Below are 56,222 nucleotides of genomic sequence, written 5' to 3'. Positions count from 1 at the left end.
TGAATTCACGCCGGCGCCCCTCGCGCACCGCTTTGTTCAGCTCCTCGTCCGGCGCGAAATCGACGAAGAACAGGAACGGCGCCGTGGCCGACCATTCCTCGCCCATCCACAGCATCGGGATCTGCGGAGCAAGGAGCAGGCCGGCGCGGGCCAGGCTGAGCTTGTCCGGGTCGCTGAGCGCGCTCAGGCGCTCACCGAGGGCACGGTTTCCCACCTGATCGTGGTTCTGGAGGAAGGTAACGAAGGCGGAGGGCGGCAGATGGGCGGAGGGCTCGCCGCGCGGGTGGTTGTCGAGGCTCGGGAACGGCTCGCCCTGATAGGCGAACCCTTCCGCGAGGCAGCGGGCGAGATGATCCACCGGCTTGTCGGCGAAGCTGACGTAATAGCCGGCATCCTCGCCGGTCAGCAGCACGTGCCAGCAATGGTGGAGATCGTCGGCCCATTGCGCCGTGTGCTGGAGCGGCTGGGCCTGATTGTCGCGTTCGAGCCAGCGGGCCTGATTGGCCTCGTTCTCGAGAACGAGATGGATGTGCCGTCCGGGCAGGCGCGTGCGGATCGTCTCCGCGAGCTCGCCGATGAAGTGCTTGGGCGAATCGTCCAGGATGGCGTGGACCGCGTCGAAGCGGATGCCGTCGAAATGATATTCTTCCAGCCAGTAGAGCGCGTTCTCGATGAAATAGTCGCGCACGACCTTGCCGCTGGTCTCGCCGTCGAAGTTGATGCCGGCGCCCCAGGGCGTCTGGTGACGCTCGGTGAAGAAGGTCTTGGCATAGGCGTGGAGGTAATTCCCGGCCGGGCCGAAATGGTTGTAGACCGCGTCGAGGAAGACCATCAGCCCGAGCGAATGCGCTGTGTCGATCAGGTGCTTGAGCTCGTCCGGGCGTCCGTAGGCGGAATCCGGCGCGTAGGGCAGCACGCCGTCATAGCCCCAGTTGCGGGTGCCCTTGAAGTCGGCCAGCGGCAGAAGCTCGATGGCCGTGACCCCGAGATGGGTCAGGTCTTCGAGCTTGGCCTCGAGGGCGGCGTAGGTCCCCTCCGGCGTGGCGGTGCCCACATGCAGCTCGTAGAGGACGGCCTCTTCCCAGGGGCGACCCGTCCATTCGCCGTCGCTCCAGTCGAACGCCTTCGGATCGATCACCTCGCTGAGGCCCGACACGTCGTCCGGCTGGAAGCGCGAGGCGGGATCCGGCACGACAAGGTCGCCGTCGATGCGGAAACCGTAGCGGGCGCCGGGGCGGACATCCGGCACGGTGGTGCGGCGCCAGCCTTCGCCGGCCTCTGGGATGGGATGCTCGGCCCCGTCGACCACGAGGGCCACGTCCTTGGCCGTGGGTGCCCAGAGGGCGAAGCGCACGCCGTCCGCCGCGATCGCGGCACCGAAGTTCATGTCGTGTGTGCGCCGCATCAGACCGCCATCTCGCTCATTGGAAAACCTCGCGGCCGGGTCGCACCGGCCACGGGGGAGAAGGCCGTCCGCGAGGGTCTGGTTCCCTCGCCATACGGCTTCGCTTGCGACGTAATGCGCGGGCCACGGTCGACAACCGCCGGGCGGACAAGTTTTGTGTGCGGCGCGCCATGGTGCCTCGCTCGTGGGCATTCCGGCGGCCCGATGCATCCCGCCGCGCCATAGGCACGTTGAGTGAGCGTCGCCTCGCCGATGAGCCGGCGGCGCACCTCAAGGGAGACAGCGCATGAGCCGCGGATATCCGTCCATGACCGCCTTGCTGGGTCTGCTCGCCGTGGCGGGCTACCAGAACAGGGACAAGATCGCCGAATTCCTGGGCGGTGCTACGAACAAGACGACGGCTCCGGGAACGCCGGGAGCCGCGACCGACAACCAGGGCGGTCTCGGTGGCATCCTCGGCCAGCTGGGAGGCGCCCTCGGGGGTGCCGGGGCCGGCGGCCTCCTCGGCGGGGGCTTGAGCGAGCTCGTGGAGCGTTTCACCCAGAACGGCCACGGCGAGACGGCGTCCTCCTGGGTCAACCAGGGTCCGAACCAGGAGATCGCGCCGCAGAACCTCGAAAAGGCGATCGGCCCGGACATCCTGGCGACCCTCGCGCAGCAGACGGGACTGACCCGCGAGGAATTGCTGTCCCGCCTGTCGCGGGAATTGCCGCAGGCCATCGACCGCTACACCCCCGACGGCCGCGTGCCGGCCTGACGCGTCGTCTCCTCCCGGGCGTGCTCCGCCCGGGAGGATCGATAAGGGTCAGAGCAGCGTGCCGCGCAGGATCAGCATCGCCACCGAGAAGTAGATGACGAGGCCGGTCACATCGACGAGGGTCGCCACGAAGGGCGCCGAGGCCGTCGCCGGATCGAAGCCGAGGCGCTGGAGCACGAAGGGCAGCATCGATCCCGTCAGCGAGCCGAAGGTGACGATGCCGACCAGGGCGGCCCCCACCGTCGCCGCCACCAGCATCCAGTGCTCGCCGTAATCGTAGAGCCCCGCCTTCTGCCAGACGACGATGCGGACGATGCCGATCGTCCCCAGGATGGCGCCCAGCAGCAATCCGGTGGGCACCTCGCGCAGGGCCACGCGCCACCAGTCGCGCAGGCGGACCTCGTGGAGCGCGAGCGCGCGGATGAGGAGCGAGGTCGCCTGGCTGCCCGAATTGCCGCCCGAACTCATGATGAGCGGGATGAACAGGGTGAGGACGATGGCCTTCTCCAGCTGCCCCTCGAACCCCTGCATCGCCGTGGCGGTCATCATCTCGCCGAGGAACAGGGCGCAGAGCCAGCCGGCGCGCTTCCGGATCATCGTGCCGAAGCCGATATCCATATAGGGCTCGGGCAGGGCCTCCATGCCGCCGAAACGCTGCACGTCCTGCGTCTGCTTCTCGACCATGGCGTCGATCATGTCGTCCACCGTGACGATGCCGATGAGGTGGCCCACCGCATCCACCACCGGCAGGGCCAGCAGATCGTATTTCGAGATCAGCCGCGCCGCCTCCTCGCGGCTGGCGGTGGGTGAGACGGCGAGCGGCCGCCGACCGGCTGCGACGCTGAGGACGTTGTCGTCGGGATTGCCGGAGATCAGCCGGCGCAGGGGCACGGCCTTCGTCAGCGCCTGGGTGCGCGGGTCGAGGACGAAGATCGCGTAGATCGTCTCGCGGGTCTTCTCGACGGTGCGGACATGGTCGAGGGTCTGCTGCACCGTCCAGTTGCCCGGCACGGTGACGAATTCCGTGGTCATCAGCGAGCCCACGCTCTCCTCGCCATAGGCGCTGAGCCGGTCGATCGTGCCGCGCGTCTCCGCATCGAGCCGCGCCCTCAGATCGGAGCGGCCCGGCTCCTCGATCTCGCGGAACACGTCCGTCACCCGGTCCGCCGACATGCCCGACAGGTAGGACGCCACCCGGTCGCGCGGCAGCATCTCGATGATGTCGGCGGCGAGGTCGAGCTCGGGCTGGTCGAGCACCTCCACCGCCCGGTCGTGGGGCAGCCCCAGCAGAATCGCGGCTGCGACCTCGGGCGCCTCCTCGTTCAGCGCCTCGACGATGTCGGGCGCGCGTTCGTCCGACAACCGGGCGGCCAGCACGGAGGGATCGATCTTGGTCGGGAAGGGGGCGATCTGGTTCATGGGCTCACCTCGGGGGAGGAGTGCGATCGGGCCGTGTTCGGCCGGATCGCGGTGAGCCGCGCGTGAACCCGTCAGGGCCTCAGGCGGTCAGAACGATAGCGGCCGGGCGGGCTGGATCGACGGGACTGTCGCTGGGCATGGATGGGGAATTCGGGCTCCAAGGCGTCCACCTGCGATCCGCACATGCGGATCGCCGAGGGGAAGCCGTCGGCGGCGCCCCCATGCGCTCCGCCACGGGGCGCGTCAAGATGAATTTCCTCCTGTCTTTCGGACCTGCCGGCGGAACGCGCGGGACGGCCGTGGGAGCCGCCGTTTCCGCCTTCGGAACGGGCAGCAACGCGACCGGGATCGCGCGCCGACGGAGCACAATCCTGCAACATATTTCTCTATGGGAGGAAGATCGTCCGCTTATCGGGGAAAATCCGGCCACGACGAGCCATCATATGAAAAATATAAGTCTCGCGCCCGCTTGTATTGCGCCCAATGTATCGCCTATCTTGAGGGCGTCGGACACGAAGGAGTTTCGCCATGAGTTGGTCTGCCCCCGTTGTTCAAGAAGTTTGCGTCGGCATGGAAGTCACCAGCTACGAGTCGGCGGAAATCGATCCCTTCAACTAAGGGATCGGCGCCCTCACGGGCCCGTGTCACCAAGCCCCATCATCACCAGCCAGGAGAAACGTCATGACGTGGTCTGCCCCCATCGTTCAGGAAGTGTGCGTCGGCATGGAAGTCACCAGCTACGAGTCGGCTGAGATCGACACCTTCAACTAAGTCGATCACTCACAAGAGCGGTATGAAAGGGCGGCGTTCCAACAGGGATGCCGCCTTTTTCGTGCTCGCCCGGGCTCGATGCCCGGCCGTTTCAAAGTTTTCGGAACCGTTCCGGCAAGAACTCTGCTAGAACTGGCACTTCGGCTCATGAGATAGGGACACGTTCGGGTCCCTGCGGTGAACTCGTCATTCGAGAGAAACACCCCATGACCCAAGAGATGCCAACTATGGAATTCTCGGACTTGACCGGACGGGCGACCCAGAACGGCATCACGGTGACGGTGAACGTCTATCGCTTCGCCGGCACGCAGGATCCGTGGACACTCGAAGTCATCGATCAGACCGGCTGGTCCACCGTCTGGGATACGACCTTCGCCTCCGACGAAGACGCCCTCGACGCCTTCATGGAGGCCATCGAGGACGGTGACGGCATGCGCGCGTTCCTCGAACCGCCGCCGACCTTGCACTGACACGATCCGGATCGGCCCTCCGCCGCCCCACGCAGCAAGCGATGTGGTGGATGGCGGTGGTGTCGTCCCCCTCTCGCCGGCCTCAGAGGGCGAACACGCCGACGATGGCCCGGCCCATACCCGACACCGCTCCGGTCGCCGCATGGAACATCGCAGGTCGATGCGCCCTGTCTATGCGAGTGGCCCGCGCCCCATCACATCCACCAGAAAGCAGATCCTTCATGAACAAGCCCGACATGCTCGCCGAGAACGTCTCGATCGCGGATCTCGCCGGACGGAAAGCGGACCGCCTCGAATATCTGAAGGGCGTCTATCTCAACATGGTCCCCGACCAGACCCGCAATCCGACCCTGCGCGTTCGCCTGAGCCGGCTCGGATCGGGCACCCAGCCGGCCTACCGGATCGAGGCCGAGGATACCGACGGCCAGACCGTCATCATGGGGTTCTATCAGGGCGACAAGCACAAGCCGCTCGCAAAGCGCCTGCACGATACCGACGGACCGACCTGGAGCAGCGAGACCATGAGCTATGTCGAGCTCCGCACGCTGCACAACAGCCAGATCGGGGCTTGAGCCGTCCATGATCGAGTTCTTCGACAGACAGGGCGGCGAGGCGGCGTACTGCCACGACGGGCACTCCCTCTACCTCTGGAACGGCCGAGCCGCGGCCTTCATCCACGACGACAAGGTCTACGCCTATGACGGCCGCTTCATCGGCTGGGCGGACCGAGGCTGGATCTCGGACGAGCACGGAGCCTGCCTCCTCTTCGAACACGACGCCGTGGGCGGCCCTCACAAGCCCGCGCGGCAGGCGAAGACGACGCCCGGCCCAAGGCGCGCAAAGCCCGCGCGCGCCGAACCGGGGCAAGCCCCGTCCCGCCCCGCCGCCTCCACGGCCTGGTCCGATCGCGTCTTTTCCGACCTGATCTGATCCTTAACCGAACCCGTTCGCACGAGAGGGAAACCGCATGACACCGACGAAGAAGCTGGCTCGCGTCCTCACCGACGAGACGGACGGAGGCTATCGCCTGACCATCGAAACCGTGGACGGCGAGATCTTCCGCATCCTCGCCACGGAAGATCAGGTGAACGACCTCATCGACGAACTCGATGAGCTGGTCGGAGACGATGCCGACGAAAAGCCCCCTCTCACGGAGGAGGAAGAACATGTCGGCGAGGAGCAGCCCTCATAGGGCTGGGTCGATACGAGGAATGGCCCGAGACGGATCCGGGACGTTCCGGGACGTCGATGACGAGCGGGTTGGCGGTGTGTGCTCGTTTCAGAGCAGTTCTCAAGCCCGCTCGATGCGATTTCTCGGCGGATGCTCGCGCCAGCGCCGAACAACTGCCAAAGTCGATCGTCCAAACCAACCACCTCATCCTGAGGTGCCGGAGCGTAGCGGAGGCCTCGAGGGAGCCCTCCAGTCGTCGCGCGATCCCTGGAAGCCTCCCTCGAGGCCGCTCCGCGGCATCTCAGGATGAGGTGAAACCTTGGACGAACCGCTCGAACAGGTACTTAGAGCCGGTAGCGGATCTGGTCGGTCCAGAAGCGCTCGAGGCGGCCGAGGGCGACGTTGAGGCGTCCGAAATCGTCGTCGGAGATGCCGCCGATCGGCTGGATGGTGCGGGCGTGCTTGTCGTAGAGGCCCTGGATGATGTCGTGGATCGTGCGGCCCTTGTCGGTGAGGCTGATGCGCACCGAGCGGCGGTCGGTCTTCGACCGGGCGTGGTGGAGGTAGCCGGCCTCCACGAGCTTCTTGACGTTGTAGGAGACGTTGGAGCCGAGATAGTAGCCCTTCGTGCGCAGCTCGCTGGCCGTCAGTTCCTTGTCGCCGATGTTGTAGAGCAGCAGCGCCTGGACGCTGTTGACGTCCTCGCGGCCGCGACGCTCGAACTCGTCCTTGATCACGTCGAGAAGGCGGCGGTGAAGACGCTCCACGAGGTGCAGCGCTTCGAGGTAGGAACCGTGCGCCGGGCTGGTCTCGGCGGAGGTGTTGCTCTCGATCACCTTGGCGGACTGGGACTTCATCGGGGTGCCTCGTCAGGGTTCTTGGGTCGGGCGCCGTTGTGTTCGGCACCGCTTATGAAGCCAATCTACGAGTCACGGGTGAAAGACGGTTTAAGCGATACGATGAATTTGCAATTTACCTCTGTCGGTAAATGCAAAATGAAAGTAATCCAGTAAGGTGTTGTTTACCTGACCTCGCGCGCCGCAGCCCAAGACAAAGCGAAATAGATCACAACAATAGCGCCCAGGCTTCCGAGGACCGGGATCGACATCGGCAACAGATGCGGCGTGAGGATCGCCAGGGTGACGGCACTCGTGGCGGCCAGCAACCAGACCACACCGCCCCAGGCGCTGGTGAGCCACATCCCGATCGCCGCCATGAAGTCGATCACGGCGAAATAGACGATGACCGTCTGGCGGCCGAGCGATTCGGCTTCGAACGGGCGCGCGCCCGGAAAGATGTCGAGGATCGTCGCCCAGGTCGAGACGCCCTTGGCCAGCCACAACACGGCCGTGACGCGCATGAACCAAACCAGGACCACGTCCCACCCCGTCTGCGGCACACGCGGCGACCGCTCGATGCGGTCGCCGGCCACGTCGTTGGCGCGCCCGCGCCCGTCCCGCGTCGCGCCGACCTTGGTCAGTCCCCTCATGACGGCATCCTTTCCGATCCATCGAATCTCGGCGCGTCGCCATCGGGCAGGTCGGTGAACGCCTCGGCGATCCCGGCCGGGTCCACGTCGGCCAGGGCGGCGGGTCGCCAGTCCGGGCGGTTGTCCTTGTCCACCAGCACGGCGCGGACCCCTTCGTGGAAGTCGTGCCAATGCATGGCCCGCATGGCGAGGCGATACTCCGCCTGCATCGCCTCGGCGAAGTCCATGCCGATGCCCCGCCTCATCTGCTCGTGCGCGATGCACAGGGAGTGGGGAGAGCGCGTGCGCATCAGCGCGGCGGTCTCGGTGGCGAAGGGCGACCCGTCCGCGTCGAGTCTCGCGAGGATCCCGGCGACGCTGTCGGCGGAGAAACAGGCCTCGATCGTGGCGCCATGCGCCGTGATCGAGCCGACCTCGGGAAAGGCCGTCGCGTGGCGGTCGAAAGCCCGTTCGATGGCGCCACCTCCGGCCAACTCGTCCGTGATGGCGTCGAAATTCTCCGCCGCCGAATGGTGAGTGGCGAGCCCCAGAGCGCGGGCATCGCCGGCACCGATCCGTGCGCCGGTCAGGGCCAGATAGACCCCTGCGCGACCGGCCAGGCGCGGCAGCGAATGGGTCATTCCCACATCGGGAAAAAACCCAATTCCCACTTCCGGCATCGCCAGGGTGTAGCGCTCCGAGGACACCCGGTGGCTCCCGTGCAGGGACAAACCCACCCCGCCGCCCATGACGATCCCCTCGATCAGGGCGATGTAGGGTTTCGTATAGCGCTGCACATAGGCGTTGAGGTGGTACTCCGCGAGCCAGAACCGCCTCACCTCGTCGTCCAGCCCCCGGCGGGCGAGGTCGTGGATCTGGCGGATGTCACCGCCGGCGCAGAACGCCCTCCCGCCCCGGCCGCGGACGACCACGCGGGTGATCGTGTCGTCGCGCTCCCATTCCGACAGGACGCGATACATCGCCGTCGTCATGGAGAAAGTGAGCGCATTCAAGGCTTTAGGCCGGTTCAGGGTGATCAGGCCGGCGTGCCCGCGCCGCTCGAACAGGATCTCCGGCTCGTCTGCGCCTGTCATCCATCGTCTCCGGTCGGCGGCTGCCTCACCCTCGGGGACTCGCGGGATTCCGCGCGTCGGGCGGTGCGGGGTTGAGGAAACGCCGCGTTCACCGTGTCGCTTAGACGAACTCTGTCGAGACCCGTCAATCGGGGGGCGGCGATCGGCCCGGGTTTCGAAGAGTTTTGGGGATGTGTTAGGCCGGCCCCGACGCGCCCGCGACGAGCATTCGAGACGAAGACCATGACCGAAGCGACCCCGACCCCGCGTCCCCTCGCCATCGAGAGCGCCAAGGCGAGTTCCGCCGCGTCGCTGAGCATCACCCAGCGCCCCCGGCGCAACCGCAAGGCGGAGTGGTCGCGCCGCCTCGTGCGCGAGAATACCCTGACGGTGGACGACCTCATCTGGCCGCTCTTCGTCATCGAGGGGACCGGACGGCGCGAGCCCATCGCCTCGATGCCCGGCGTGGAGCGCCTCAGCGTGGACGAGATCGTCCGCGAGGCGGAACGCGCGGCGCGGCTCGGCATCCCGGCCATCTCCTTCTTTCCCTATACCGAAGCGTCCCTGCGCGACCCGACCGGATCGGAATCGCTCAATTCCAACAACCTCGTCTGCCGCGCCGTGCGGGCGGTGAAGAAGGCGGTGCCGGAAATCGGCGTGATGACCGACGTCGCCCTCGATCCCTATACCAGCCACGGCCATGACGGCCTGATCGAGGACGGGGCCATCCTCAACGACGAGACGGTGGCGCTCCTCGTGGAGCAGAGCCTGATCCAGGCCGAGGCGGGCACGGACATCATCGCCCCCTCCGACATGATGGACGGCCGCGTCGGCGCGATCCGCACCGGCCTCGACAAGGCCGGTTTTCGCGACGTCCAGATCATGGCCTACGCGGCGAAGTATGCGAGCGCCTTCTACGGCCCGTTCCGCGACGCCATCGGCACCTCGGCCGCCCTGGTGGGCGACAAGCGCACCTACCAGATGGATCCGGGCAATTCGGACGAAGCCCTCCGGGAAGTCGCCCTCGATCTCGAGGAGGGCGCGGATTCCGTGATGGTCAAACCGGGTCTGCCGTATCTCGACATCATCCGCCGGGTGAAGGACGAGTTCGGCGTTCCGACCTTCGCCTATCAGGTCTCGGGGGAGTACGCGATGATCGAGGCCGCCGCCCTCAACGGCTGGCTCGACGGCACCCGTGCCATGACGGAGAGCCTCCTCGCCTTCAAGCGCGCCGGCGCCGACGGCATCCTGACCTATTACGCGCCCCGCGTGGCGGAACGCCTGCGCGACGGCATCTGAGATGCGCCCGCGGGCGGCTCGGCCCGCCGGCGCGCTCCTGCCGATCGCGGTCGTCGCATTCCTGACGGCCTGCGACAGCTCCGTCGACCGGCTGCGGATCACCACCTGCCGGCGGACGCTTCCCGCGCTGGTGGCAGCCGACCTCTCGCCCCGTCTGCTCCATGTCGGCCGTGGATCGGCGCCCGACAGCGTGCGCGTCGATTACGCCTCGGGCCAACGCCAGCACCGCATCGACTGCCTGTTCGACGGCGGCGCGGGTCTCATCGGCATCCGCATGGACCACAAGGCGGTGTCGGGCGGGGCGCTTTTCATGCTTAAGAAATACTATCTCGAAACATTAGACTCCGAAGCAAACGACCCCACGCCGGCGCGCTAGGCATTCGCACGGCCCTGGCATTCTTATTGCTTCGGTTTGCTTGGGGAGGCGGCAGGATTGTCTCTGACCGGCAGACCTCGAAACGTTCGCAGTCGCCTGTCGGCCAATCTCGATCTTGAATCGATATACGAAATACCAAGCGTCGAGCTTGGTCTGGCCATTTTGAGGATGCGATGTCCACAAAACTGAACGAGATAGATCAACCGGCCGACAGTCTCTCGATGCTCGTCGAGACATCGACCCAGCAGCTGAAGTCTCTCACCCATCGTAGCGTCGGATCGATCAAGTCCATCACACGACGCATGAATCTGCTGGCCCTGAACGCCCTCATCGAAGCGGCGCATGCGGGCGAGCGCGGCGCCGGTTTCTCCGTCGTCGCCAATGAGGTTCGCAGCGTCGCGGGCGAAATCGAGGGCCTCGTCTCGGGCCTCGGCAGCGCTCTCGGCGACGGCGTCGACAGCCTGACCCAGGCCGTGGAGCACTTGGCCAGCGAGAGCCGTTCCGCGCGCTGCATCGATCTCGCGCTCAATGCCGTGGAGATCATCGACCGCAATCTCTACGAGCGGACCTGCGACGTGAGGTGGTGGGCGACCGATGCCGCGGTGGTCGCATGCGCCGTCTCTCCGACCGAAGCGGTCAGAAACCACGCCTCCCACCGACTCGGAGTCATCCTCTCCGCCTACACGGTCTATCTCGATCTCTGGCTGTGCAGCCTCGACGGCAAAGTCATCGCCAATGGCCGGCCCGACCGGTTCAATGTCGTCGGCCAGGATGTGAGCCAGGAGCCGTGGTTCGCCCTCGCCAAGCCGCTGGCCTCCGGCGATGAGTTCGCGGTGGCCAACGTGGCACGGGTCGCCGCGCTCAACGGCGCACAGAGCGCCACCTATGTCGCCTCCGTGCGGGAAGGCGGCGAGGCGAACGGCAAGCCCATCGGCTTTCTCGCGATCCATTTCGATTGGGAGCCGCAGGCACGCACCATCGTCGAGGGCGTCCGCCTCGCGCCGGCGGAGCGGGCCCATAGCCGTGTCATGCTGCTCGATGCCGAGAACCGCGTCATCGCCTGTTCCAAGGGCAATGGCCTCCTCACCGAGCGCTATCCCCTCCGCACGGACGGACGGAGCCAGGGAAGCTACATCGATGCAGCGGGGCGCCTCGTCGCCTTCCACGAGACCCCGGGCTACGAGACGTATCGCGGACTGGGATGGCGTGGCGTGATCGAGCAATCCGCCTGACCTCGAACCCGACAAAGCCCGTGTGACCTTGAGCGAAGGCATGGGTCCTCCCATGTCTTCTTCATGAGGGAGAATCGTCTCCCCTCTCGAAGGCTATCGGCCATGCTCAATACGCCCCCAGGCTACGACCCCGCCGGCTACGCCGAGCGCTACGGGACCGGCTTCCCGAACGCCCTCCCGGTCCCCTTCGTCAGGGCGAGCCTCGGGGCGCGCTTCGTCGCCTATCTCCTCGACATCCTCTTCATCCTGGGCTTCACCGCGCTCCTCACCCTGGCGATCACGGTACTCGGAGTGCTGACCTTCGGCCTCGGCTGGACCCTGTTCGCGATCCTTCCCGCCAGCGGCATCCTCTACAGCGCGGTGACGGTGGGCGGCGCCGCCCAGAGCACCTGGGGCATGCGGATGATGGGTTTGCGCGTGGTGACTCCGGCCAGCGGCCTGCGGGTGGATTTCCTCACCGCCGCCATCCACGCCCTGCTGTTCTACGTCGCCATCTCGACGTTCCTGCTGTGGTTCGTCGATATCCTGTTCGGGCTCATGAGGTCGGACCGGCGCCTGGGCCACGACGTGCTCGTCGGCCTGGCGGTGGTGCGGATCTGAGCCTACCGGGCGAAGTCCAGCTGGGACTTCGCCACTACCGCGACAGGGAGGGAGGCTGGGGAATGCCGAGGTCTCCGCCGCCCTTCGCCAGAGCGGCATCGCTCTGGTGGACCTGCGTCTCCCGGTCCGGCTGCTTTTCGAAGCGCCGCCATACGGTGAGGGCCGACAGCACGTAATTGCAGGCTGCGCCCACCAGAATGCCCGCTCCCGTGGCCAGCCACCAGATGCCGGTCCCGGTGTAGATGAGGTGGGCAACGAGAATATTGTTGAACGCGCCGCAGGAGCAGGACAGGCAGAAGACCGCGAGCCCGCGCAGGAGGTCGGCGCCGACGATCCGCTGGTCCCGATACGTCAGGATGTTGTTCAGGAAGAAGTTGGCCGTCATCGCGCCGAGCGTGGCGATGGTCTGGGACATCAGAAAATTGTCGTTCAGGGCGAAGAGCATGAGCCCCAGCAGCGACAGGTGAACGAGGACGCCGAGGCCGCCGACGAGGGCGAAGGAGACGAACCGGGTCGGGAGCACGCCGAAGGCCGATTTCGCGATGAGAAGGACCGCGAAATCGAAGAGAACCCTTTCGTCGAGCTTGCTCTGTCCGGTCAGTCGAGGGCCGAAGACATAGGGGACTTCCCCGATCTTCAGCGACCGGCCGCCCTGGGCCAGGATATCCGCCAGGAGCTTGAAGCCGTCGCGGCTCAGGCGTGGCGCGGCCTCCACCAGAATGCTCCGGCGCATGAGGAAGAAACCGCTCATGGGATCGCTGGTCTGAACCCGGAGAAAGGCTCGCACCAGCCGGTTTCCGGCATTGCTCAGGGCCTTGCGGACCGACGAGAAGGCCGCCACGTCGGGATCGTCGAGGTAGCGGCTGGCGATGACCACGTCGCAATCGGTGGACATCATCAGATCGAGCATCGGCGTCAGCGTCGCCGGTTCGTGCTGCAGGTCCGCATCCATCACGGCGACGAGGTCGGAACGGGCCGCCAGCATCCCCTCGATACAGGCTCCCGCGAGCCCCCGCCGGCCGGTCCGGGTGATGATCCTGATCCGCGGATCGCTCCTCGCCAGTTCTTCGACGACGGCGGATGTGCCATCGGGCGAATTGTCGTCGACGACGATCACCTCGAAACGGTGCGGCGCGAGCGCGGTGGCGATCCGGCCGCAGCTGACGGCGATGTTGTCCCGCTCGTTGAAGGTGGGGATGACGATCGTGAGGAGGGGCCGATCCGCCAGCGGATCGGATGGTGCCTGGGTAGAGGGAAGCGTCACTGGCGGCCTTTCGCGCCGATCCTGGGCTTTGGCCAGGTCCCATCGAAATGGGTCGCCCGGACGATCCTGAGATCATGCATCTTACGCCCGTGGAAATTCAGGCGGATGGGCACATCTTCCGAGAACGTCTCGAAATGCCCGTCGAGATTATATCTGACCGCATCGAGATTGGCATACCTGTCTACGATGACGGCATCCATGCCGCGGAATTTCTCGGCATCGGCGAGATACGTGAAGTGGATGTTGTCGCCCGCGAGGCACAGACTGCGGAATCTGTCCCCGACGGCATAGAAGGCCTTGGCGCAATCCTCCCAACGGGTCGCGGCGATGAAGGTGCGCGAGGGATCGAACCCGCGAGCCGTCAGCGCGACGGGAAGATCGTCCCAATCGTAGAGTTCCAGCAGGATCGGGTCCTGCGACCGGAAAGCCTTGGCCGGGGCGACCCGCTCGGCCCAGCCGGTGAAGACGTGGGCCATGAGAAGACCGATCACCAGAATCGTCGTCGCGGCCAGGGTGGCGAGCCAGCGCCGTGCGGCGTCCGGCCGATCGGCGGCGAGGCCACCCGCCCAGGCGCCGACGAGGGGCAGCAATGGAAGATAGCCCATGGATGCCCAGTGATAGCCGCGCAGCGGGTGGCTGCTCCAAACCATGACGCCGAAGATGAACAGGAGGACCGGCGCGGACATGCAGGCCAGAAGCCACGGCCCCTCCTGCCTCGGCCCGTTTCGAAGGCCGCGATACAGCATGTACAGCGCCGGGCCGAAAACGAGGGGATGGAGGATCAAGACCTGTGTCAGTGTCCAGCGGAACGCCCGCGCCATGTTGATGCTGCCGTCCCCACCGGCGCGGGCACCTTGATACAGGAAGGAGACCCAGCCGTGCTCGGCGTTCCAGACGATGACCGGGAGAAGCGGCACCAGCAGGACAACGAGGCCGAGATAGGTGGCAGGACGCAGGAGCCAGCGCCTCCCCCCCGCCCGGCTCGCCACGGCGACAAGCAGTCCGGGGACCAGGAGGATCGCGAGGTACTTGGACGCGAGGGCGCATCCGAACAGGAATGCGCAGGTGTACCAGATCCCGTTGTCGCGGATGCGCGACGCAGCAAAGTCGATGTGAAGAAACGTCAGCAGGGCCGCGAGAATGAAGACGGTCATCGGCCCGTTCGTCTGGGCGAGACTCCCATCCGAAAGCCCCAGAAGCGGCGACAGCAGATAGGCGCAGACCGCGTAGAATCCCGCACGGGAATCGAAGAGACGCGTCGTGATCCGATAGATCAGCCAGCCCGAGATCACCGACATGACGAGGAACGGCAGGCGCACGATCAAGGCATCGTCGGAGCCGAACAGGCGCATGGCGCCCGCGATCGTCCACCATGTCAGCGGCGGCTGGTCGAAGAACGAGAGCGACGGCTGCCTCGCGACGACCGCACCGTAGGTTTCCATGAAGGTGAGGTCGAGGAACCGCACCACCACGAGACGGGCGAGGAAAGAGGCGATCAGGACAGCGACGACACGACGGGTGTAATCCGCAGGTCCGGCTTCCTCACGCGAGGGACCGGCCGAGGCTTCACGCGAACGGTCGGAACGCGGCATCGATGTTGCGAGAGCGTTGATGAGACGATTTCCCTATCCGGTCTTGAAAGATCGGGTCACGCTCGGCAGCGGCGGGGACCGACGATCCCGTGAAGCCGCCTCACGTGTTCCGGCCCACCCCCGGAAGGCGGCAGGCACCATGCGCGCGCGAACTTTGCCACCGTGTTTCCGCCCGTCACCGATGGCCACCCCGCGACAACGGGTGCATTCATCCCGAATTGGGTCGGAAACGCGGCCGGTCTACCTATGGCGCCATTGATAGGGGCAGCAGCCCTGCCATGCCAGCCACCCTTCGCGAAAATGGGGCGCTGCGACGCTCACCCACTTGAGCCCCGCCACGGGGCGGGTACACTCGTCTCGTGCGGGGAACGCTCCCGCCGGCCCCGAGGTCAGCTGCAAGCGTGACGAGCCATCCCCGCGACACACCGCAATTCTATCTGACGGCGCCTTCGCCCTGCCCTTACCTGCCGGGGCAGGAGGAACGGAAGGTGTTCACCCATCTCGTGGGGCGGCGCGCCCGCGACCTCAACGAGATCCTCACCCAGGGCGGCTTCCGGCGCTCGCAGACCATCGCCTATCGGCCGGCCTGCGAGACCTGCCGGGCCTGTATCTCGGTGCGGGTGGTGGTGGCGGATTTCCTGCCTTCGGCGAGTCATCGCCGCATCCTCCAGCGAAACGCCGATCTCATCGGCAATCCCGAGCCCAACCGCCCGGCCTCGGAGCAATATGCCCTGTTTCGCCGCTATCTCGATGCGCGCCATGGCGATGGCGGCATGGTCGACATGACAGTGCTCGACTACGCCATGATGATCGAGGACAGCCATGTGGACACCCATCTCGTGGCCTATCGTCGGCGCGGTCCCGATACGGCGATCAACGGAAGGGGCACCGGGCCGACCGTGGCCCTGTGCCTGACGGACGTACTCTCCGACGGATTGTCGATGGTCTACTCGTTCTACGATCCGGCAGAGGCCCAGCGTTCGCTCGGGACCTTCATGATCCTCGACCATATCCGCCGCGCCGCCTCCCTCGGCCTGCCCTATCTCTATCTCGGCTATTGGGTCGATGGCTCGCGCAAGATGGACTACAAGGCCCGCTTCCGACCCCAGGAACGCTTGATGGGACCGGGCTGGCAGCGGGTGGAATAGTAGTCCGCTGCCCCGATCATTCGCCGGAACGGCGTCGACGCGAACCACGCGTCAGAATTTGGCGATGACTTGAGCGCGAACGATTCTTGGCGCGCCCGGGCTGATGTTGTTGTTCCCGTCCGCCGTGGCGATGTAGCCCCGGTCGAAGACGTTCTCGATGTTGATCTGCGCCCGCACCAGATCCGTGACCTGATAGAAGAGGCCGAGGTCGAAGCGGGTGTAGCCGGGGAGCCTGACCGTGTTGTCGGCCGCCGCGAACGTATGGGTCTGGTGGATCGCGCCGACGCCGAACGAGAAGGACGGCGTGACCGCGAACTTGTTCCACACGGTGACCGCGTTGAACGGCACCAACCCGACATGGTTGCCCGGAACGATGGCCGCGGAACTGAACCCGCTGACGATGCGCGCATCGGTGAAGGCATAGCCGCCCGCGACCTGCCACCAATCGGTGACGTAGCCGTTGGCGCCGATCTCGACGCCCTTCGCGTTGGTCTGGCCGCTCAGCAGGAAGAAGCCGGGGCGGTTCGGATCGGCAAGCCGCTGGTTGAACCGGTCGAGGTCGTAGAGCGCGCCCGTCAACTGGAGCGTCGACGAGACGTCCCATTTCACGCCGACCTCGCGGTTCTCGAACCGCTCCGGCTCGGCGATGGCGAGCCCTTCGGACAAGGCGGTGAACTGGTCGCCGGCGGATGGCAGGTACGAAACGCTGTAGTTGCCGTAGAAGGCGAGGGTGTCCACCGGCTTGAACACCAGCCCGACCCTCGGCGACAGCAGGTCGTCGATGCGGGAGTTGGTGACGTTGGTGCGCCGGTCCGTCGAGGAGAAATCGAAGTGATCGTAGCGCAGGCCGCCGATCACCTGGACATGCGGACCGATCTCGATCTGATCCTGGACGTAGACCGCAGCCAGTCCGAGGTCGTAGCGGCTGTTGGAGGCCGAGGCCAGGTTGCGGAAGGTGACGGGGACCCGTGAGACCGGCGAGAGCGGATTGACGGTCAGCGTCTGCGTTCCGGTCGTCGCGAAGAAGCCGTCCTCCCGGTAGGTGATGCCGTCCTGCTTGCCGAGTTCGAAACCCGCGAGCAGCGTATGGGCCAGCGGCCCCGTGGCGAATTTGTAAGTGAAATCGTTCTGGTTGAAGAAGTTCGTCCTCGGCGTGTCGTTGTTGAACGCGCTGAGATCGACGGCCGTCCCGGCGGCGTTCACCGCGCCGCCGGAGCGGATGCTCGGATACACGACCTGATAGGCCTTGGCGTAATCGGCGTAGCGGAACTGGCTCCGCATCTCGACGCCAGAGTCGAAGCGGTGATCGAGAACCGCCGTCGCGATATGCGCATCGACACGGGAGTAGCTGAGGTCGGGATTGCCGAAGAAGGTTCTGATGTTGTCGCGATAGCGATAGGGCCGTCCGAGTTGGGACGGGATGCCGCGATCCGCCGTCCGGTCGTCGTGGAAATACTCGTAGGACAGTTTCAGCGTGGTCTCGGGCCCGAGCAGGATCGTCGCCGTCGGATTGATGCCCCAGCGCCGCAGGTCGACGTAGTCACGATAGGTACCGCTATCCTCGAACATGCCGTTGAGGCGGAAGAACACGCTGTCCGAGACCCGGTCGCCGACATCCACGGCCACCCGCTTGTTGAAATACTGGCCACCCTGAAGGATGACTTCCCGGACCGGAGTTCCGGTGGCGTCCTTGAGCACGCGATTGACGACGCCCCCGCCGCCGCCGCGACCGAAGATCATCGCGTTCGGCCCCTTGAGCACTTCGATCCGTTCGACGTTGTAGAGATCACGGTAGTACATCGCGTCGTCGCGCATGCCGTTCACGTAGAAGTCGGCGCTGGATTGCTGCCCGCGGATCACGACCTCGTCCCGGTTGCCGGCGCCCTGGTGCAGGAACACGCCGGGGACGTAGCGCAACGCTTCCGTGACGCCCTGGAAGCCCTGATCCTGGACCTGCTCGCGCGTCACGACCGTCACCGCCTGCGGGGTGTCGATCAGCTGGGTGTCCGTCTTCGTCGCGCTCCGGCTGCGGTTGGCGCGGTAGCCCACGGCATTGCCCCCCACCCCGTCCACACTGAGCTGGTCGAGGGTCACTTCCGTGTGGTTGCCGGGATCGGCGGCAACGGCCTGTGCTTCCGCGACCCGCATGTCCGATAGGAAAGGCACGGCCGAGAGAACCGTGAGCAGTCGTATACGGGAGAAGGGATGCATCGGCGCGCCTCGGTTCTATTGGTACTATTCTGCATAAATGGAGAAATATTACCCTTATCTGCAGAACACATTCGTGTAATAGACACGCGTATTTGATCGGCAACCTGTCATAGTCGGATTGACACCACTCCTATTTTATAGGTCATTTAATAAGCGTTCTAAGATACAGACTAAGAGACGGAACGCGCGGCGAAAAATGCCTCGTCCGCCAAGCAGCTTTGCGAGACGCGCACCTCTGGTTTCACCGGAGCGATGCAGAAATGTATCACTTCGTACAGAGCGCCACCGGGGCCGCGCGTTGAGCGCAGGCCCCGCTCATGCTAGGCGCCAGCCTCCTTGTCCCGATCCGTCCGACCCGAGGCGCCCGTATGATTGCCCGCTATAGCCGCCCCGAGATGACGGCGATCTGGTCTCCCGAGAGCCGCTTCCGCATCTGGTTCGAGATCGAGGCTCACGCCACCACGGCGCTGGCCGAGATCGGCGTGGTGCCCAAGGAGGCCGCCGCCACGATCTGGGAGAAGGGCCGCGACGCTGTGTTCGACGTCGCCCGCATCGACGCCATCGAAGCGGTCACCAAGCACGACGTCATCGCCTTCCTGACGCATCTCGCCGAGATCGTCGGCCCCGATGCGCGGTTCGTGCACCAGGGCATGACCTCGTCGGACGTCCTCGACACCTGTTTCAACGTGCAGCTCGTCCGGGCCGCCGACATCCTGATCAAGGATGTCGATGCGCTTCTTTCCGCGATCAAGCGCCGGGCCTTCGAGCACAAGCTGACCCCGACCATCGGTCGCTCGCACGGCATCCATGCCGAGCCCGTGACCTTCGGCCTGAAGCTCGCCCAGGCCTATGCCGAGTTCGAGCGCGCCCGTGCCCGTCTCGTCGCCGCCCGCGAGGAGGTCGCCACCTGCGCGATTTCGGGCGCCGTCGGCACCTTCGCGAATATCGACCCGCGCGTGGAGGAGTATGTCGCCAGGGCGATGGGCCTCACGCCCGAGCCGGTCTCGACGCAGGTCATCCCCCGCGACCGCCACGCCATGTTCTTCGCCACCCTCGGCGTGGTCGCGAGTTCGGTGGAGCGTCTCTCCGTCGAGGTGCGCCACCTGCAGCGCACGGAAGTCCTGGAAGCGGAAGAGTTCTTCTCCGAGGGCCAGAAGGGCTCGTCGGCCATGCCGCACAAGCGCAACCCCGTCCTCACCGAGAACCTCACCGGCCTCGCCCGCATGGTGCGCTCCTTCGCGCTGCCCGCCATGGAGAACGTGGCGCTCTGGCACGAACGCGACATCTCGCATTCCTCGGTGGAGCGCATGATCGGCCCCGACGCGACGGTGACCCTCGACTTCGCCCTGGCGCGTCTCACCGGCGTGATCGACAAGCTGCTGATCTACCCCGAGCAGATGCAGCGCAACCTCGACAAGCTCGGCGGCCTCGTCCACTCGCAGCGGGTGCTTCTGGCCCTGACGCAGGCGGGCGTGTCCCGCGAGGACGCCTATCGCCTGGTCCAGCGCAACGCCATGCCGGTCTGGCGCGGCGAAGGCGACTTCCTCACCCTGCTGAAGGCCGATGCGGACGTCACCGCGTCCCTGAGCCCGGAGCAGATCGAGGAGTGCTTCGACCTCGGCTACCATTTCAAGCACGTGGACACGATTTTTTCGCGCGTCTTCGGTACGGCCTGAGCCAGGACCGTCCCCGACTCGGCGATCCGCGGAGCACGCTTCGTGCTTCGCGGATCGCGTAGCGGCGAGGCCGCCGTTTCTATCCGGAGAAAAGGAAGTTCGATGTCGCGCATCGTCTACGTCAACGGCGAGTTCGTGCCCTTCGAGGCCGCGACCGTGTCGATCATGGACCGGGGCTTCCTGTTCGCGGACGGCATCTACGAGGTGTCCGCCGTCCTCGGCGGCCGTCTCGTGGACAACGAGGCGCATCTGGCCCGGCTCGACCGGTCGCTGGGCGAGATCGGCATCCGCAATCCCTACCCGACCGAAGTGTGGATCCGGCTCGAGACCGAACTGGTCCGTCGCAACGGCGTCGACGAGGGCCTCGTCTACATGCAGGTGACGCGGGGCGCCTACGAGCGGGATTTCGCCTTCCCGCCGGCCGAGACCGAACCCACCGTGGTGATGTTCACGCAGGCCAAGACCGTGGCCAGGAACCCGCTGGCGGAGCGGGGCGCCAAGGTCATCACCGTCCCCGACATCCGCTGGAAGCGCCGCGATATCAAGTCGGTGGCGCTCCTCGCCCAGGTTCTGGCCAAGCAGGAGGCGGCCAAGGCCGGCGTCGCGGAAGCCTGGATGGTGGAGGACGGTTTCGTCACCGAAGGCTCCTCCTCGACCGCCTTCATCATCACAGGCGGAAAGGTGGTCACCCGCCCGCTCTCCACCGCCCTGCTGCCCGGCATCACGCGCCTCGCCGTCATGCGCCTTGCCGAGGAAGCAGGCCTGACGATCGAGGAGCGGCTGTTCTCCGTGGAGGAGGCGTTCGCGGCGCAGGAGGCCTTCTACACCAGCGCTTCGGCTTTCGTGATGCCCGTCATCGACATCGACGGGCACGAACTGGGCGACGGCAAGCCGGGGGCGCTGACGAAGCGTCTGCGCGCACTTTATCTGGAGATGGCCGGGGCATGAGGGCAGCCGGTCTCGTCCGTCATCCGGCGCCGCCTTAGGAACTGCATCGCCGCCGGAGCGGTTTGTCTCCCGACTTCCTGGGGGACATCGATGCCGACACCGTTTCGTCACGCCGCACTGCTCGCTTTCGCCCTGACGGCGTCGGGCGCCTATGCCCAGTCGCCCGATGCACCGCTGAAAGGGCGCGACACCTCCCCGAACATCCCGCCCTCCACGGAGACGGTGCCGGAGAAGGTTCGTCCGTCCGAGGAGGGGACCGGCGGCTCGACCTTGAGTGACAAGCTCGAGAAGAACGACGGCGTCATCACGCCACCCGGTAATTCCGCCCCGGGCCTGGTGGTCAAGCCTCCCGAGACCGGGAACAGCGGCATGCCGGTGATCAAGCCGGGCCAGTTGCCGGGCAGCGAACCGGGGACGGAAGCGCGCTAGGAATTGGGCGCCCCCCAAGCGTTCGGGCGCGGTTTGCTTGATTTCCTGCGAGGGATCGCGGAAAGACCCCGGAGATGCGTGTCGGCCCGCCCTCGCGGCGGGGCGTTTCCACGCGGGCACCGGACAGGTTGAAGTGAATGGCGAACGTCGTCGTCGTGGGCGCCCAGTGGGGCGACGAAGGCAAGGGTAAGATCGTCGACTGGCTCTCCGAGCAGGCCGACGTGGTGGTCCGCTTCCAGGGCGGCCACAATGCCGGGCACACGCTCGTCATCGACGGCGTGACCTACAAGCTCGCCCTTCTCCCGTCCGGCGTCGTCCGGGGCGGGAAGCTGTCGGTGATCGGCAACGGCGTCGTCGTCGATCCGTGGCACCTCGTGGACGAGATTGCCCGGCTCCAGGCGCAGGGTGTCGAGATCTCGCCCAAGACCCTGCGCATCGCCGACAACGCGACACTGATCCTGCCGCTGCACCGCGAGCTCGACCACTTTCGCGAGACCTCGAATGCCGGCCTGAAGATCGGCACGACCAAGCGCGGCATCGGCCCTGCCTACGAGGACAAGGTCGGCCGCCGCGCCATCCGCGTGGTGGATCTGGCCGACGAGAGCACGCTGGAATCGAAGATCGAGCGGGTCCTCACCCACCACAACGCCCTGCGACGGGGCCTCGGGATCGACGAGGTCGATGCCGGCGCGTTGCTCGCCGAGCTGAAGGCGATCGCGCCGACGATCCTCCCCTACGCCACCACCGTATGGAAGCTCCTCGACGACGAGCGCCGGGCGGGCAAGCGCATCCTGTTCGAGGGCGCGCAGGGTGCCCTCCTCGACGTCGATCACGGCACCTACCCGTTCGTCACCTCCTCGAACATCGTCGCCGCCCAGGCCGCCACCGGCTCCGGCATGGGGCCGTCGGCGATCGGCTACGTGCTCGGCATCGCCAAGGCCTATACGACCCGCGTCGGCGAGGGTCCGTTCCCCACGGAGCTCTTCGACGAGATCGGCGAGACGATCGGCGCCAAGGGACGCGAGTTCGGCGTCAATACCGGGCGCAAGCGCCGCTGCGGCTGGTTCGACGCCGTGCTGGTGCGCCAGACCGTGCGGACCTCCGGCATCGACGGGATCGCCCTGACCAAGCTCGACATCCTCGACGGGTTCGACGCAATCAAGGTCTGCACCGGCTACCGCCTCGACGGACAGGTGCTCGACCACCTCCCCGCCAACCAGGCCGCGCAGGCGAAGGTCGAGCCGATCTACGAGACCATCGAGGGCTGGTCCGGCACCACCGCCGGAGCACGCTCCTGGGCCGACCTCCCCGCTCAGGCGATCAAGTACGTGCGCCGGATCGAGGAACTGATCGGCGCGCCGGTGGCACTGCTCTCCACGTCACCGGAGCGCAACGACACCATCCTGATGCACAATCCCTTCGAGGATTGAGCGTCCGGCCGAGGCGAGGCCCACCGGTCCCTCCAGGGCAACCGGTGGACGAATGACAGGGGATGAAGCGCCGTGCGGGTGGATGAAGCCTCGTCCGAAGGGCGGACATCGCGGATGATGCCGACGTGCCTCGCCCAAGGGTGTTCCATCCCTGCAGTGAGAAGAGGGCGGCCTGCCGGCCGGCCCGTATAGGGCGGACCGAGGTTCGATGGCCGACTATTACCCCTTGCTGGCACGAGCGCTCCAAGCGATGCCGGATCGTTCTCCGGCCTTGCGCAAGGCGGTCTACGACCGGGCACGCGGCGCCCTGATCGGGCAACTCCGCTCGCTCGAACCGCCCCTGTCCGAAGCCGATATCGACCTCGAGAGCAAGGCCCTCGAAACCGCGATCAGCCGGGTCGAGAGCGAGCATGGTGGGCCGCCCGCCACCGTCGCCAACGATGTCGCGCCACCGGTCTTCGCCGTACCGGAGGAGCGCGACGTGCTGCCGGAAGCGGCGGCGCCCGAGCGATCCGCCGACACCGAGGGAGGCCGCATCACCGAGCCCGGCCTGCCGCCGGCCCCTGAGCCGAATCTCGGGATCCGCCCTTCCCGGCCGGATCGCCAGCCGGGCGCGCAGCCCGATGCGCCGGCGCCCGCGCCGCTGCCGACGGTGGGGGATGGACCGGCTCCGGTCTCCCAGGAGCCCGCGACGGTCCTGCCGATCAAGCCCCGCAAGGCGAAATCCGCGGACAGGGTTGCCGAGAGGAAGGCCGCCCGGGAAGCCGCGCGGAAGGCATCGAACGGGGAAGCCGCGGGCGAGGGGACCGAGCCGGTACCGAGCAGCGAGCCGACGCCCGAGCCGCCGGTCGCCGAAAGCGCAACGATGCCCGCAGCGGCGGATGGCGGCCATGCGCGCAATCGCCCGCGCATCGACGTCGTCGCCCCGCGCAAGGGCCGCCCTCGTCTGATCCGCAACGTCTTCGTGGGAAGCGTCCTGCTCATCGTCGTCGGGCTCATCGCGGTGGCGGCCTTCATGCTGCGCGACAAGCCCTCGGACCTGCAGCCCGGCACTACCGAGGCTCAGGAAGAGACTTCCGAGTCCGGGGCCGCGAAGTATGCCGACCGGATCGGGGGGGATGCTCCCGCCTCCACGGAACGACGCGACCCCTCCGCCCGCCAGACGCTCGCCCGGCCGCCAGCCACGACGCCGGCCGATCCGACCAAACCACCGGCCCAGCCCGACGTGGCCGTCGCGCAGCGCGCCGTTCTCTTCGAGGAAAACACGGCGGGCGGAAACGCCCAGCCGATCACCTTCCAGGGCATGGTCGTATGGCGCCTGGAGGCGATGAACGGTGAGCAGGGCCAGCCGCTGGAAACCGTCATCCGGGGGCGTGTGACCTTCGCCGAGGCCGGCCTATCTCTGGTCATGACCATCCGGCGGAACCTCGACGCCACCTTCCCCGCCTCCCACACCATCGAACTGGCCTTCACCACGACGAGTCCGGCCGGGGATACGCATTCCGTCCAGGATGTCGGCCTGCTGAGCGCGAAGGAAGAAGAGAGCGGCCGGGGCTCGCCGGTCTCGGGCCTGCCGGTGCGCGTGAAGGAGAACCTGTTCCTGATCGGCCTGTCGTCGCTGCAGGCCGACGTGGACCGCAACACCGACCTTCTGGAGCACCGCAACTGGTTCGACCTGCCGATGAAGTTCGCCGCCGGGCCTCGCGGCGTGCTGACCTTCGAGAAGGGTTCATCGGGCAATCAGGTCATCCGCTCCGCCTTCGAGCAATGGCGTCGATAGGGGCGACACAAAGAAAGCCGGTCCCGCAGGAGCGGAACCGGCTTTTTCGTCATCGCCCCCCGATGCGGCGTCTCGTCCACCTTTCACGACCCTGAAACTCAGGTCCGTATCCATGAGGTCCGGCGGACGACTACCGCCGCGCAGTCGCGCAGGCAGGCCTCGCTGAGTCAGGCTCACCGAGGCCTGATATCAGGCGTGGGCAGCGGCCCGTGGCGCCTCGCGAGTGGCGAGGTTGCGCTTGACCGCTTCCTGAATCTTCTCGAACGCCCGGACCTCGATCTGGCGGACGCGCTCGCGTGACACCCCGAATTCACCCGACAGGTCTTCGAGGGTGATCGGGTCATCGGCGAGACGGCGCGCCTCGAAGATGCGGCGCTCGCGCGGGTTGAGGACCGACAATGCGTCGCGCAGGGCGGTCAGACGGTTCTGGCCCTCCTCTTCGCGGGCGAGCACGGTCTCCTGGCTCGGGCTGTTGTCCACCAGCCAATCCTGCCACTCGCCCTCCCCTTCCTCGCGCAGCGGAGCGTTGAGGGAGGTGTCGCCCGAGAGGCGGCGGTTCATGTCGATCACGTCCTGCTCGGGCACGCCGAGCTTGACGGCGATCTGAGCCACCTGATCCGGCTTGAGATCACCCTCGTCCAGAGCGGAAATCTTGCCCTTGGCCTTCCGGAGATTGAAGAACAGCTTCTTCTGGTTCGCCGTGGTGCCCATCTTCACCAGCGACCACGAGCGCAGGATGTATTCCTGGATCGCGGCCTTGATCCACCACATCGCATAGGTGGCAAGGCGGAAGCCTTTGTCCGGCTCGAAGCGCTTGACGGCCTGCATCAGGCCCACATTGCCCTCGGACACGACCTCGCCGATCGGCAGGCCATAGCCACGGTAGCCCATGGCGATCTTCGCCACGAGCCGCAGATGCGAGGTGACGAGGCGGTGCGCCGCGTCGCGGTCGCCCTGTTCACGCCAGCTCTTGGCCAGCGTGAACTCCTCGTTCGGCTCGAGCATCGGAAACTTGCGGATTTCATCGAGGTAGCGCGAAAGGCCACCCTCGGTGGCGAGCACGGGTAGTGCGCCTGCCATAGTCATCTCTCCTTGCAAGGTCCCCCGAACGGGCAGACCAGAAACGAACCGCCGCTCTTCGAGCCGACCGTCCCACTCCCCGAGACTACTCGGAAAGGAAACGGTGCGGTAGCGGTCCGTGACTCGACCATCGCCATCAACGCGCCAGCGAGCCGATCGCCCGAAGGTGACACGAAAGGCCGCGCCCAGGGGTGCGCCGGCACACCTGTTTGCCGGCGACCCTTGACAGCGACACCCCTGCAACACGACCGGTGGTCGCGGGTTCCCAAGGCCGGACGCAACCGGCCTTTTCAGGATCGGTCGTTCGCCCTCAACGCGGCGATGAGGGCGGACATGTCCGGCGGGATCGGGCTCTCGAAGCGCAGGACCTCGCCGGTGCGGGGATGTTCGAACCCGAGAATGGCGGCATGGAGGGCCTGCCGGCCCAAGGCTTCCAGCCCGGCCCGCGCCGCCGACCCGAGCCGCGCGGCCTTGGTCTTGAAGGCGTTGCCATAGACCGCATCGCCGAGAAGCGGATGGCCGCGATGGCTCAGATGGACGCGGATCTGGTGGGTTCGCCCGGTCTCGAGCCGGCACCGCACCAGGGCGACGTCGGTTCCCGCATCCAGGATCTCCTCGACGACGTAATGCGTGATCGCCGTGCGCCCCTCGCCCGGGCGCATGATGGCGATCTTCTCGCGGTTGCGCTGGCTGCGTCCGAGTTCGACGTCGATGGTGCCCAGCCGGGGCTCCGGCGCTCCCCAGGTCAGGGCGAGATAGGCGCGCTCCAGGGGTCCGTTGCGGCCATGGTCGGCGAACTGCGCCGTGAGCCCCTTGTGGGCGAGATCGTTCTTGGCGACGACGAGGAGACCGCTCGTGTCCTTGTCGAGGCGATGCACGATCCCCGGTCTGCGCACACCGCCGATGCCCGACAGGCTTTCCCCGCAATGGGCGATGAGGCCGTTCACCAGGGTTCCGGCATCGTGGCCGGGGGCCGGGTGGACCACCAGCCCCGCCGGCTTGTCGATGACGATCAGGTCGTCGTCCTCGTGCACGATGACGAGATCGAGGGTCTCCGCCACCGGCGTCGCGTCCACCGGCGCGGGAATGGTCACGTCGAGGACGGCGCCCGCGCCGACCTTCAGCGACAGGTCGAGGACGACGATTCCGTCCTTGCTCACCTGGCCGGTGCGGATCAGGTCCTGCAGCCGCGAGCGCGACACGTCCGGCAGCGCGCGGGCGAGCGCCCTGTCGATGCGCTCCGCCTGCGCGTCCAGGTCGAGGACGACGCGGCGGTCCTGCGGTTCTTGCACGATGTGATCTCTTTCGATGCCGATGACATTTAAGCGCGCGGCAGCTCTTGCTCCCCCGCCCGACCGTCGCTATACGATCGCCAACCGGCCGGAAAGCTCCCATCGTCTAGCGGTCTAGGACGTCGCCCTCTCACGGCGAAAACAGGGGTTCGATTCCCCTTGGGAGCGCCAGCGGTTCTTGTAAGTCAGTCATCCTGACGAAACGGCCTCGCCCCCTCCCCCGGATCGGCTCGAGGCTGGCGATGCACAGAACCCTGCTCTCTACACTCCTCGGTCTCGCCCTTTCTGCGCTGCAAAACCGGTGATCGCTTTGTCCGGCGCTTCCGGCACGTCAGCCGATGCCGCAGGAGGCGAGGCCTCGAGCGCTGGCGGTGCCCGAAATGCGCGAGCGTAGCGCTCCGCGCGGCTCAGCGGACAGGATCTCAGCGCGCACCGCCTCGTCTTCGTGGGGGATCCCATGACACAAGGGTGGGATGCCGGCCTCTGGGGCATGTTCTGGGGGGTGCGGAAGACGACGACGAGGATGGCGGCGATCCCGCGCAAGGCGTCGAGTTCGAAGAGCCTCCCCGGTCGCTCGGGCGATCGCTCGTGGCCCGCCATCGGGGTCCGCCCTGGTCGCTCCGGTCACGCCATGAACGCCGTCCTCGGCTCTCCGTCGCAGACCCCATATTTCGGCAGGATGGCGTGACGAGGCGCTTCTACGTCCTTGAAGGTCGCCGATCCTTCGGCGGACACTCGGGGTGCCCTCCCCGTCGACATCGGAGCTGCGCGTCCCGGCATGGCTCCTCATCCGAAAGAGCCCCGCCGACCCGCCCGAGGCTGATCGCGACGACAACGCTCGCGGATCGTTGTGCACTGCACTCGCCCGTCGGTTACCCGTTGAACGCGCGCGAGTTTCACGCCACAGGCCGCCCGGCGCCCCACATCGTCAAAGTGCGGCGCAATGACGAATATCGCCGGGATAGGCGGCCGCCGGCCTTGCGACTCATGAACGCCCGATTAACACTGCCTACTCCGAAAGAACGAATCGACCGATTCGTTGAGGCCGGGAGACACGCCATGTCCCAGACGATTCACGTCAAACCGACCCATGACGGCACCTATACGGTCTATCGCGGGCCGACGGCCCTCGTGAGCGGCCTCACCCGGCTCCAGGCCGAGCTGTATCAAGCCAGCATCACCCGTCAGGCGCAACGCCCCCTCGTGGCAATGACGGCCTGATCCGGCGCAGCCGGCGGATGAGCGATCATCGCCGCGTCAGCTTCAACACCCGGAGGTCGGCGATCGTCCCGGCCTCCGTCAGGCCGCGTTCCTTGGCCTCGATGACATAGCGGTCGTCCGCTCTGGTCACCGCATAGACATGATAGCTCGCACGACGGTGCAACGCGCCGCCATGCGACACCGCCGAGGCCGAGGGAGCGCCGACCACGGGGACGCCGGTGCCGTCCGGCCCGCGGACGAAACTGATGCTTCCCACATGGTTGTGCCCGTGCAGGATCAGGTCCGCGCCGGCACGTCCGATCATCGCGGTGAACGTCTCCGCATCCTTCAATTCGCGCCCCGGCGAGGCGCCCCCGGGCTGGGGCGGATGATGGATCATGACCACACGAAACGGCGGTTCGGGCTCGCGGCCCAAGCGTGTCAAAATGGCCTCGACGGTCTCGATCTGAGGGGGGCCGAGCCGGCCGCTCGCGACGAAGGGCTTCGTCGGAATGGCCGACGACACTCCGATGAGGGCGAGCGGACCGCGCCGCCTGAGATACGGAAACACCCCGTCGGTGCCGTCGTCGCCCGAGGTCCAGGCACTACAGGCCTTCAACAGCCCCTCGAGCGAGCCTCGCACATAGGCGTCGTGATTGCCCGGAACGAAACTCACCGTGTCCGGGGTGCCGAGCGCTTGGAGGAAGTCCCTGGCCGTCGCCCACTCGCTCGGCAGGCCGATGTTGCACAGGTCCCCCGTGCAGGCGACGTGATCGTGGGGCTGCGTCCGCAGATCGGCCACGAGCGCCGCGAGAATCTCCATGTCGTGGTGCCGGCTGCGCCCGCGCCGCCAGTTCACATAGCCGGTGGCCCGCTTGCTCAGAAGCTGGCGCAGGCGCGGACGGGCGATGGGGCCGACATGCGGATCGGTGAGGTGAGCGAGGCGGAACATCGGTCTCCGTTTCGAAACAGGCGCCCGCCTTCGTCACTCCCGGCTACCGCGTCAAGCCTCGACCCTTTTCGGCCGGCGCTTCGATTTCGGGCCGACGCCATCTGATCCGGGGGAACGATCATACAGGTTTCGACACCCACAGCGTCGTTCCCCAGATAGTCACGCATCTCGCGGAATGCGCCGCCCTGCCCTCCTGCCCAGCGGATCTCGGGCCTGCCCGAGATCCGTCGAGCTTGTGGGGAGGAGTTGGAGGTGGGGGTGGTCGGGCGACCCTCGACGTGCGGAGGCTGGCCAAACCACCCGCACTCCTGACCTCCGCCCATAAGGGGGGAGAGGGACGCGCTCGGCTTGAAGCGGCCTCGCTCCCGCCGCGACGCTCTCACGCATGTGAAGATCGAGCGGCGGGGAAGGACGGGGTGAAGCGGTCCCGGCATGGTTGCGCGGGCAATTCGAACGGCGTTAGACCCTGCGGGACCGGTATGGCTCCCGAGCGGGCGACGTTCGACGGATGCGCCGGCGGCGCAACCGGGCGTGGACGTCTCGGTCACCGACTGGACGGATGGCCGATCCGGTGGCCCGTGGAACCGAGTGAATGAGCCTTCTCAAACGCATCGGCCGGTCTCCACCGGTTCAGAAAAGCCTCGGCTTTGCCGCCTATCACTACCTGCGCCTCGTGCGCGCCACCAACCGCTTCACGGTGGAGCCGGCCGAGCCGCACCGGTGGCTCGACGGACTGTCGCCGTTCATCGCCGGGATGTGGCACGGCCAGCATACGATGATCTCGTTCATGCGCCGGCCGCAGGACCGGATCGCCACGATCATTTCGCGCTCGGCGGACGGCAACATCAACACCATCGCCCTCACCCGGATGGGGGTTCGCGTCATCCGGGCCTCCGGAGCCCGTGGCCGCGCCGTGCGGGACATTCGGGCGAAGGGTGGGGCGGAAGGCCTGCGCGCCATGATCCGCGCCCTGAAGGACGGCGAGAGCGTCGCCTTCAGCGCCGATGTGCCCAAGGTGTCGCGCCGATGCGACGTCGGCATCCTCACCCTGGCACGCTTCTCCGGCCGGCCGATCATTCCCGTCGCAGTGGTGACGAGCCGGCACCTGCGCTTCGACAGCTGGGACCAGGCCTGTTTCGGGCTGCCCTTCGGCAGGGGCGCCATGGTCTTCGGCGAGCCGGTCCTCGTCCCGCGCGACGTCGAACCGGAGGAACTGGAGCGTTTGCGCCAGCGGCTGGAGAACGAAATGAACCGGGTCCACGACCGGGCCTACACCCTCGTCGGCCGCCTCGACCGGGTCGTCGATCCGGTGGCCGGCTCCCTCGCCCTCGGGCCGTTTGCGTGAAGACGCCTCCCCTCACCATCGCCCTCCAGGCCTATCGCTACGGGCTCTATGTGGGTGAGCCGGCGGTGGCCGGCCTGCTGGCCTGGCGCTCGCGCAAGGGCAAGGAAGACCCCGGCCGCCTGTCCGAGCGACGTGGCCTTCCCGGACGAGCCCGCCCCGTCGGGCCCCTGGCCTGGATGCACGGCGCCAGCGTCGGCGAGGTGCTCTCTCTCGTCGGATTGATCGACGGCATGATCGCCCGGGGTTTCAGCGTCCTCGTCACCACGGGGACACGCAGTGCCGCCGAACTGATCGGCCGGCGCCTGCCGGCGGGCGCGGTGCATCAATACATGCCCCTCGACGCGCCGCGCTGGATCGAGCGCTTCATCGAGCATTGGCAGCCGGATCTGGCGCTGGTGGCGGAATCCGAGATCTGGCCGAACACGGTCATCGCCCTGCATCAGCGCGGCATCCCCCTCCTCCTCGTCAACGGCCGGATGTCGGAACGCTCGTTCAAGGGCTGGGCGCGCTCGCCGCGCACGGCGGAAGCCCTGCTCTCGCGCATCGCCATCTGCCTCGCACAGACCAAGGACGATGCCGAGCGCTTCGAAAGGCTCGGCGCGCCCCGCGTGAGCGTCGCCGGAAACCTGAAATACGATTCGGCCGTACCCCCGGCGGACGAGCAGCAGCTCGCCTATCTGCGCGACGTCGTCGGCGACCGGCCGGTCTGGGTCGCGGCCAGCACCCATCCGGGCGAGGATGCCATGGTGGCCGAGGCCCATGCGACCCTCAGGGCGCGACTCCCGAACCTCCTGACCATCGTCGTGCCGCGCCATCCCCACCGTGGCGGGGAGGTCGCGGAATGCGCCGCCGCCGTCGGCCTGCGGAGCGCCCTGCGCTCGCGTGGCGGCCGCCCCCATGGCGGCGTCGATCTCTACGTCGCCGATACGCTCGGGGAACTGGGCCTGTTCTATCGCCTCGCACCTCTGGTGTTCCTCGGTGGCTCGATGACGCGGCGTGGCGGCCAGAACCCGATCGAGCCGACCCGCCTCCACGCGGCGATCCTGCACGGGCCGAACGTCCAGAACTTCGCCCAGGTCTATCGCGCCCTCGACGAGGCCGGTGGGGCGATGATGGTGGCGGATGCCGGGGAGTTGGCGACCGCCGTGGGCGACCTCCTCCACGACACGCCCCGATCCCGCGCCATGGCGGAGGCCGGCAACGCCGCCCTGCGGCCGTTCGAAGGGGCGGTGGAGCGAACCCTCGCGATTCTCGATCCCTTCATCGCCCAGATGAAGCTCGCGGCCATGGCCGGCTCCTGATGCGGCCCCCGGCCTTCTGGGATGCCCCCGGTCATCCCCTGGGCCGGTTCCTGGCGCCCATCGGCCATCTCTATGGCTCCCGCGTCGCCGCCCGCATGGACCGCGCTGGCGAGCGGGCGGCATGCCCCGTCATCTGCATCGGCAACTTCACCCTGGGCGGGGCGGGAAAGACCCCCACGGCTCTCGCTGTGGCGGCATTTCTGAGAAGGATCGGCGCGGAGCCCGCCTTCCTGACCCGTGGCTATGGCGGGCGCCTCGCCGGCCCGGTGACGGTGGATCCGAGCCGGCACACCTCACTGGACGTGGGCGACGAGCCGCTTCTCCTCGCGCGCGGCGCCCGCACGATCCTCGCCCGCGACCGGCCCGAAGGGGCGAGGCTCTGCCGGGCTCTCGGTGCCGATGTGGTGGTGATGGATGACGGGCTCCAGAATCCGAGCCTCACCAAGGACCTGTGCCTCGCGGTGGTCGATGCGGGTAGCGGCATCGGCAACGGCCTGGCCTTCCCGGCCGGCCCCTTACGGGCACCGCTCGCGCGGCAATGGCGCCATGTCCACGGCCTCGTCGTCATCGGCGAAGGCGCCCAGGGCGAGGCATTGGCGGTGGAGGCGGCGTCGCGGAGGCTGCCGGTCCATCGGGCGAGGCTGGTTCCGACCGCGCCGACAGTCGTCGCGGGAAAGCCCGTGCTCGCTTTCGCCGGGATCGGTCGACCGCGAAAATTCTTCGAGACCCTGGCCCAGGCCGGAGCGAGCGTCATCGAGACCCGGACCTTTCCGGATCACCATCCCTATCGTGCCGCGGATCTGGCCGGCCTCGCGGCATGGGCCGATGCCCTCGGCGCGATGCTGGTGACGACGGAGAAGGACATGGTGCGCCTGCCGGCGGATTTCGCCGCCGGGGTGACGGCACTGGGCGTCACCCTTCTGTTTGACGACGAGGGGAGCGTCCTCGCCCAGTTGCGCCGCGCGGGCGAGGCGTTCAGCCCGGCGACCGTCCCAGCTCGGCCAGACGCTTCATCACCGCCTCGGGCGTGATGTAGGCCTCCTGCAGTTCGGCGCTCCAGTAGCGAAGGCTGTCGAGGGCGATCGGCTCGCCGGTCACCGCGCAGCGCACGAAACTGCCTGGCTTCACGATGCGCATGGTGCCGTCGCCATACTCCACCGTCGCCTCGCCGGAGGCCTTGCGTTCGAACCGACCCAGCATGTCTCGCCCGCTTCCCAACTGAGACCATCGAAGGAGCGTTCTAGGATCGTGGCGGCGCCATGTCGATGATGTTCGATGGCGCTCGAAAGGGCGTCCGATGGCGCTCGAACAGGGGGGCCGATGGCGCTCGACAGGGGGGTGGCGTTCCTGTTCTAACGGGACGTGAACCCTCCCACCGGATCCGATACGATGACGGACACGATCGGCGCGGACCTCGCGGCTCTGTTCGAGGCGGCCGCGGCTGCTAAGTCCCTGGCCTACGCGCCTTATTCCGACTTCCCCGTCGGCGCCGCCCTGAGGGACGAGCACGGCCGCCTGCATGCCGGCTGCAACGTCGAGAACGCCGCCTACCCCGTCGGCACCTGCGCCGAAGCAGGCGCCATCGCGGCGATGATCGCCGGCGGCGGGCGCGCCATAACCGCCATTCTCATCATCGGAAACGGCCCGAATCTGGTGACGCCATGCGGCGCCTGCCGCCAGCGGATCAGGGAGTTCGCCGCACCCGGAACGCCGATCCACATCGCCGGTCCGGAGGGCATCCGCCAGAGCTTCACCCTGGAGGCGCTGCTGCCGGATTCCTTCGGCCCAGACAATCTGCACCGCAAGAACATGCTCGCCGATGCCTGACGCAGCCATCTCGCTCGCCGCCGACACCGTCCGGGGCCACGGTTTTACCGGTCCCTACGTTGCCGCCATCGTCACCGGCACGGGCCTCGGACTCGTCGCCGGCAAGCTCGAAGACGGCCTCTCCCTCGCCTATTCCGACATTCCAGGCTTTCCTTCTCCCGGCGTGACGGGTCACGGCGGCACCCTCCATGCTGGGCGCCTCTCCGGGCGCCGCGTGCTGGTCTTCGAGGGGCGGAGCCATGCCTACGAGACCGGCGACGCTGCCGTCATGAAGGTGCCGCTGGGCGTCGCCAAGGCGCTCGGAGTCCCGCTCCTTCTCCTCACCAACGCGGCCGGATCGCTGGTGGCGCAGGCGGGGCCAGGCAGCCTCGTGGCCCTCAGCGACCACATCAATCTGTCTGGCCTCAATCCTCTGATCGGCGAGACGGGCGATGACCGCTTCGTCCCCATGGTAGGCGCCTACGATGCAGCGGCCCGCAAGACCCTCCACGAAGCGGCGCAGGATTGCGGGATCCCATTGCACGAGGGTGTCTATGCATGGTTCTCGGGCCCCAGCTTCGAGACCCCGGCCGAGATCCGCATGGCGGGGCGCCTCGGCGCCGACCTCGTGGGCATGTCGACCGTGCCGGAGACGATCCTCGCCCGGTTCTTCGGTTTGAAGGTCGCGGCGATCTCCGTCGTCACGAACATCGCCGCCGGAATCGGAGACGGCGATCCGCATCACGACGAGACCAAGCGCGCGGCGGCCGCCGCTGCTTTCGATCTCGCCCGTCTCATCGACGCGTTCGTCGCACGGCTGTAGGAAAGGAGCATGATCGTCGATCCCCATAATTTGGACTCCGCCATTGCCCGGCGCGCCCTTCCTCTCCTCGATCTCACCGATCTCGGCGATTCCTGCTCTGATCAGGCTATTGCGACGCTCTGCGGAAAGGCCCGAGCGAGCTGCGTCGCCGCGGTTTGCGTCTGGCCCCAGCATATCGGGCGCTGCGTCGCGTTGCTGGCCGGTACGCCCGTCCGCATCGCCACGGTGATCAACTTTCCCGCAGGCGGCACGGATATCGAGCGCGCTGCGGAAGATACCGCCGAGGCGCTGCATGACGGAGCGCATGAAATCGACATCGTCCTACCCTATCGGGCGTTCCTTGCTGGCGACGCGCGGACGCCAACTGACATGATCGCCGCCGTGCGCGAGGTCTCCGGTCGCGCGATCCTCAAGGTGATCCTCGAATCCGGAGCGATGCCGGACGTCATGCAGATCGCCGAAGCAAGCCAACTCGCCATCGCTGCGGGAGCGGATTTCCTCAAGACCTCAACGGGCAAAAGCGCCGTCTCCGCAACGCCGCAAGCCGCCGAAGCGATGCTCGCTGCCATCCGGGACAGCGGGCGACCTGTCGGATTCAAGGTCTCGGGCGGATTACGGACCGTGGCCGATGCCGCCCTGTATCTTGCCATAGCCGACAGGATCATGGGACCGGACTGGGTCGAACCGAAGACCTTCCGCATCGGGGCGAGCAGCCTGCACGATGCGCTGACCCAAAGCCTCCGGAAGCGCGCCTGATGCTGCCGCAGGAGTTGATCCGGGCCAAGCGGGACGGACGCGTACTCACGGATGGCGAGATCACCGGCTTCATCTCGGGTCTCACTGACGGGCGGGTGACAGAAGGACAAGCCGCCGCCTTCGCGATGGCGGTGTTCTTCCGCGGCCTGTCGCTGCCCGAGCGCGTGGCCCTGACCCGGGCGATGACCCATTCGGGAACGGTGCTCGATTGGGACTTGCCCGGCCCTGTCCTCGACAAGCATTCGACCGGGGGCGTCGGCGATACGGTGAGTCTCGCCCTCGCCCCGATGGTCGCCGCCTGCGGTGGCTACGTGCCGATGATCTCCGGCCGGGGCCTCGGGCATACCGGCGGCACCCTCGACAAGCTCGCAAGCATTCCCGGCTACGACGCCACACCTGGTCTCGACCGTTTCCGCAGCGTCACCCGTTCCATCGGTTGCGCCATCATCGGACAGACGGCCGATCTCGCCCCGGCGGATCGGCGCCTCTACGCCATCCGCGATGTGACCGGCACGGTGGAATCCCTCGACCTGATCACGGCGTCTATCCTGTCGAAGAAGCTCGCGGCGGGTCTCGGCGGCCTCGTGATGGATGTGAAGGCTGGCTCCGGCGCCTTCATGGCGGAGACCAATGAAGCACGGGCTCTCGCCGAAAGTATCGTCGCCGTCGCCAACTGTGCCGGCCTGAGGACCGTTGCGCTCATCACAGATATGGACGCGCCCCTGGCCTCCAGCGCAGGCAACGCCCTCGAAGTGGCCTATGCCGTGGATTACCTCACCGGTCGCTCCGGCGAACCAGCGTTCCACGCCGTCACCGTGGCGCTCTGCGCCGAGATGCTGGTGCTCGGCGGGCTCGCCACGGACATCGCCGAGGCGTCCCGAAAGGTCGAAGACGCCCGCGATTCCGGACGGGCCGCCGAGATCTTCGGGCGCATGGTTTCCGCGTTGGGTGGCCCTGCCGATTTCATCGAGAAGGCCGACCGGTATCGCCCCGTCGCACCGGTGGTCCGCGCGGTGAGATCTCTCACGACTGGCGTCGTCTCGCGGATCGAGACCCGCGAGATCGGGCTTGCCGTCATCGCATTGGGCGGCGGGCGCACTCGGCCCCAGGACGGCATCGACCCGGCGGTAGGTCTTTCATCTCTGGCCCGTCCCGGAGATGCCGCCGACCTTCTCGGTATTGTCCATGCCCGCAACGAAACCCAAGCCGATTCCGCCGAAAGAGCTTTGCGGGCTGCTTACCGGATCACACCCAACACCCCTTTACCGCGACTGGCCATCATCGAGCGGATAGCCTGAAGAGCTCGGCAGCCGGCACGCGCTGTGAAACGACGCCGCGCGCGTCCATTCCGGGGATCGACTGGCTTTGCCGACCAATTGCGAACGTGGAAAGCCGATGTGAGATCGATCCCTCGAACCATCCGCCATCCGACCGGCCGCGATGGGAGAACAAAGAGCGAGGCCCCGGCGGATGAACCTGCCGGGGCCTTTCCACTAGAAGCGGTAGTGTCCGCCGTGGCGATGCCCATGATGGTGATGATGGTGGTGGTGACCCCAGCCATGGTGACGCGGACGCCATCCGTGATGGCCATGACCGCCCCAGCCGTACCCCCGGTGACCGCCCCAGCCATGGCGGTGATGTCCACCCCAGCCATGGTGTCTGCGATGGTGGTGGTGGTGACCGCCCCAGCCATACTGGACTGGGACAATGCCCGTCTGCGCTGGCTCGGCCAAGGCAACGGCCGGAGCAAGCGGTGCCGCCTGAACGATACCCGGCGCGATGCCGATGACGCCGAGGGCGAGTGCTGCGGCTGCGAGCCAACCCCTCGTCCGCTGTGCGAATGGGCGAAACGCCATGTCAGTCTCCATCGATTGCGACGCCGGGGCGATCCCGGCGCAGTGATCGAACGGTAGGAGCGATGGGCTGAACCGCGGATGAGCCACGTCTTCAGGCGACGTTCTGCGGCGGTCCCTCAGGGACGGCGGTAGACCCAGACTCGCGCTGGCGGCAGGTTGAGCCAAACTCGGCTGGACCGGCTGGCCGTGTAGCTGCCCGCATCGCAACGCTCGGGGATCGGCGGCACCACCGCATAGGTGAACTGCACGAAGGGCGAGCCCGCATGCATGAGCGTATGTGTGGCGTTCAGAAGATCGAGACGCTGTTCCAAAGGCTTGGTGAACAGAGGCAGGCTGGAAACGGTAGCCGCAGCCTTCTCGGTGAGAAGGTCGCCGATGGTCGCGCGGATGTTGTAGGCGTCACCGCGCAGGATGGTGGCGCGTGGAAAGCGCTTCTGCAGCAGCTTGCAGAAATCCGGATTGTACTCGACTAGGACGAGCCGCTCCTGCTCGATGCCACGACGTATCAGGGCCTCGGTGACGGGACCGGTACCGGGACCGAGCTCGATGACGGGGCCGGGCACGCGGGGGTCGACGTAGGACGCCATCATGCGGGCAAGCATCTTACCCGACGGCGTCACCGAGCCGGTGACAAGCGGCCGCTCGAACCAAGATCGCAGAAAACGCGCCTCATCTTCCAGCGGCTCCCGCCGTTCACGGACCGATCCGGTGGCGGCATAGACTTTAGCACTGGGTCGATGGAGCGGAGGCAAGATCCAATGTCCTCAGATCACGCATGGGGACTCAAGGCTAGACGACGAAAGCCGGTGCCCGTCAAGATCGAAGCTCAGCATAGGGCGGGAGCAACGCGTCGTGCTACTGGCGACGATGCAGCGCCGCCACAGCCACAACGGGAGCCAGGCCGTTTCGATCCGCCGCCTGTGAGATCGCGGAGCGTCACGACCGCGCAACGCCGCTCAACCCATCGAAGAAATCGCGGACCTTGGAGAAAAACCCCGCACTTTCAGGGTGGTTCTCGTCCGATGCCGTGCTGGTGAACTCCTGAAGCAGTTCACGCTGACGCTTCGACAGGTTCTGAGGCGTCTCGACGAACACCTGAATATAAAGATCGCCGACATCGCGGGACCGAAGAACCGGCATGCCCTTGCCCTTGATCCGGAACTGCTTGGCCGTCTGCGTGCCTGCCGGGATGCGGACTTCGGTCTGCGATCCGTCGATTACGGGCACGGTGATCTCCCCAGACAGGGCAGCGGTGACCATCGAGATCGGGACGCGGCAAAACAAATCGGCACCATCCCGCTGAAAGAACGTGTGCGGCTTGATCGAAAGAAAGACGTAGAGGTCGCCGGCGGGGCCACCGCGCAGGCCGGTCTCGCCCTCGCCGGCCAGACGGATCCGCAAGCCGTCATCGACGCCGGCCGGTACGTTGATGGAAAGCGTGCGCTCCCGAGTGACACGGCCTGCGCCGGAACAATTGCCGCACGGGTTGTCGATGATCTCACCGCGTCCGTGACAGGCCGGGCACGTACGCTCGATGGCGAAAAACCCTTGCGCCGCGCGCACGCGACCGTAGCCGCCGCAAGTCTGACACGGCTTGGGCTTGGAGCCGGCTTTCGCACCGCTGCCGGAACAGACCTCACAGGTAACGGCAGTGGCCATCGTGATCGTCTCGGTCTTACCGGCGAACGCATCCTCGAGGGAGATCTCGAGATTGTAGCGCAAATCCGCACCACGTTCGCGTGTCGAGCCACCACGTCCACCGCGCGCACCGCCAGCGCCACCCGCACCACGGCCGTCGCCGAAGAAATTGTCGAAAATGTCCGACATGAAGTCGCCGAACTCGTTCCCGAATCCCGGGCCGCCGGCTCCGCCCTGCTGGAATGCGGCATGGCCGAAACGGTCATAGGCCGCACGCTTCTGCCCGTCGGTGAGCGTCTGGTAGGCTTCGTTGACTTCCTTGAACTTGAGTTCGGCCTCGGCGTTCCCGGGGTTGCGATCCGGGTGGTAGGCCATGGCGAGCTTGCGGAAGGCGACCTTCATCTCGCCGTCTGTCGCAGTCTTGGAGACGCCCAGAACCTCGTAATAGTCCCGCTTCGACATACCCGCCCTCAACGTCCCCCGGCGCGCCCGCCTCTACGGAGGGCCACACCGTCATCCCACCAGACATGACGAGGGACCGGATCGCTCCGGTCCCCCTCCTTCTCTAAGACGAGCGTTATGCCCGCTTCTTCTGGTCCTTGTCATCGACTTCCTGGAAGTCGGCATCGATGACGTCGTCCTTCTTCGCCTCGTGGCCCTCGCTACCCTCAGCCCCGCCTTCGGGCGTCTGGCTGCTCGCAGCGTACATAGCCTCGCCCAGCTTCATCGACGACTGCATCAAATCCGTAGTGCGGGACTTGATGACCTCGATGTCGTCACCCTCAAGAGCCGTACGAAGGGCAGTCATGGCGGTCTCGATCGCAGCCTTGTCATCGGCCGAGACCTTGTCGCCATACTCCTTCACTGACTTCTCGGTGGCGTGAATGAGGCTTTCGCCCTGGTTCTTCACCTCGACCAACTCGCGACGCTTCTTGTCCGCCTCGGCATTGGCCTCGGCGTCCTTCACCATCCGATCGATGTCGGCATCCGACAGACCGCCTGAAGCCTGAATACGGATCTGGTGCTCCTTGTTCGTCGCCTTGTCCTTGGCCGTCACGTTGACGATGCCGTTGGCGTCGATGTCGAAGGTCACCTCGATCTGCGGCATGCCGCGCGGGGCGGGCGGGATGCCCATCAGATCGAACTGGCCGAGCATCTTATTGTCAGCCGCCATCTCGCGCTCACCCTGGAAGACGCGGATGGTGACAGCGTTCTGGTTGTCTTCGGCCGTCGAGAAGGTCTGCGACTTCTTCGTCGGGATCGTGGTGTTACGGTCGATCAGACGGGTGAAGACGCCGCCCAGCGTTTCGATGCCGAGCGACAACGGGGTCACGTCGAGAAGCAACACGTCCTTGACGTCGCCCTGGAGCACACCGGCCTGGACCGCAGCGCCGATGGCCACGACCTCATCCGGATTGACGCCCTTGTGGGGCTCCTTGCCGAAGAAGGACTTCACGACTTCCTGGATCTTCGGCATGCGGATCATGCCGCCGACCAGAACCACCTCGTCGATCTCAGAGGCCGAGACGCCAGCATCCTTGAGCGCCTTGCGGCAGGGCTCGATTGTGCGCTGGACGAGGTCGTCCACGAGGCTCTCGAACTTGGCGCGAGAGAGCTTCAGCGCCAAATGCTTCGGCCCCGTCGCATCGGCCGTGATGTAGGGCAGGTTGATCTCGGTCTGCGTCGCCGAGGACAGCTCGATCTTCGCCTTCTCGGCGGCCTCCTTGAGGCGCTGGAGGGCGAGCTTATCCTTCGTCAGGTCGATACCCTGTTCCTTCTTGAACTCGGAGGTCAGGTACTCGACGACGCGGTTGTCGAAGTCCTCGCCACCAAGGAAGGTGTCGCCATTGGTGGACTTCACCTCGAACACACCGTCACCGATTTCCAGGATCGACACGTCGAAAGTGCCGCCACCGAGATCGTAGACCGCGATCGTACCGGTCTTCTTCTTGTCGAGGCCGTAGGCTAGAGCAGCCGCCGTCGGCTCGTTGATGATGCGCAGCACTTCGAGGCCGGCGATCTTACCAGCGTCCTTGGTGGCTTGACGCTGGGCGTCATTGAAGTAGGCGGGAACCGTGATGACGGCCTGCGTCACCGGCTGGCCAAGATGCGCCTCGGCGGTCTCCTTCATCTTCTGAAGCGTGAAGGCCGAAATCTGCGAGGGGGAATACTTCTTGCCGTCGGCCTCGACCCAGGCATCGCCGTTGTCGCCGCGAACGATCTTATAGGGCACGAGACCCTTGTCCTTTTGCGTCATCGGATCGTCGTAGGTGCGGCCCACGAGACGCTTGATGGCAAAGAACGTGTGTTCGGGATTGGTGACCGCCTGGCGCTTGGCCGGCTGGCCGACGAGACGCTCGCCGTCGTCGAGGAAAGCGACGATGGACGGCGTGGTGCGCGCGCCTTCCGCGTTTTCGATGACCTTGGGCTGCGTGCCTTCCATGACGGCCACGCAGGAATTAGTGGTGCCCAGATCGATGCCGATTACTTTACCCATGGCGGGATCCCTCTCATGTCATTTGGTCAAGCAGACCGCCGAGCCCCGAAGCGGCCCGGCCCATGGCGGTGAAGAACGAAAGATTGTGAGAGCGGAATTCGAACCAGCCGAAGCGCCTGAAACGCGCTCATCCAGGTCTTAATCCCGCGTCCCGCCGGATATAAGAAGGGTGATGCGGAGCCGCAAGGCGAAGCACCGCGAACGGCCACGCCGATCCTATCTCCCTCGCCGACCAAGACCTTTGCGTCTGGAATGGCTAGTATCCGGCGCCTTGGACCTCAAAAATGTTGCAGGGACGCCACGGCAGCGCCATCGATCACATGCTAGGTTCGAGGATGGCAGACCAGCTTTCGGACCGTCAACGCGGATCGAAGGCAGGCTCGCCTTACGAAGCCTCAGCCCCAGATATGATACCCGCTTTCGAAGAAGCTGATGCGAGAACGAGAGCCCGCTGCACGTTCACTGTTCACCGGTCCGGTGCTGCGAGTTCCAGAGGCATGAAAGACCTGATGCGTCCGTCCCGAGGCCTACGCCTGCTCCCCGCCCTTCTCGTCCTGCCCCTCGTCGCCCTCCCGGCGAACGAAGCGGACGCGCAGAATTTTTTCGAGGAGCTGTTCGGCATCGGCAAGGCGGCCAAGCCTCCGGTGCCACCTCGCGGTGTGCCTCCGACCGGATCGCCTCAGCCTGGGACGCTGCTGCCGCCGGGAGCGCCGGGAGAACCTGCGCCGGAGGCTCCGAAGGCTGCTCCGGCTCCCCTGCGACCCGTCGTTCTCAAGACGCCGAGCGATGACAACATTCTCGGCCAGGAACTCATGCTGAACGGCCTGACCGGCAGCCTCAAGATCGACAGAGCCGGCGGCGCGGCAACGGCACGGATCACGCTGCCCGGCACCAAGGTTTCGCAGCCGAACGAGACCTGCAAGGTTCCGCTCTCGGGCGGATCGCCGATCTCCCTTTCCTCAGAGGGTCGTCCTCAGGGCGTGGCGCGCTACGAGATCGCGGGCGGTGAATGCCCGCTCCGGTTCGAGATCCTGGAAGGCAGCGTGCTGGTTACGCCGCTGGGCAGCAACCGGGTCTGCAGTTTCACGGCCGCCGATTGTGCCACCACGCCAGTCGGCCTGTGGGGGCCTGCTGCCGCGACGCTGATTCCCCGCTCCGCGGAATTCGATTCCGGACGAGGCGTCGCCGACAAGGCGGTTCGGGACAATTACAAGGTCATGACCCAGCGCGCCCGCGGGCAGGACGTCCGCACCATCGTCACCGAACAGGCGGCTTTCTCCTCAGACCGGGAGCAGACCTGCCGGACCTATGCCCGCGAGGGCGCCCATGGTTTCTGCAACGTGCGTTTCACCGAAGCCCGCGCCCTTTCCCTTGCCGCGCGTCTCGGTGCCAGCACGGCAACACCGACCGCGAGCACGACGCCTCGGCCGCGCAAGCCGAAGCCGGCGGTCGAAGGGATGAACCCGGACAGCGACGGCTCGCCAATCGGGGAATGACCCCCTCAGGCCGGTCCGTCAGGCCCGGCCTGCGCTGAAGGATAACATCGCTGGATCGATGCCATTGCTTCGCAAGGTACGCTCGTACTTGGTGTCGAGCGCAGAATTGAAGATCATGGCCGGATCGGCCGGACAGTTGAGCCAGCCATTGGCGAGGATCTCGTTCTCGAGCTGCCCGGCTTGCCATCCGGCATAGCCGAGGGCGAGCACCGCGCTCGCGGGTCCGGCACCGTTTGCGATGGCACGCAGGATTTCCACCGTGGCGGTGAGGCAGATCCCGTCGTCGATGATGAGTGTCGATTGGTCGATGTGAAAATCGTCGGTGTGGAGCACGAAACCGCGCTTGGCATCCACCGGACCGCCCATAAGCACAGGAATATGGCCGACCCTCTCGCGCAAGCGGATCGCATCGTCCTCGCTGGCGATATCAAGCTGAATCAGGAGATCCGGCATGTTCAGATCGTTGGCCGGCTTGTTGAGGATGATCCCCATCGCGCCGTCCGCCGAATGAGCACAGAGATAGATCACCGATCTTGCGAAGCGCTCGTCCGTGAGGCCGGGCATCGCCACCAGGAACTGGCCGTCGAGATAGGCTGAATCCGGATCTTGTCGCATTGCATCATGCTACCTGGGTGGGCTGGCTTGTCCAGCGCGGACTCGTTGAGGCTGAGGGTGGCCAACTCTCCATTCTGCTTTGATCGGGTCGCGACCCGCAGAAGGAATGTGGACGGCGCCCGCTTCTACGAGGCCCTCCTCGACACACCCATGGGCTCGGGGTAGACCCTTCTCGCCCACCGGGGGCCATCATGGCGCCGTTGGTCCATGGGGCCACGCGCGGTAACGAGAACCGGTCCTCAAGACCGGGCATGGGCTCCAGGCGATCTGAGGAGACGACGACGGATGACGATCCAGGTTGGCGACCACCTTCCCCAGGTGACCTTTCGCGTGAGCGGCGCCGGGGGGCCCGAGGCGAAGACCACCGACGACATCTTCAAGGGGCGCCGCATCGTCCTGATCGGCGTGCCCGGTGCATTCACGCCGAGCTGCCACCGCAATCATCTGCCCGGCTTCGTCGAGAAGCAGGAAGAGATCAAGGCACGCGGCGTCGATGCCGTCGCCGTCACCTCGGTCAACGACGTGTTCGTGCTCGAAGCCTGGCAGAAAGCCAGCAACGCCGAGGGAATCGAGTTCCTCGCCGACGGCAATGCCGAGTTCGCAAAGGCCATTGGCCTCGACATGGACGGTGCGGGGTTCGGGCTCGGCCCGCGCTCGAAGCGCTATTCCATGCTGGTGGATGATGGCGTGGTGCGCGTCCTGAACGTCGAGGAATCCCCGGCCAAGACCGAGATTTCCGGCGTCGACGCCCTGCTCAAGGTCATCTGAACGGTCACATGTCGCGGGGCCGCGGCATTGCAGTCTCGTCGAACATCCGGCTGAGAGCGACCACGTCCGCGTGGTTGCCAGATACGAGATCGGTGATGTCGCCGACGAGTAGTGCTTTGGTATGGCGGCAGGCGACGCCGTAGCGGCCAGCCATGCAAGTGCAGCGCAGACGCGAGCCGCTTGGGCGGTCCTCCAGTGTCACCGCGTAGAGTGTGCCACGACTTCCCCGCACGGAAAACCGCATCGCCGCGATCTGCGGGCCGGGCGCGCCGAACGATCGCGTTTCCCGCTCGACATAGCCGGCCGGCAGTTGCGTGATCGGGAGATGGATCGCCCTCGCTAGGGCGGTGATATCGGGCGCGCCATGCTCCCTTGCCGCCGCCAGGGCGATCTCCGCGCAGGCATAGGCGTCCTCGCCCGCATCGTGGTGCTCGAAGCGGATACCGAGCCGGGCGGCCACCTTGCCGAGGCCGCAACCTTCCGACGCGGGAAACACTCTTCGCGCGATCTGAAGGGTGCAGAGCGAAGCGAAGGCCGGAACTGCCATGCCATAGGTGTGGAGCGAGGCGCGTAGCACGCCCAAGTCGAACCCGGCGTTATGGGCGAGGACCAGCCCGGACGAGAGGTCGGGTAGGAACTCCGCCATCACGTCCGGGAATTCCGGTTCCTGCCGGACATCCGCTGGCAGAATACCGTGGACCCGGATGTTGCCCGGAGAAAACCGCATCTCGCGCGGGCGGATCAGGCGTGATTCACGTCGCACCACCGCGCCGCCCTCGATCCAGGCGAGGCCAACCGCGCAGGCGCTGTCGCGCCTCTCATTGGCCGTCTCGAAGTCGATGGCGAGCGTGGTCACGCCGTCTCAACCATGGCGAGCCAATCTTCTTCGCTCACGACCTTGACCCCATGCTTCTCGGCGTCGTTCAGCTTGGAGCCCGCCCCCGGCCCAGCGACGACGAGATCGGTCTTGGCCGAGACGGAGCCCGAAACCTTGGCACCGAGACGCTCGGCCGTCGCCTTGGCCTCGCTTCGGGTCATGCGCTCCAGGGAGCCGGTGAAGACCACGGTCTTGCCGGCGAAGGCCGTTGCGGTTGCCGCCGCCGCCATCGGCTCGGTCTTCACCTCTTGGATCAGGGCATGGACCGCATCGGCATTGTGCGGTTCGGCAAAGAACGCGATGAGGGAATCCGTGGCGACGGGACCGATCTCGCCATCGTCGGCGAAGAGACGATAGGCATCGCCGGGACGCTGCTCGCGGGCGCGGCTCACAGCTGCTTCCACGGCGGCCTCGTCACCGTAATGGGCGATCAGGTTCGCACGCTGCGCCGTAGTCGGACGCCGACCCGTCGCGACCTCGCCGCCTTCCACCTCGCTTGAGAAGCCGAATTCGAGCAACCGGTCCCGCGTCGTCGGGCCGACCCTCGGTACCGTCGAGAGTTCGAGCCAGTCCGGTCCGGCCTGAGCGGCGGCAGCGGCGGCAAGGGCCTGCATCAGGTTCGGCATATCCGGAAAGCGTTTGGCCAAGGCCTTGGCGGTGGACTCACCAATGTGGCGAATCCCGAGGGCGAACAGGAACCGGTTGAGGGCCAGGCTGCGGCGCTCGTCGATGGAGGCCAGCAGGTTCTTGATCGCCTTGTCCTCGTCGTCACCCTTCTTCTTCGCCTTTTTCGGCAGTGGCTCGCCCTCGGCGCGGCGTTCGGCCGAGAGCGCTTCGCGACGGGCGACGATGGCCTCCTTCAACGGCGCGAATTCCAGGCGGAACAAGTCGGCGGGCTGCTTGATGAGCCCGGCCTCGAACAGCACCTCGATATAGGTCTGGCCGAAGCCTTCGAGATCGAAGGCGTTGCGCGAGACGAAATGCTTCAGGCGCTCGAGTCCCTGCGCCGGGCAGATGAGTCCACCAGTGCAGCGGCGTACCGCATCGCGCTGTCCGGTGCGCGGATTGACCTCGCGGACGGCGCGGCTGCCACAAGCGGGACAGGTCTCCGGAAAGACATAGGGCGTCGCATCCGGCGGTCGCCGCGCAAGATCGACATCCATCACCTTCGGGATCACGTCGCCGGCGCGCTGGACGACGACCGTATCGCCGACGCGGATGTCTCGCCCGTCGCGGATCGGCTCACCGTCGCCGCCGACGCCCTGAACGTACCCTTCGTTATGGAGGGTCGCATTCGAGACAACGACGCCGCCAACCGTCACCGGTTTCAACCGCGCTAGCGGATTGAGCGACCCGGTCCGGCCGACATTGATCTCAATGGCCTCCAGGATCGTGAAGGCCTTCTGCGCCGCGAACTTATGCGCCAGCGCCCAACGCGGGCTGCGCGAGACGAAGCCGAGCCGGCGCTGCAACGCGAGATCGTCGACCTTGTAGACGATGCCGTCGATGTCATAGCCGAGACCGGCGCGATCCTCCTCGATGGCGCGGTAATGCGCCAGCATCGCATCCGCGTCGGCGCAAAGCACCGTGCGGTCGTTCACCGCGAATCCCCAGGAGGCGAAGGCCGCGATCATGCCGTGCTGCGTCGTCTCCCGCATCTCCGACATCTCACCCCAGGCATAGGCGAAGAATTTCAACGGCCGCGAGGCGGTGATCTGGGAATCGAGCTGGCGCAGGGACCCGGCCGCCGCATTGCGAGGATTAGCGAAGAGCGCCTTTCCTGCCGCTTCATGGCGAGCGTTGATGGCGGCGAAATCCGCGTGCGAGAGATAGACCTCGCCGCGTACCTCGCAGATCTCCGGCCAGTCCGTCCCCGCCAGCGTCTCGGGGATGCCGGAGACGGTTCGGGCGTTGGCGGTCACATCCTCGCCGACCTCGCCGTCGCCGCGCGTGGCCGCCGTGACAAGCTTACCCTCCACATAGCGTAGGGAGAGGGACAAGCCGTCGATCTTCGGCTCGGCGGTGAAGGCGAGCGGCTCATCGGGCAGGTTGAGGAAGCGACGGACCCGGGCCACGAAATCGTGGACCTCCTCATCCGCGAAGGCATTGCCGAGGGACAGCATCGGCATCGCATGCCGGACCTTGGCGAACTTTTCCGAGGCCTTTGCGCCGACAGTGGCACTTGCCTGTCCGGTGCCGACGAGATCCGAAAAGCGGGTCTCGATCGTCTCAAGGCGACGCCGGAGGGCGTCGTATTCCGCATCCGTGATCTCGGGCGCATCCTCTCCATGATAGAGCCGGTCGGCCTCCGCGATCTGCTCCGACAGGGCAGCGTGCTCGGCGCGAGCCTCCTCGGCACTCATGGCATCGATCGGGTCGGGCAAGGCGGAAGCTGGCATGAACGCGTTTCACGGCTTTGGCTGGGGCGCCGCGGGCTTTACCACATCCGGGCGGGGCGACGGGAGGCCCCGGAGATGCGCCGCGACGGTACGGCGGATAGGTAACCTTCGGCGGTAGTCATACGAATGGACAAGGCGGTCTCGCACGAACGTGTGGCCGGGCCACCCCATTTCGTCCCCTCGCTCGCCTATCTGAGGGCGAAGACTTACTCGCTGACGGACCCTGATGCCTGCCAAACCCACTTTCTCCGCTCCCTGGTATGACCGTGCTGGCCGCGTCTCGGGCCTGAAACTCGCGACATTCCTGTTCGCGCTGGCGCCCGGCCTCTGGCTCGCCGCCGCCTATGGGTTCGACGCCCTCGGGCCGAAGCCGATCACCGCCCTTATCCACGGTACGGGCGAATGGGCCGTGCGATTCTTGCTGCTCTCCCTGGCGGTGACGCCGCTGCGGCGGATCGCGAACTATCCCAAGCTGATCCTAGTCCGGCGCATGCTCGGGCTGACCGTCCTTGCCTATGGCATCGTCCATCTCGGCCTCTACATCGTCGACCAGAATTTCATCCTGTCGAAGGTCGTGAGCGAGATCGTCTCGCGGTTCTACCTCACCATCGGCTTCGTGGCTCTGCTGGGCCTTGCCGTCTTGGGAATCACCTCCACGGACGGGATGATCCGCCGTCTCAGTAAGGCTTGGCCGCGCTTGCATAAATCCGTCTACGTCATCGCGGTGCTCGGCCTGTTCCACTATTTCCTTCAGGCCAAGATCGACGTGTCGGCCCCGGTCTACTGGAGTGGCCTGTTTCTTCTGCTCATGGGGTGGCGGGAAATGCAGCGCTTCCGCCTGCCGATGAACGCGATCACCCTGCTCGGCCTCGCCATCGCGGCCTCCCTCGTCACCGCCCTGGTGGAGGCAGCGTGGTACGGGTTCAAGAGCGGCGTGCCTGCCAGCGCGGTGCTCGGAGCCAACCTCGAATTCTACGATGGCCTGCGCCCGGCCTGGTGGGTGCTCATCAGCGGCATCGCTCTGCCGCTGCTCAACCTCATGCGGCCCGCCATGAGTGGGGGCGGCAAGGGCAGGCCTGTCCCCCACCAGTCCGGGCGGGAAGCGGTCCAGGCGCGCTGAGTGCTTGCGACAGGCGAATCCCTCGCGCACAAGCTCAGCACCGTCTCGGTGAGTGGGCGTTTGGAACGTGAGGGAATTCCAGCGATGCGTGTCAGGCTTCTTGGAGCGGCTCTCGTCCTGACAGCCCTTCTGCCGTCCTTCGCCATGGCGGAATGCACGAAGGCCGTGCCGCCGGACCCGGCGACACGCCCGACGAAGCCGACCGCGCCCGCGAAGCCCGCCTGCCTCGACGCCAAAGGCGGATGCCCCGGCTGGGAGGCCTACACGTTCAACGACACGGTGAAAGCCTACAACCTGCAAATCGCGGCCTATCGTCCCCTGGCCGAGGCCTATGTGAAGGCGCTGAACGCCTATGTGAAGGCGAGTAGCGACTACGCGCAGTGCGAGGTGAAGGCGCTGCAATAGGGGGCGTCTTCGCGGACCCGTGACGACCTCCCTCGCTTGACCCTCTCCGGGTGCGATGCCACAGCCTGCGGCATCGCCAGCGCCAGACAGGATGTCCGATGTCCGCTCCCCTCGACCTTCTCGTCCTCGGCAACGCCATCGTCGACCTGATCGCCCGGACGGATGAAAAATTTCTCGAACAGCAGGGCGTCCCTAAGGGCGCCATGCAGCTCATCGACGAGGACCGGGCGGAGAGCCTGTTCTCGGTGATGGGACCGGCCACCATCGTTTCCGGCGGTTCTGGCGCGAACACCGCGGTGGGCGCGGCTCTCCTCGGCGCGAAGACCGGCTTCATCGGCAAGGTCCGCGACGACGAGCTCGGTGGCCTTTTCGCCCATGATCTCAAGGCGACGGGCGTCTCCTTCGCCGTGCCGGCCGCGCCGGAAGGCCCCGCCACCGCCCGCTGCTTCATTTTGGTGACGCCGGACGGCGAGCGCACCATGAACACCTATCTCGGCGCCTGCCAGGGTCTGTCGCCGGCCGATGTGGACGAGGCCACCGTGGCGAGTGCCCGCACCGTCTATCTCGAAGGTTATCTGTGGGACCCGCCGGCGGCCAAGGAGGCGTTCCGCAAGGCCGCCAAGATCGCCCACAATGCCGGCAACGCCGTCGCACTGACATTATCGGATGCGTTCTGTGTCGGCCGCTATCGCGAGGAGTTCCTGGGCCTCATCCGCGACGGCAGCATCGATATTCTGTTCGCCAATATTGGCGAGTTGAAGAGCCTCTACGAGACGGACGACGAAGAAGCGGCCCTCAAAGCTTTGCGCGACGAGCGCAACCAGCGCGGCATGCATCTCCTCGGCCTCGTCACCCGGTCCGCCGAGGGCGCGATGGTGGTGAAGGGCGGCGAGATCCGCTCCATCGAGGCCGCGCCGGTGCATGAGGTGGTGGATACGACCGGCGCCGGGGACCTGTTCGCGGCGGGTTTCCTCGCCGGTCATGCCCGCGGACTCGACAACGTGTCGAGCGCCCGGCTCGGAGCGCTGGCGGCGGCGGAGGTGATCCAGCATATCGGCGCCCGGCCGCAGCACGACCTCGTGGCCCTGGCCAAGGCGCGTCATCTCCTCTGAATCCACCGCCATAGCACCCCCCTTTCGACCGCCATCGGACGCGATTAACGACGAAGCGGTAGATGGGTCCGATTCCGGTGCCGCAGGCCCGCGAAAGCGGGCCTGCAAGGCTCAACCGAGCAGCCGCTCGAACAGCGACCTGACCTCGGCGCGGCGTTCATCGAGTTCCGCCGCCAGGGTCGCGGCATCCGGCAGGCCCATGGCGATGGCGAGCCGCGTCAGCGCCACCGACGCGCCCGCCTTCGAGTCCGCCTCACCCATGAGACGCTGCCAATGGAGCACGTCGTCGAAGAGGCGATAGGCCTCGCCGAGCCGCCGCGCCTCGTTCACCGGCAGAAGGCCCCGATTACCAGCCTCGGCGAAGACGGCGGATGCGTCGAGGCCTACGAGACCGGGATGGCTCTCGGCATGGGCCAGGGTGAGGGCCTGGGCCATGAAATCGAGATCGAGCAATCCTCCGGGCGCCAGCTTGAGATCGAGCGGCCCCGAAAACCCTTTCTCGCTGGCCACGACCCGACGCATGTCGCGCACCGCGCGATAGACCTCCGCCGTCTCGCGCTTCAGCCCGACGATGGTCCGGATCTGCCCCATCACCTCGTCGCCGAGACTCCGATCCCCGGCGACGACCCGGGCTCGGGTGAGCGCCATGTGCTCCCACAGATCGGCCTCCTCCTGCTGATAGGGAAGGAAACTCCGCATCTGCACCGCCACGGGCCCCTGCCCGCCGCCGGGACGCAGGCGAAGATCGACCTCGTAGAGACCGCCGCGCCGGGTCAGCGCCGTCAGCGCCGCGACGAGGCGTTGCGTCAGCCGGTTGTAGGCCATGACCGCGTCGATGGCCTTCGGCCCAAGACTCGTCCGGTTCTCGGCATCGAAATCGTAGAGCACCACGAGGTCGATGTCGGATTCCGCCGTCATCTGGTTGGCCCCGAGCCGCCCGAGGCCGAGGACCACACAGCGCCCGCCGGGCACCTCGCCATGCTCGGCGAAGAACTGGCGTGAGACCGCATCGAGGCTTGCCGCCACGACGGCATCGGCGATGCCCGCATAGGCCCGCCCCGCCGCCTGCGGCGACAGGATACCCGTGAGCAGTCGCGCGCCGGTGACGAAGCGCAATTGCCGCGCGGCGTCCCGGCTGCGGTCGAGGAAATCCTCATAGGCCGCCGGTTTGCCGACGAGCCCGTGATACTGCGCGGCGATGTCCTCGGCATCGACTTTCGGCACGACGAAGGCCGGGTCGATGACCGTGTCGAGGACATGGGGGCTGAAGGCGACGGTCTCGGCCAGGCGCGGAGCGCTTCCCAACAGGTCGGCGAAGAGAAGGCGCAGACAATCGTTCGAGCGCAGGATGGTGAGGAGTTCCACCGCCGCCGGCATGCGCGCGAAGGCCCGGTCGAGGGTGTCCAGGGCCACATCGGGGTTCGGCGTGCCGCCGAGGGCCTGCATCAAGGCCGGGACGAGCTCGGTGAGAACCTCGCGGGCACGCGCCGTGCGGACGGCGGGGCGACGACCGAAATGCCATCCGCGCACCGTCTCGGCCACGCGTTCGGGATCGGCAAAGCCCAGGGTCCGAAGGGTGGCGAGGGTTGCGGGATCGTTGTCCGTCCCGCTGAAGACGAGATTCCCCACGGAAGCCGACAGGTCCGGTTCGGCCTCGAACAACAGGGCGTAATGCGCCTGCACCCGCCGGGCGTGATGGAACAGCTCCGTCTCGAAGGCCTTGGCATCGGCGAAACCGGCGAAACGGGCGAAGCTCTCGAGGCCGGCCTCTTCGGTCGGCAATCGTTGCGTCTGCTCGTCATTCACCATCTGCAGGCGGTGCTCGACGGTACGCAGGAAATCGTAGGCCTGCCCCAGTTCGTCGCGCGCGGTGGCGTCGATCCAGCCTTCCTCGGTGAGCGCCGACAGCATCGCGATGGTGCGGCGGCCGCGCAGGTCCGGCCGTCGCCCGCCGAAGACGAGTTGCTGAGTCTGGACGAAGAACTCGATCTCGCGGATGCCGCCGCGCCCGAGCTTGATGTCGTGCCCGGCGACCGCGATCGTGTCGTGCCCGCGCACGGCATGGATCTGGCGCTTCATCGCATGGACGTCGGCGATGGAGGCAAAGTCGAAATACTTGCGCCAGACGAAGGGCCGCAAGCCCGTCAGGAAGTGTTCGCCCGCCTCAATGTCGCCGGCGATCGCGCGCGCCTTGATATAGGCGGCGCGCTCCCAGTTCTGGCCCAGATTCTCGTAGTAGAGATAGGCCGAATTCAGCGAGATGGCCGTCGGCGTCGATCCGGGATCGGGGCGCAGGCGGTAATCCACGCGATGGACGTAACCCTCGGCGGTGCGCTCCTGCAGCAGCTTGGCGATCCCCTGCGCGAGTTTGGAAAAGAACGGCGTCGGAGCCAGGCCTTCCTTCAACCGCGCGATATCGGGATCGAAGAACACGACGAGGTCGATGTCGCTGGAATAATTGAGCTCGCCGGCCCCGAGCTTGCCGAGGCCGAGGATGACGAGTCCGGATTTGAGCTGCGGGTTCGAAACGTCATGGGGGTGAAACCGCCCGGCTTCGGCCGCCTGCAACAACAGAGACTCGGCCGCCGCATGAACGGAAGCATCGGCGAAATCGGATAAGGCGCGGGTCACCGTCGCCAGGGGCCAGAGCCCGCCGATATCGGCCAGGGCCACCAGAAGAGCATGGTCACCGCGGTTGCGTCGAAGCTCGGCGGCGACGGCATCGAGATCGCGGACCTCTCCGCTCTCACTGCGTGCGGCGGAACGCTGCCGGGCGATGAGGTCGGCCACCACGCGTTCGGGCGGCCTCTCCAGCATCGCGGCAACGCGCCCGGGGTCCCGCACCACACGCTGCCAGAGAAAGGGAGAATGGTCGGCAAGGCCGAGAAGCAAAGCTCGTCCCGCCCCGTCGAGATGGGCGAACGCAGCCTCGACCTCCTCGAGCCGTGCCACCGCACGCTCGGGATCCATCAGCACGGGCGCCCTCGTCAGGCGCTGGGTCAAGGGCGCTTCCTCGGTCACGGGCTGTCCTTTCCCGGCTCAGCGGGTTCAGCAAAAGCGGGCACTGGTTTCACGTCAGACAACGCGCGACATCTCAAGAGCCCAAGCTCGTGGTGAAAATCTGACGGAGGGTACCCGCCTTGAGCGTCTGTGCAGGGTGGGAAGCGGGCTTCAGTGGGGGGCGGCCGAGACCGGACGCTCCGCATCCGACCCCAGTCGGTCATACGGCCATCTATGAGCACTTCCTAAAAGCAGCCATCCGTCCGTAAGGGCGTCCAGCGGTTGCGCTGTTCGCTAGAGGTACGCAGACGGGATGCCGCTACAAACCGAATGCAAGACAAACAGGACTGCTGGCCCGCGAACGAACTTCACCGCTGTTACGCGCATGCAACACACTTCCTGCGAGACGCGACAGATTATAACGCTTCTAGACCTAGCCTGAGATACATTCGAATACCTCAAAGCTAGACGTGTGTGCTCGGATCCCTGCGAGCTTGACCGCGTGTGTTTCTGGACCGTAACGGACGGAATTGATTCAAGTTGGTTTGCGTTCGTGATCGTGCCGAGAAAAATGACTAAAAGAAGCACTACGTTGGCCGCGTCCGCTGCCTTCGTGCTTGTGGCGCAATCGGGTTCGTTGGTCAGCTTTGGGCCCAGTTCGGCCGTAGCCCAGCTCGCCGCAGATGCCTCACAAGAGGTTCAGCTCGACGAACTTTCGGTGGTAGGCACCGGAGGGCCTGCGGGCGGAACAGCACGCAATGTCGATGGCTACCTTGCACGGGATAGCGTCAGCGCGACTCGCACCGACACGCCGATACGGGAGGTGCCCCAGACGATCGTCGTCGTGCCGGATCGGGTTCTGCAGGACGCCGCCGCAACGCGGGTCGACACCGCCCTCGATCTTGCCGGCGTCGGCCGGGCCAACAACTTTGCAGGCCTTGGCTTGACGGAGTTCACCATCCGCGGCTTCAACACGGGCGAGTACTACCGCAACGGATTCCCGATCAACCGGGGCTACCCGCCCTCTCCGGACGTGGTCGCCATTGAGCGGATCGAGGTGCTGAAGGGCCCGTCCGCCTTCCTATACGGACGTGGCGATCCCGGCGGCACCTTCAACATCGTGACCAAGCAGCCATTGGCTGAGCGCGCCCTCGCGATCGGCACGCAGTTCGGGAGCTTCAACCAGAAGCGAAGCACCTTCGACGCCACTGGCGCCCTCGACGAGGAAGGCCGAGTGCTCGCTCGCGTTACCGGCGCCGTGGAGGACAACGGCAGCTTCCGCGACTTCGTGCACAGCGATCGTTTCTACCTCGCTCCTGTCATCGCCTGGAAGCCGACCGCCGACACCACGGTCACTTTGGAGGGCGAGTTCGTCAGCACGGCCGCGACCTTCGACCGGGGCGTCGTACCAATCAACGGCAACATCCGCGCCCTGCCACGCAACCGCTTCATCGGCGAGCCTGGCATCCCGCCGGTGCGCAACGACAACGCCCTCGGCCAGCTCCGCATCGAGCACAAGCTCGATCAGGACTGGGTGGTAACTGCTGGGGTCCAGGCGCTGGGTGGGAGCCTCGTCGGCGACGGCGTAGGCGCCATGAACGTCCTCAGCGACGGGCGCACCCTGCGCCGAACTTTCGAGCATCGCGACTTGAGCTGGTCGGATCTCGACCTACAGCTCAACCTCGCGGGCAAGTTCGAGACCGGCCCATTCCGCCATACTCTGCTGATGGGCTTCGAGTACGACACGTACCGCTATCGAGAGGTCTTCAACCGCTCGAACGCGAACCTCTTCCCCTTTACCCTCGACCTCCTCACGCCCCGCTACGGGCAATCCGCCCGGCCTCCTCTCGCCTCGATCACCAACTTCCTGCAGAACACCGAGAGCTTCGGCGGCTACGTTCAGGATCAGATAGACCTCACCCCACGCCTCCATGCCCTTCTGGGCTTGCGCGTGGAGAACCTAGGCCTCGTTTCCACCGACTACCGCACCGGCCGCACCACGAGCCTGCAGGACACGGTCGCGACCCCGCGCTTCGGCCTCACCTACGATCTCACCGATGAGGTCTCGGTCTACGGCAGCTACGGTCGTTCATTCCTGCCGAATACCGGCACGGATCGCTCGGGACGCCCCTTCGCTTTCCAGCAAGGCGAGGGCTACGAGGTCGGCACCAAGCTCAGCCTGCTTGACGGACAACTGAGCGCCACGGCGGCTCTGTTCGACATTCGGCGCACCAACGTCCTCACGGCCGATGCTGTCGATCCAAACTTCAGCGTAGCGGCGGGCGAGGTGCGCAGCCGGGGCTTCGACCTGACCGTTGCTGGATATCTGGCACCCGGCTGGCGGGTGATCGGTACCTACACCCATGCGGATGCCGCCGTGAGCCGCGACAACACGCTGCCCGTGGGCACGCGGATCGCCAACATCCCTGCCGACACCCTCGCCCTGCAGAGCGTCTACGAGTTCCAAGGGGCAGAGTTACGGGGGCTTGGTCTTGGTGGTGGCGTGACTTATGTCGGTCAGCGCGTGGCCGGCACCGCCCTCTCGACCTTCCGCCTGCCGGAATACACGGTCGTCAACCTAATCACGTACTACTGGATCACTCCGCAGGTGCGGGTCTATCTTAATGTCGACAACCTACTCGACACGAACTACTACGACCGCGCCTTCCAGAACCGTTACGCTACACCGGGTACGCCGCGCACGATCATGGGCGGTGTCGCAGCACGCTTTTGACTTCTATCGTTGCCAAGAAGGTGCTTTTGCGACGGATCGCCCATCTATCTGGCGTCTACGTCCGCTGTAAGGCTTGAACTGCCCGTAAGCAGACCAGCTGAAATCCACCCGCTTCGATCGTAGGCTGGCATCCACGAAGTAGCCCCGAAGCGGACCTTCCCAGTACCCGCTAAGAGTCCAGAGCGGAGCCAGGCCGTCGCTTCCCTCCGCCGGATGTCGACCACCCGATGGAGCATGGGCTCGCCAAAGCGAACCTGCTTCGTATCTCTAAAAAAACGTCTCGGCTGCGCCGTCGTGCCGTGAGCGAGAACCGGCCGTCACCGGGAGTTTTGCGAACCCTCTCAGGTCGGGAGGGTCATCACGACGCGAAGTCCCGGCCGATTCTCTTCCAGGGCGAGTGTGCCCTGATGAAGGCGGACCACCGCGTTGATGAGACTGAGCCCGAGCCCGAAGCCCGGCAGGGAGCGCGCCTCCTCCAGTCGGACGAACCGGCCGAGGACGCGCCCGCGCGCCTCTTCTGGAATGCCCGGACCATTGTCGGAGACGATGACCGCAATGCCGGATCCGCGCTCTTCGGCGGTGACACGCACCGTTCCGCCGGCGCCGCCATATTTCACCGCATTGTCGATGA

The 56,222-nt window shown here is 66.3% G+C and carries 52 protein-coding genes and 1 tRNA gene (2 of these 53 cut by a window edge); 33 read left to right on the top strand and 20 right to left on the bottom strand.

The genetic code is table 11. From position 1 onward, the window contains the following. Positions 1–1,405 carry the 5' portion of a malto-oligosyltrehalose trehalohydrolase gene (gene treZ / locus A3OM_RS0102605; protein WP_018042174.1) on the bottom strand. The gene continues 401 nt to the left of window position 1, outside the view, so only the first 1,405 of its 1,806 coding nucleotides appear in the window; its start codon is at positions 1,403–1,405; its stop codon lies off the left edge, out of view. A gap of 286 nt (positions 1,406–1,691) precedes the next feature. On the opposite strand from treZ, the gene A3OM_RS0102600 reads away from it, so the two are divergent. Further along, entirely contained in the window at positions 1,692–2,162 is a 471-nt protein-coding gene (locus A3OM_RS0102600; RefSeq protein ID WP_026175652.1) for a YidB family protein, read from the top strand. A gap of 48 nt (positions 2,163–2,210) precedes the next feature. On the opposite strand, the gene mgtE is transcribed toward A3OM_RS0102600, so the two are convergent. Next, complete coding sequence (mgtE, locus tag A3OM_RS0102595; protein WP_018042172.1) at positions 2,211–3,581, bottom strand: magnesium transporter; 1,371 nt, start codon at positions 3,579–3,581, stop codon at positions 2,211–2,213. A gap of 528 nt (positions 3,582–4,109) precedes the next feature. On the opposite strand from mgtE, the gene pqqA (A3OM_RS24975) reads away from it, so the two are divergent. From pqqA (A3OM_RS24975) to A3OM_RS0102565, 6 genes are all read left to right on the top strand, one after another. Beyond that, entirely contained in the window at positions 4,110–4,199 is a 90-nt protein-coding gene (gene pqqA / locus A3OM_RS24975) for a pyrroloquinoline quinone precursor peptide PqqA (protein ID WP_081612606.1), read from the top strand. Positions 4,200–4,262: 63 nt separating this feature from the next. Further along, the gene (gene pqqA, locus A3OM_RS23395) at positions 4,263–4,352 is read left to right on the top strand and encodes a pyrroloquinoline quinone precursor peptide PqqA (RefSeq protein ID WP_018042171.1); all 90 of its coding nucleotides are present in this window, start codon (positions 4,263–4,265) and stop codon (positions 4,350–4,352) included. A gap of 206 nt (positions 4,353–4,558) precedes the next feature. Continuing rightward, the gene (locus A3OM_RS0102580) at positions 4,559–4,822 is read left to right on the top strand and encodes a hypothetical protein (protein WP_026175651.1); all 264 of its coding nucleotides are present in this window, start codon (positions 4,559–4,561) and stop codon (positions 4,820–4,822) included. Positions 4,823–5,043: 221 nt separating this feature from the next. Beyond that, a complete protein-coding gene (locus tag A3OM_RS0102575; protein WP_157196424.1) occupies positions 5,044–5,394 on the top strand; it encodes a hypothetical protein in 351 nt (116 codons plus the stop codon). Positions 5,395–5,401: 7 nt separating this feature from the next. Beyond that, positions 5,402–5,752 carry a 4-fold beta flower protein gene (locus tag A3OM_RS0102570; protein WP_018042167.1) on the top strand — a complete coding sequence of 117 codons (351 nt, stop codon included), beginning with the start codon at positions 5,402–5,404 and terminating at the stop codon, positions 5,750–5,752. A gap of 37 nt (positions 5,753–5,789) precedes the next feature. After that, a complete protein-coding gene (locus tag A3OM_RS0102565; RefSeq protein WP_018042166.1) occupies positions 5,790–6,014 on the top strand; it encodes a hypothetical protein in 225 nt (74 codons plus the stop codon). Between the two features lie 323 nt (positions 6,015–6,337). On the opposite strand, the gene A3OM_RS0102560 is transcribed toward A3OM_RS0102565, so the two are convergent. The 3 genes from A3OM_RS0102560 to A3OM_RS0102550 form a co-directional block, all read right to left on the bottom strand. After that, the gene (locus A3OM_RS0102560; RefSeq protein WP_018042165.1) at positions 6,338–6,850 is read right to left on the bottom strand and encodes a winged helix DNA-binding protein; all 513 of its coding nucleotides are present in this window, start codon (positions 6,848–6,850) and stop codon (positions 6,338–6,340) included. 164 nt (positions 6,851–7,014) lie between these two features. Beyond that, positions 7,015–7,482: a DUF6163 family protein gene (locus tag A3OM_RS0102555; protein ID WP_018042164.1), complete on the bottom strand. Its 468-nt coding sequence runs from the start codon at positions 7,480–7,482 to the stop codon at positions 7,015–7,017. Beyond that, entirely contained in the window at positions 7,479–8,555 is a 1,077-nt protein-coding gene (locus A3OM_RS0102550) for an enoyl-CoA hydratase/isomerase family protein (protein WP_018042163.1), read from the bottom strand. The genes A3OM_RS0102555 and A3OM_RS0102550 overlap by 4 nt, the downstream gene beginning before the upstream one ends. A gap of 222 nt (positions 8,556–8,777) precedes the next feature. Between A3OM_RS0102550 and hemB the strand changes: the two genes are divergently transcribed. The 4 genes from hemB to A3OM_RS0102530 all read left to right on the top strand — a co-directional run bounded on the left by hemB (position 8,778) and on the right by A3OM_RS0102530 (position 12,041). Then, a complete protein-coding gene (hemB, locus tag A3OM_RS0102545; RefSeq protein WP_018042162.1) occupies positions 8,778–9,833 on the top strand; it encodes a porphobilinogen synthase in 1,056 nt (351 codons plus the stop codon). 1 nt (position 9,834) lies between these two features. Further along, positions 9,835–10,209: a hypothetical protein gene (locus tag A3OM_RS0102540; protein ID WP_018042161.1), complete on the top strand. Its 375-nt coding sequence runs from the start codon at positions 9,835–9,837 to the stop codon at positions 10,207–10,209. A 173-nt stretch (positions 10,210–10,382) separates the two neighbouring features. Further along, complete coding sequence (locus A3OM_RS0102535; RefSeq protein ID WP_043764291.1) at positions 10,383–11,441, top strand: methyl-accepting chemotaxis protein; 1,059 nt, start codon at positions 10,383–10,385, stop codon at positions 11,439–11,441. A gap of 102 nt (positions 11,442–11,543) precedes the next feature. Further along, entirely contained in the window at positions 11,544–12,041 is a 498-nt protein-coding gene (locus A3OM_RS0102530; protein ID WP_018042159.1) for an RDD family protein, read from the top strand. 34 nt (positions 12,042–12,075) lie between these two features. Here the strand turns inward: A3OM_RS0102530 and A3OM_RS23390 are convergent, their stop codons facing one another. Together A3OM_RS23390 and A3OM_RS0102520 are read right to left on the bottom strand one after the other, a co-directional pair. Continuing rightward, positions 12,076–13,305 (bottom strand): glycosyltransferase family 2 protein, encoded by a 1,230-nt coding sequence (locus A3OM_RS23390; RefSeq protein ID WP_018042158.1) that lies wholly within the window; start codon positions 13,303–13,305, stop codon positions 12,076–12,078. Beyond that, a complete protein-coding gene (locus tag A3OM_RS0102520) occupies positions 13,302–14,897 on the bottom strand; it encodes a glycosyltransferase family 39 protein (protein WP_018042157.1) in 1,596 nt (531 codons plus the stop codon). Before A3OM_RS0102520 ends, A3OM_RS23390 begins: the two co-directional genes overlap by 4 nt. A 401-nt stretch (positions 14,898–15,298) precedes the next feature. Between A3OM_RS0102520 and A3OM_RS0102515 the strand changes: the two genes are divergently transcribed. Continuing rightward, entirely contained in the window at positions 15,299–16,045 is a 747-nt protein-coding gene (locus A3OM_RS0102515) for an arginyltransferase (RefSeq protein ID WP_018042156.1), read from the top strand. A 51-nt stretch (positions 16,046–16,096) separates the two neighbouring features. On the opposite strand, the gene A3OM_RS0102510 is transcribed toward A3OM_RS0102515, so the two are convergent. Next, positions 16,097–18,256, bottom strand: a complete 2,160-nt coding sequence (locus A3OM_RS0102510; protein WP_018042155.1) for a TonB-dependent siderophore receptor — start codon at positions 18,254–18,256, stop codon at positions 16,097–16,099. A gap of 368 nt (positions 18,257–18,624) precedes the next feature. Between A3OM_RS0102510 and purB the strand changes: the two genes are divergently transcribed. From purB to A3OM_RS0102485, 5 genes are all read left to right on the top strand, one after another. After that, positions 18,625–19,932, top strand: coding sequence for an adenylosuccinate lyase (gene purB / locus A3OM_RS0102505; RefSeq protein WP_018042154.1), 1,308 nt, complete (start codon positions 18,625–18,627; stop codon positions 19,930–19,932). A 102-nt stretch (positions 19,933–20,034) separates the two neighbouring features. Beyond that, a complete protein-coding gene (locus tag A3OM_RS0102500; RefSeq protein WP_018042153.1) occupies positions 20,035–20,880 on the top strand; it encodes a D-amino-acid transaminase in 846 nt (281 codons plus the stop codon). Between the two features lie 90 nt (positions 20,881–20,970). After that, entirely contained in the window at positions 20,971–21,309 is a 339-nt protein-coding gene (locus tag A3OM_RS0102495) for a hypothetical protein (RefSeq protein WP_018042152.1), read from the top strand. A 137-nt stretch (positions 21,310–21,446) separates the two neighbouring features. Continuing rightward, positions 21,447–22,739, top strand: a complete 1,293-nt coding sequence (locus A3OM_RS0102490; RefSeq protein WP_018042151.1) for an adenylosuccinate synthase — start codon at positions 21,447–21,449, stop codon at positions 22,737–22,739. A gap of 208 nt (positions 22,740–22,947) precedes the next feature. Continuing rightward, positions 22,948–24,519 carry a hypothetical protein gene (locus tag A3OM_RS0102485; RefSeq protein WP_026175649.1) on the top strand — a complete coding sequence of 524 codons (1,572 nt, stop codon included), beginning with the start codon at positions 22,948–22,950 and terminating at the stop codon, positions 24,517–24,519. 189 nt (positions 24,520–24,708) lie between these two features. On the opposite strand, the gene rpoH is transcribed toward A3OM_RS0102485, so the two are convergent. Further along, a complete protein-coding gene (rpoH, locus tag A3OM_RS0102480) occupies positions 24,709–25,599 on the bottom strand; it encodes an RNA polymerase sigma factor RpoH (RefSeq protein WP_026175648.1) in 891 nt (296 codons plus the stop codon). Positions 25,600–25,889: 290 nt separating this feature from the next. Further along, complete coding sequence (locus tag A3OM_RS0102475; RefSeq protein WP_018042148.1) at positions 25,890–26,891, bottom strand: RluA family pseudouridine synthase; 1,002 nt, start codon at positions 26,889–26,891, stop codon at positions 25,890–25,892. 95 nt (positions 26,892–26,986) lie between these two features. On the opposite strand from A3OM_RS0102475, the gene A3OM_RS0102470 reads away from it, so the two are divergent. Both A3OM_RS0102470 and A3OM_RS26040 read left to right on the top strand, forming a co-directional pair. Continuing rightward, a tRNA-Glu gene (locus A3OM_RS0102470) sits at positions 26,987–27,062 on the top strand. An 888-nt stretch (positions 27,063–27,950) separates the two neighbouring features. Then, positions 27,951–28,112: a hypothetical protein gene (locus A3OM_RS26040; protein ID WP_018042146.1), complete on the top strand. Its 162-nt coding sequence runs from the start codon at positions 27,951–27,953 to the stop codon at positions 28,110–28,112. 25 nt (positions 28,113–28,137) lie between these two features. On the opposite strand, the gene A3OM_RS0102455 is transcribed toward A3OM_RS26040, so the two are convergent. Next, positions 28,138–29,043: a metallophosphoesterase gene (locus tag A3OM_RS0102455; protein WP_018042145.1), complete on the bottom strand. Its 906-nt coding sequence runs from the start codon at positions 29,041–29,043 to the stop codon at positions 28,138–28,140. A gap of 592 nt (positions 29,044–29,635) precedes the next feature. Here A3OM_RS0102455 and A3OM_RS0102450 point away from each other — a divergent pair. Genes A3OM_RS0102450 through lpxK form a run of 3 tightly spaced genes read left to right on the top strand, consistent with a single transcriptional unit; the run spans position 29,636 to position 32,720 of the window. Further along, on the top strand, positions 29,636–30,388 hold the full coding sequence (locus tag A3OM_RS0102450) for a lysophospholipid acyltransferase family protein (RefSeq protein ID WP_018042144.1): 753 nt from the start codon (positions 29,636–29,638) through the stop codon (positions 30,386–30,388). Beyond that, positions 30,385–31,689, top strand: coding sequence for a 3-deoxy-D-manno-octulosonic acid transferase (locus tag A3OM_RS0102445; RefSeq protein WP_026175646.1), 1,305 nt, complete (start codon positions 30,385–30,387; stop codon positions 31,687–31,689). Before A3OM_RS0102450 ends, A3OM_RS0102445 begins: the two co-directional genes overlap by 4 nt. Then, entirely contained in the window at positions 31,689–32,720 is a 1,032-nt protein-coding gene (lpxK, locus tag A3OM_RS0102440) for a tetraacyldisaccharide 4'-kinase (RefSeq protein ID WP_018042141.1), read from the top strand. Before A3OM_RS0102445 ends, lpxK begins: the two co-directional genes overlap by 1 nt. Here the strand turns inward: lpxK and A3OM_RS0102435 are convergent. Further along, entirely contained in the window at positions 32,665–32,889 is a 225-nt protein-coding gene (locus A3OM_RS0102435) for a DUF2093 domain-containing protein (protein WP_018042140.1), read from the bottom strand. The genes lpxK and A3OM_RS0102435 overlap by 56 nt on opposite strands. A gap of 189 nt (positions 32,890–33,078) precedes the next feature. Here A3OM_RS0102435 and A3OM_RS0102425 point away from each other — a divergent pair, with 189 nt between their 5' ends. From A3OM_RS0102425 to A3OM_RS25665, 5 genes are all read left to right on the top strand, one after another. Beyond that, the gene (locus A3OM_RS0102425) at positions 33,079–33,516 is read left to right on the top strand and encodes a cytidine deaminase (RefSeq protein WP_018042139.1); all 438 of its coding nucleotides are present in this window, start codon (positions 33,079–33,081) and stop codon (positions 33,514–33,516) included. Further along, positions 33,509–34,318: a purine-nucleoside phosphorylase gene (locus A3OM_RS0102420; RefSeq protein WP_018042138.1), complete on the top strand. Its 810-nt coding sequence runs from the start codon at positions 33,509–33,511 to the stop codon at positions 34,316–34,318. Before A3OM_RS0102425 ends, A3OM_RS0102420 begins: the two co-directional genes overlap by 8 nt. Positions 34,319–34,327: 9 nt before the next feature. Continuing rightward, entirely contained in the window at positions 34,328–35,074 is a 747-nt protein-coding gene (deoC, locus tag A3OM_RS0102415; protein ID WP_018042137.1) for a deoxyribose-phosphate aldolase, read from the top strand. Then, entirely contained in the window at positions 35,071–36,372 is a 1,302-nt protein-coding gene (deoA, locus tag A3OM_RS0102410) for a thymidine phosphorylase (protein WP_026175645.1), read from the top strand. Before deoC ends, deoA begins: the two co-directional genes overlap by 4 nt. 228 nt (positions 36,373–36,600) lie before the next feature. Next, the gene (locus A3OM_RS25665) at positions 36,601–36,987 is read left to right on the top strand and encodes a hypothetical protein (RefSeq protein WP_157196423.1); all 387 of its coding nucleotides are present in this window, start codon (positions 36,601–36,603) and stop codon (positions 36,985–36,987) included. Positions 36,988–37,046: 59 nt separating this feature from the next. Here the strand turns inward: A3OM_RS25665 and A3OM_RS0102400 are convergent, their stop codons facing one another. From A3OM_RS0102400 to dnaK, 3 genes are all read right to left on the bottom strand, one after another. Next, positions 37,047–37,682, bottom strand: a complete 636-nt coding sequence (locus A3OM_RS0102400; RefSeq protein WP_026175644.1) for an rRNA adenine N-6-methyltransferase family protein — start codon at positions 37,680–37,682, stop codon at positions 37,047–37,049. Between the two features lie 184 nt (positions 37,683–37,866). Then, positions 37,867–39,030, bottom strand: coding sequence for a molecular chaperone DnaJ (gene dnaJ, locus A3OM_RS0102395; protein ID WP_018042133.1), 1,164 nt, complete (start codon positions 39,028–39,030; stop codon positions 37,867–37,869). Positions 39,031–39,145: 115 nt separating this feature from the next. Further along, the gene (gene dnaK, locus A3OM_RS0102390) at positions 39,146–41,065 is read right to left on the bottom strand and encodes a molecular chaperone DnaK (protein ID WP_026175643.1); all 1,920 of its coding nucleotides are present in this window, start codon (positions 41,063–41,065) and stop codon (positions 39,146–39,148) included. A 509-nt stretch (positions 41,066–41,574) separates the two neighbouring features. On the opposite strand from dnaK, the gene A3OM_RS0102385 reads away from it, so the two are divergent. Further along, positions 41,575–42,561, top strand: coding sequence for a hypothetical protein (locus A3OM_RS0102385; RefSeq protein WP_026175642.1), 987 nt, complete (start codon positions 41,575–41,577; stop codon positions 42,559–42,561). 18 nt (positions 42,562–42,579) lie between these two features. Here the strand turns inward: A3OM_RS0102385 and A3OM_RS0102380 are convergent, their stop codons facing one another. After that, positions 42,580–43,176: a YqgE/AlgH family protein gene (locus A3OM_RS0102380; RefSeq protein WP_018042130.1), complete on the bottom strand. Its 597-nt coding sequence runs from the start codon at positions 43,174–43,176 to the stop codon at positions 42,580–42,582. Positions 43,177–43,461: 285 nt separating this feature from the next. Here A3OM_RS0102380 and A3OM_RS0102370 point away from each other — a divergent pair, with 285 nt between their 5' ends. After that, positions 43,462–43,944 carry a peroxiredoxin gene (locus tag A3OM_RS0102370; RefSeq protein WP_018042128.1) on the top strand — a complete coding sequence of 161 codons (483 nt, stop codon included), beginning with the start codon at positions 43,462–43,464 and terminating at the stop codon, positions 43,942–43,944. 4 nt (positions 43,945–43,948) lie between these two features. Here the strand turns inward: A3OM_RS0102370 and A3OM_RS0102365 are convergent, their stop codons facing one another. Both A3OM_RS0102365 and ligA read right to left on the bottom strand, forming a co-directional pair. Beyond that, positions 43,949–44,800 (bottom strand): 3'-5' exonuclease, encoded by an 852-nt coding sequence (locus A3OM_RS0102365; protein ID WP_018042127.1) that lies wholly within the window; start codon positions 44,798–44,800, stop codon positions 43,949–43,951. Next, a complete protein-coding gene (gene ligA, locus A3OM_RS0102360) occupies positions 44,797–47,220 on the bottom strand; it encodes an NAD-dependent DNA ligase LigA (RefSeq protein ID WP_026175641.1) in 2,424 nt (807 codons plus the stop codon). The genes A3OM_RS0102365 and ligA overlap by 4 nt, the downstream gene beginning before the upstream one ends. 226 nt (positions 47,221–47,446) lie before the next feature. On the opposite strand from ligA, the gene A3OM_RS0102355 reads away from it, so the two are divergent. From A3OM_RS0102355 to A3OM_RS0102345, 3 genes are all read left to right on the top strand, one after another. Beyond that, on the top strand, positions 47,447–48,340 hold the full coding sequence (locus A3OM_RS0102355; RefSeq protein ID WP_018042125.1) for a protein-methionine-sulfoxide reductase heme-binding subunit MsrQ: 894 nt from the start codon (positions 47,447–47,449) through the stop codon (positions 48,338–48,340). A gap of 84 nt (positions 48,341–48,424) precedes the next feature. Then, positions 48,425–48,745, top strand: a complete 321-nt coding sequence (locus A3OM_RS0102350; RefSeq protein ID WP_018042124.1) for a hypothetical protein — start codon at positions 48,425–48,427, stop codon at positions 48,743–48,745. Positions 48,746–48,843: 98 nt separating this feature from the next. Next, on the top strand, positions 48,844–49,857 hold the full coding sequence (locus tag A3OM_RS0102345; RefSeq protein ID WP_018042123.1) for an adenosine kinase: 1,014 nt from the start codon (positions 48,844–48,846) through the stop codon (positions 49,855–49,857). 111 nt (positions 49,858–49,968) lie between these two features. Here A3OM_RS0102345 and A3OM_RS0102340 read toward each other — a convergent pair whose 3' ends face one another. Continuing rightward, positions 49,969–52,827, bottom strand: coding sequence for a bifunctional [glutamine synthetase] adenylyltransferase/[glutamine synthetase]-adenylyl-L-tyrosine phosphorylase (locus A3OM_RS0102340; RefSeq protein WP_051074360.1), 2,859 nt, complete (start codon positions 52,825–52,827; stop codon positions 49,969–49,971). Positions 52,828–53,428: 601 nt separating this feature from the next. On the opposite strand from A3OM_RS0102340, the gene A3OM_RS0102335 reads away from it, so the two are divergent. Next, positions 53,429–55,591, top strand: coding sequence for a TonB-dependent siderophore receptor (locus A3OM_RS0102335; RefSeq protein WP_198290842.1), 2,163 nt, complete (start codon positions 53,429–53,431; stop codon positions 55,589–55,591). Between the two features lie 341 nt (positions 55,592–55,932). Here A3OM_RS0102335 and A3OM_RS0102330 read toward each other — a convergent pair whose 3' ends face one another. Beyond that, on the bottom strand, positions 55,933–56,222 hold the 3' portion of the coding sequence (locus A3OM_RS0102330; RefSeq protein WP_018042120.1) for a HAMP domain-containing sensor histidine kinase. Its footprint extends 1,099 nt past the window's final position; the window shows 290 of its 1,389 coding nt (coding positions 1,100–1,389); its start codon lies off the right edge, out of view; its stop codon occupies positions 55,933–55,935.

The sequence above is a fragment of the Methylobacterium sp. 88A genome (assembly GCF_000376345.1).
Taxonomy (GTDB): Bacteria; Pseudomonadota; Alphaproteobacteria; order Rhizobiales; family Beijerinckiaceae; genus Methylobacterium; species Methylobacterium bullatum.
Note: the sequence above shows the minus strand (reverse complement) of the source record. Positions and strands in the feature narration are given on the sequence as shown.

What these genes read in the sequence shown, in the direction of transcription:
- dnaK (WP_026175643.1), bottom strand. Translation starts at nt 41,065, where the DNA reads ATGGGTAAAGTAATCGGCATCGATCTGGGCACCACTAATTCCTGCGTG.
- A3OM_RS0102485 (WP_026175649.1), top strand. Translation starts at nt 22,948, where the DNA reads ATGGCCGACTATTACCCCTTGCTGGCACGAGCGCTCCAAGCGATGCCG.
- A3OM_RS0102540 (WP_018042161.1), top strand. Translation starts at nt 9,835, where the DNA reads ATGCGCCCGCGGGCGGCTCGGCCCGCCGGCGCGCTCCTGCCGATCGCG.
- deoC (WP_018042137.1), top strand. Translation starts at nt 34,328, where the DNA reads ATGATCGTCGATCCCCATAATTTGGACTCCGCCATTGCCCGGCGCGCC.
- A3OM_RS0102600 (WP_026175652.1), top strand. Translation starts at nt 1,692, where the DNA reads ATGAGCCGCGGATATCCGTCCATGACCGCCTTGCTGGGTCTGCTCGCC.
- A3OM_RS0102450 (WP_018042144.1), top strand. Translation starts at nt 29,636, where the DNA reads ATGAGCCTTCTCAAACGCATCGGCCGGTCTCCACCGGTTCAGAAAAGC.
- A3OM_RS0102355 (WP_018042125.1), top strand. Translation starts at nt 47,447, where the DNA reads ATGCCTGCCAAACCCACTTTCTCCGCTCCCTGGTATGACCGTGCTGGC.
- hemB (WP_018042162.1), top strand. Translation starts at nt 8,778, where the DNA reads ATGACCGAAGCGACCCCGACCCCGCGTCCCCTCGCCATCGAGAGCGCC.
- A3OM_RS0102455 (WP_018042145.1), bottom strand. Translation starts at nt 29,043, where the DNA reads ATGTTCCGCCTCGCTCACCTCACCGATCCGCATGTCGGCCCCATCGCC.
- lpxK (WP_018042141.1), top strand. Translation starts at nt 31,689, where the DNA reads ATGCGGCCCCCGGCCTTCTGGGATGCCCCCGGTCATCCCCTGGGCCGG.
- A3OM_RS0102565 (WP_018042166.1), top strand. Translation starts at nt 5,790, where the DNA reads ATGACACCGACGAAGAAGCTGGCTCGCGTCCTCACCGACGAGACGGAC.
- A3OM_RS0102560 (WP_018042165.1), bottom strand. Translation starts at nt 6,850, where the DNA reads ATGAAGTCCCAGTCCGCCAAGGTGATCGAGAGCAACACCTCCGCCGAG.
- A3OM_RS26040 (WP_018042146.1), top strand. Translation starts at nt 27,951, where the DNA reads ATGTCCCAGACGATTCACGTCAAACCGACCCATGACGGCACCTATACG.
- A3OM_RS0102370 (WP_018042128.1), top strand. Translation starts at nt 43,462, where the DNA reads ATGACGATCCAGGTTGGCGACCACCTTCCCCAGGTGACCTTTCGCGTG.
- A3OM_RS0102530 (WP_018042159.1), top strand. Translation starts at nt 11,544, where the DNA reads ATGCTCAATACGCCCCCAGGCTACGACCCCGCCGGCTACGCCGAGCGC.
- A3OM_RS0102385 (WP_026175642.1), top strand. Translation starts at nt 41,575, where the DNA reads ATGCGTCCGTCCCGAGGCCTACGCCTGCTCCCCGCCCTTCTCGTCCTG.
- A3OM_RS0102380 (WP_018042130.1), bottom strand. Translation starts at nt 43,176, where the DNA reads ATGCGACAAGATCCGGATTCAGCCTATCTCGACGGCCAGTTCCTGGTG.
- pqqA (WP_018042171.1), top strand. Translation starts at nt 4,263, where the DNA reads ATGACGTGGTCTGCCCCCATCGTTCAGGAAGTGTGCGTCGGCATGGAA.
- A3OM_RS25665 (WP_157196423.1), top strand. Translation starts at nt 36,601, where the DNA reads ATGATGGTGATGATGGTGGTGGTGACCCCAGCCATGGTGACGCGGACG.
- A3OM_RS0102495 (WP_018042152.1), top strand. Translation starts at nt 20,971, where the DNA reads ATGCCGACACCGTTTCGTCACGCCGCACTGCTCGCTTTCGCCCTGACG.
- pqqA (WP_081612606.1), top strand. Translation starts at nt 4,110, where the DNA reads ATGAGTTGGTCTGCCCCCGTTGTTCAAGAAGTTTGCGTCGGCATGGAA.
- A3OM_RS0102500 (WP_018042153.1), top strand. Translation starts at nt 20,035, where the DNA reads ATGTCGCGCATCGTCTACGTCAACGGCGAGTTCGTGCCCTTCGAGGCC.
- A3OM_RS0102350 (WP_018042124.1), top strand. Translation starts at nt 48,425, where the DNA reads ATGCGTGTCAGGCTTCTTGGAGCGGCTCTCGTCCTGACAGCCCTTCTG.
- A3OM_RS0102555 (WP_018042164.1), bottom strand. Translation starts at nt 7,482, where the DNA reads ATGAGGGGACTGACCAAGGTCGGCGCGACGCGGGACGGGCGCGGGCGC.
- A3OM_RS0102490 (WP_018042151.1), top strand. Translation starts at nt 21,447, where the DNA reads ATGGCGAACGTCGTCGTCGTGGGCGCCCAGTGGGGCGACGAAGGCAAG.
- mgtE (WP_018042172.1), bottom strand. Translation starts at nt 3,581, where the DNA reads ATGAACCAGATCGCCCCCTTCCCGACCAAGATCGATCCCTCCGTGCTG.
- A3OM_RS0102420 (WP_018042138.1), top strand. Translation starts at nt 33,509, where the DNA reads ATGCCTGACGCAGCCATCTCGCTCGCCGCCGACACCGTCCGGGGCCAC.
- A3OM_RS0102575 (WP_157196424.1), top strand. Translation starts at nt 5,044, where the DNA reads ATGAACAAGCCCGACATGCTCGCCGAGAACGTCTCGATCGCGGATCTC.
- purB (WP_018042154.1), top strand. Translation starts at nt 18,625, where the DNA reads ATGATTGCCCGCTATAGCCGCCCCGAGATGACGGCGATCTGGTCTCCC.
- A3OM_RS0102535 (WP_043764291.1), top strand. Translation starts at nt 10,383, where the DNA reads ATGTCCACAAAACTGAACGAGATAGATCAACCGGCCGACAGTCTCTCG.
- A3OM_RS0102435 (WP_018042140.1), bottom strand. Translation starts at nt 32,889, where the DNA reads ATGCTGGGTCGGTTCGAACGCAAGGCCTCCGGCGAGGCGACGGTGGAG.
- A3OM_RS0102425 (WP_018042139.1), top strand. Translation starts at nt 33,079, where the DNA reads ATGACGGACACGATCGGCGCGGACCTCGCGGCTCTGTTCGAGGCGGCC.
- A3OM_RS0102580 (WP_026175651.1), top strand. Translation starts at nt 4,559, where the DNA reads ATGACCCAAGAGATGCCAACTATGGAATTCTCGGACTTGACCGGACGG.
- A3OM_RS0102510 (WP_018042155.1), bottom strand. Translation starts at nt 18,256, where the DNA reads ATGCATCCCTTCTCCCGTATACGACTGCTCACGGTTCTCTCGGCCGTG.
- ligA (WP_026175641.1), bottom strand. Translation starts at nt 47,220, where the DNA reads ATGCCAGCTTCCGCCTTGCCCGACCCGATCGATGCCATGAGTGCCGAG.
- A3OM_RS0102345 (WP_018042123.1), top strand. Translation starts at nt 48,844, where the DNA reads ATGTCCGCTCCCCTCGACCTTCTCGTCCTCGGCAACGCCATCGTCGAC.
- A3OM_RS0102550 (WP_018042163.1), bottom strand. Translation starts at nt 8,555, where the DNA reads ATGACAGGCGCAGACGAGCCGGAGATCCTGTTCGAGCGGCGCGGGCAC.
- rpoH (WP_026175648.1), bottom strand. Translation starts at nt 25,599, where the DNA reads ATGGCAGGCGCACTACCCGTGCTCGCCACCGAGGGTGGCCTTTCGCGC.
- A3OM_RS0102340 (WP_051074360.1), bottom strand. Translation starts at nt 52,827, where the DNA reads ATGGATCCCGAGCGTGCGGTGGCACGGCTCGAGGAGGTCGAGGCTGCG.
- A3OM_RS0102570 (WP_018042167.1), top strand. Translation starts at nt 5,402, where the DNA reads ATGATCGAGTTCTTCGACAGACAGGGCGGCGAGGCGGCGTACTGCCAC.
- A3OM_RS0102520 (WP_018042157.1), bottom strand. Translation starts at nt 14,897, where the DNA reads ATGCCGCGTTCCGACCGTTCGCGTGAAGCCTCGGCCGGTCCCTCGCGT.
- dnaJ (WP_018042133.1), bottom strand. Translation starts at nt 39,030, where the DNA reads ATGTCGAAGCGGGACTATTACGAGGTTCTGGGCGTCTCCAAGACTGCG.
- A3OM_RS0102335 (WP_198290842.1), top strand. Translation starts at nt 53,429, where the DNA reads ATGACTAAAAGAAGCACTACGTTGGCCGCGTCCGCTGCCTTCGTGCTT.